The sequence below is a fragment of the Pseudomonas entomophila genome, from assembly GCF_029478665.1.
In the GTDB taxonomy this organism is placed as follows: Bacteria; Pseudomonadota; Gammaproteobacteria; order Pseudomonadales; family Pseudomonadaceae; genus Aquipseudomonas; species Aquipseudomonas entomophila_F.
In genome coordinates this window covers 1-57,671 of sequence record NZ_JARPQB010000024.1, presented here as the reverse complement: position 1 = coordinate 57,671, position 57,671 = coordinate 1, and the positions used below count along the sequence as shown (strand labels likewise).

Sequence of the window (57,671 nt, the reverse complement as noted above, 5' to 3'; positions counted from 1 at the left end):
CTCGCGGCCAGTCGCCAGCTACGCCATGCGCTGCATGAAGGCCGGCGCTGCGGGTTACGTCTCGAAGGCCGAGGATCTCAACGAGCTGGTCAAGGCTATCCGCGCCATCATGTCCGGCTATACGTTCTTCCCCAACCTGGCCGCGAACTCGGTGCGACGCAGCGACATGGAAGCCTCGGAACAGGATTTGATCAGACGCCTCTCCGATCGGGAACTGAGCATCCTGCAGAAGTTGGCGACCGGTTTCAGCAACAATGAAATCGCTGAGGTGATGCACGTGAGCAACAAGACGGTCAGCACCTACAAGAAACGCATCATCGAAAAGCTCAATGTCAAGTCGCTCGTCTACTTGGCCGAGTTCGCCAAGCGCAATGATCTGGTGTGAACACCTTGCCCATGCGCTATCTCACGATTGCTTTGCTGTGCCTGTTCAACCTGTTTCATATCAGTGCCGTGGCCTCCGACGCCAGGCCCATGAAACTGTATGGCCGCTCGACCATCGACAATTATCAAGTGCAACTCGATGAGCAGGATCGACAATGGTTGGCCGGCCACGGCAGCTTACGCCTAGGGGTTTCGGGGCCCGACAACGAACCGTTCGAGGTGACGGCCAACGCTCAGGGGTTCGAGGGCATCACTGCCGACTACGCCGCATTGCTCGGGCAGTTGCTCGGAGTGCCAATCGCTGTGCAGCGTTACGAGTCGCGTGATGCGCTGGTCCATGCGCTGAAAAGTGGCGCCGTCGACTTGATGGGCACGGCCAACCGTTACGATGCGACCATTCCCGGCCTGCTGCTGACAAGCGCCTATGCCGAGGACGAGCCGGTGCTGGTGACCCGGCGCCAGGATGGCGAGGGCAAGGGCGGGCCGGGCAGGAAGCTGGCGATGTTCTACCACTACCTGCCCAAGGCGGAAGTGGCCCAGGGTTACCCTGATGCCGACGTGCAACTCTATCCTTCTTCGTTGAATGCATTGAGCGCAGTGGCGTTCGGCCAGGCAGACAGTTACCTGGGCAATGCCATCAGTGCCAACCATCTCATCAACAAGAACTACCTCAACAACCTCGAACTGAATACCTCGCCCTTCGAGCCTGGGGGGATTGCCTTTGCCGTCGAAGCGCACAATACCCGGCTGCTGGATATTGTCGATCAGGCCCTGGCGGTCATCCCCAATGCCGAACGCAACAATATCCTGCGCCGCTGGAATGCCGTCCGGGTCGATGTCCCGGGGCTGAACCGCCTGCACTTCAGTGCCAGCGAGCAACAATGGTTGGATAGCCATCCCCGGGTGAAAGTGGCCATCAACGGTGTATACCTGCCGCTGACCTACTTTGACGAAAAGGGCCGATTGTATGGCTATACGGCCGATGTGCTGGCGCAGGTGACCTTGCGCACGGGCTTGAAGTTCGATGTTTCGCCGGGGGGCAGTACTGAATCGCTGATGGCCTCGTTGAGCCGCGGCGACCTGGACATGGTCGCCACCGACTCGCCTGGCAGCTTGCCCGGCCAGGCGTTCGTCTTCAGCCAGCCGTACCTGAGCATGCCCTATGTGCTGGTGCGTTCCGAGTCGAACCTGGCGCTGAACTCGCTCGACGACATGAACGGCAAGATGCTCGCGTTGCCGCAGGGCAGCGCGCTGCTCGCATACGTCAGTGGCAATTACCCGTTGATACGGATCACCACCGTCGCCGACCCCAAGGAGGCCCTGGAGCTGGTCAGCCAGGGCAAGGTTGACGCTGCCTCGGTTTCGTTGTTCAGCGCACGCTATCTCATCACCCACAAACAGAACGACAAACTGTGCATCACCGGAACCGTGGGCACGGTGCCGGCGCAGCGCGCGTTCGCGGTGGCAAGGTCGGCGCCGGAGCTGGTGTCGATCCTCAACAAGGCGTTGCTGAGCATCACCCCGGAAGAAACCGCCGAGCTGACCAGTCGTTGGCGCAGCGCGGTGGTGCTCGACGATAGCTACTGGTCGCGGCATCGTGTGGTGCTTATCCAGGCCATGGTCGCTGCGGCATTGCTGCTGGCGTTCGCGCTGGGCTGGAACGCCTACCTGCGCCGCTTGATCAGCACGCGGAAAAAAGCCGAGGTCGCGTTGTTCGACCAGGTGGAGTTCATGCGCACGCTCATCGATGGTACGCCGCACCCCATTTACGTACGCGATTACAACGGCTGCATGGTGCTGTGCAATGCCGCTTACCTCGAGGTGTTCGGCGTGCGTCGCGAGCAGGTCATCGGCAAGACCGTGGTGGAGGGCAAGTTCTTCAACCCCGAGGACGCACGCTTTTATCACGACAGCTATATCGACGTCATGCGCAACGGCCAGCCACGGATTCAGGATGGCAGCCTGCGCCTGGCCAGTGGCGAGCAGCTGACGATCTATCACTGGACCCTGCCGTACCGTGGCAGCGAGGGCGAAGTCACCGGCATGATCGGTGGCTGGATCGATGTCAGCGAGCGTCACCACCTGCTGGAAAGCCTGCAGGAGGCCCGGGAATGCGCCGAGAACGCCAACCGCGCCAAGACCACGTTCCTCGCTACCATGAGCCATGAGATCCGCACCCCCATCAATGCCATCCTGGGCATGCTCGAGCTGGCCATGAAAAATGCCAACCAGGGCAGGATTGATCGCCTTGGCCTGGAAGTAGCCTCCGGCGCGGCGCAGGACCTGCTGGAGTTGATCGGCGATATCCTCGATATCGCCCGGATCGAGTCTGGCCACTTGAGCCTTTCGCCGGTACGCGCGAACCTGATCGAGCAGATCAACTCGGTGGCCAGGATCATGGATGGCATGGCCCGGCAGAAGCGTCTGTCGCTGGAGCTCGAACTGGACGAGGCGGCCGATTGCGATGTGCTGATCGACCCGTTGCGCTTCAAGCAGATCTTCACCAACTTGCTGAGCAACGCCATCAAGTTCACCACTTACGGTGAAGTAAAGGTGATCCTGCACGTGTCCCCCTGTGCCGAAGGGGAAGCGCTGGAGATCTGCCTGCGCGTCGAGGACACCGGCGCCGGTATCAGTGTCGAGGATCAGCAGCGTCTGTTCACACCGTTCACCCAGGCCAGCAACAACAGCCATTCGGCGCGCACCGGCACAGGCCTTGGCCTGAGCATCTGCCGGACCCTTGCCGAGATGATGCATGGCCAGCTCTACCTCTCCAGCGAACTGGGCCGGGGCACTCAGGTGCAGGTGGTGTTGCGTGTGCCGCTGCTTGACGCCAGTGGCAGGTCATCGACCCCGGAGCCGGAGCTGGTGCCCCATGGGCATGTCCTCAATGTGCTGGTGGTCGATGACTACTCCGCCAACCGACTGCTGCTTTCCCAGCAGTTGTCGTACCTGGGGCACCGGGTACGCGACGCCGTGGACGGCGCTCAAGGGCTGCGCGATTGGTACAACGACACCTATGACGTGGTGATCACCGATTGCAACATGCCTTCCGTCAGTGGCTATGAACTGGCCCGTGCCATACGTGCCCATGAAGCCGCGAGCGGGCGTAGCCCTTGCCTGATCATCGGTTGCACGGCGAATGCGCAGCCGGAGGTGAAAGTGCTGTGCCGTGAAGCCGGGATGGATGATTGCCTGTTCAAGCCTGTGGCATTGGGGGACTTGAGTGCCTGCCTGGCCGGTGTCGCGCCTGAATTGGTGGGCAATGAACCCGACGCAGCCTTATCGAACGGTGGCGAGATCGACTTTCGCAACTTGCTTAAATTGACGCTTGGTCAGCCTCAGGCAGCCATTCGGTTGCTTGACGACCTCGAGGAAAACACCTGCGCCGACATGAAGCTGCTGCTCAAGCAGCTGCTCGAACGTGACGCCGAGGCACTGTCGCAGCTGGCACACAAGGTCAAGGGCAGCGCAAGGATCATTGGGGCCAAGGGACTGACCGCCGCGTGTGAGGGCCTTGAAGAGGCTTGCTCTACAGTGAACGACGATGACCGCTTGCTGGCAGCAGGGGATGCATTGCAGCAGGCCATGGAGCGTGTCCTGGAAGACATGGACGGTGCTCGCGGGCATCTTGCCTCTCAGGCGTCGAGTTGACCGGCTCCCTGGCTGCGGTCGCTCAGGTCAATGGTGCGCGGCACGAGCCAGCACATCCTGCAACGTGCTACAGGCGCTGAAGAACAAAGGCGCCTGGGCGCGAAAACGCTCCGGGTAGGTATCGGCCCGGGGCAGGGCACTGACCAGAATCGGTGTTCCACGATCGGCGTCATAATACAACCAGCTGGCGGAAGGATCACGCCAGGCGCAGTTGACCCGTAGCAGCGTTTCGGCGACAGGGACGCCCACCGGACAGGCCAGCTTGCACCAGAGGGTGATCAGTTGGTGATCAGCTTCGATATGGATTTCCAGTTCTGGGCCGCTGGCCTCGCGATAATGCAGCACGGCTGGCAAGCTCGGGGTGGTGAGCCCGGTGATTTCGGCGAGGCAGTGGATGATTTCGTTGTCGAGCATGTTCGAGCCTTTGGGGTTATCCGCGCAGCACGCGCCGGTTTTGCGGGTGAATGGTTCGCAGTTCGGGCGATGAGTGGTGGTCCGACTGCCCGAGCAAGAAGGCACGGGCAGCTTGTACGGCGGCACAAAGCCTTTCGAGGTTTTGCACAATGACCTGATGGCAGTCCTGCGCGGTCAGGCGCGTCAGGCTGGAAAGCAAGAGCGAGCCGCTTGGCGAAAGGCAAAAGAACATCTGTGCGCGCAGTAACGCCCTTGTGCCATTGAGCTTCGCAGCCCGCTCGAGGATCGCGGCCTCATCTGCGGGCGAGACGGCAGGAAGAAGGGGAATGTCGAGCCTGAGCGTCCCGCTGCGACATAACGTGATGATCGGCGCCTGTCCGCCAGCCATGACCACGGTGGGGGTATCTGCTTCGAACAATGTGCCAAACGTTTCTGTGCAGTGACCTAGCAGCGATTGGAGATCCAGGCTGTCGTGCATGTGCGGCGTGCTCTTCATTAGCTAAGGTCCATCCTTTTCAAGGTCTTTGGGTGCCGGGGAGCATGAACGCATCAGGGTTTGTACGAAAAGTAGCCGAGCGGCGATCAGGCAAGGCGAAAACAGGCGAGGAACGGTCGGAGTCGCGCTCGACTTTACGGGTTGTAAATGAGCATTCCGACCGGGCTGGCGCACCAGCCTGTTTTCAACTCAGCATGGTCGTCGCGCAGGCACTTTTCGTACAAAGCCTAGGGCCACCAGATGCCCGCCGCGACCCTTGTGGCGCCGATGAGGCCAGGCGCCGCCTGTGCGGCGCGTCGCGGATGAATCCGCTCCTACATTCGTTGCAACGTGGGCAATGCTAACGTTGAACACCCTGAAAGGCCTGAGTTTAAGGGCGGAATGTTCATGTATCGCTAGCGACATGTTCAACCACAGCTTGGGGCAATCGGGAAGGACGCCCTAGAAGGTAATTGGTTTGTTCAAGTAGGGTCTCGGGAGGGGGGTGGTTGAACGGTCCGTAGGTATCGAGGTGGTAGAGAAGGGGTTGTACAACCTTATCACGTGCTTCTTTGGTTAATGCAGGGCCTTGCGGCTTGTCCAGCAGGTTATTCAATGTACTGTAAGCCTTCCTGAGGTCGCCGAATTTGGGATGTGCGGTTTCGGTGTCGCTCAGGATATTCAAATGGGTTTTGATGTGGGTTTTTATGTCGAGCTTATGGGTTGACATATAATCCGTCCCTTGCTGTAGCAGGTACTGAATCAAATGGCTCAAGGCATTGGTTGCCAAGGTGAGCAGCCTGATTTCGATACCTGTGGTAGCCGCTTTCAATGCGTCGCCAGTACATTGCTTCGTATCTAGGCAGGCGTCATTTATCTCCTTGGTGGTGGAGCCGCCGCTGAAGAGCCTGCTATCTTTCAGTTGTTCCAGAGATTGGGGTGTGGTTATTGGTGTGTTGAAGAGTCTTTCGCAATGTTTGATTGTGAGTTTTAGTGCGGCCGCTCGCCATGCGTTTATTTTATTGATCTGGTTTACTTCTCTGGCATTGTCTGCGACGGGACTGTCCGTGCAAGACGTTGCTCCGTCGCTGCTGATATTTATAAAATCACCATCATCATCGGCGCTCAGTCTTTCGTTTCTTTTTATCTCTTGGTTTGAAAGCTTGTCAGCCCACATGTTGCGATCGCCGCTGGCGATGGCGTTAATGGCTTCGTTAATGTCATCCCAGAACGCCTTGTGTGTATTATGTTGTGCGTAAATTTCTCTCAAGCTGAGAGTCGCTGTATTTTGCGGGCCCAACTCGCCGTCGAGGTAGGGTGAAGGAGATTCAGGCGTACGTGCGTTTTGCGGCACCTCCTCTTGGAAAATCCCTTGAACCGTTGCCTTCATCTCCAGGAAGGCACGCTCCCATTCCGTGGTCGCAATGTTCAGCGCAATCTCAGTCTGCGCCCGGTTCAGCTGCCTCACGGTGGATTTTAGTGCATGGTTAATCTGGCCTGCGGGGGTATTGCCGTCCAGTGGCGCTGGCTTTGCATCCGGTGATGGCTGCTGCTGGATGCGCTCAGGGTGCTCCTGATATTCCTTCCATTCTTTGGCGTATAGGTTGCCAAGCCCGATCCATGAGAGTTCGGTCGAATGGAGCACCGAGTCGATGTAATTGCTGAGGGCGGAGGCGGAGCGCATGATCTCGGTATCGTTCTTTAAATTATAGATATGCTCAAGTTCACGCGTAATGATGTCGACGATGTAAAGCGATCGCTTGGGAATTTCGTTCGTCAACGCATGGCCTTCGAAGTTTTCCAGGCATTGTTTCAACGGCGCAAACGCGGGTTTGAGCACCTTCTCAGCAATGGGCTGCGAGCTGGTGCCAGACATGGCGGTATCCGCTGTGGCGGTGCGAGGTAGCAAGCGTTGATGGATGTTTTGAAGGAGTTCCGCTCGTGTCGTACCGACACGGTAGTGCACCCAAGGGGTCGGCCTAAACCGGTTCTTCCATGTGTAATTGGTTGCTCTGTCCACGGCCAGTAGTTCGAACATGTCGGACTCGGCGGCAATCGCCTGGTGGTCGCGGCTCTCCTTCGATACCATCAGCTTGCTAAAGTTCTCATTGTCGAGTGTGAGTGCGCGCAGCGCATGCAAGTTGGAATTTGTTATATGGCTTTTGCCACCGCCGTAGCTAACGGGATTGGTCACGATGCTATATTCCTGTGTCGCTAAGTTGTGTTGTGGTTTGGTGGGTCTTGAGCCTCTCTAAGGCTGCGATCGCATCGCGAAAACGCTGCCGGACATCAACCATCGCCGTCTCCCACAAGGGATTTGGGAGACATGGTAGGTAGGGCCCGTGAGCGTCTGGGCTACATCGACCCGCTCTCGGGTATTCGCAATGAGTACCCATTCATCAAATATTGCCTTGGCTGGGGTCTTCATTGGCGTAGTACAAACGCGGGTCATATGATTCGTGCTGTAAGAGGACTGGAACGTCGCGGCAGTTGCTGAGCCGCGGATGAAAAATGCAATGACTGACGTTCGGGTTGGGCAGTCTGTCTTCCGAGCCGAGGTTGTTACCTTCATCTCGTCTCCCTATGGCTCTGAGCGGCATCGGTAATGCCTGGAGTCTTCGCGTTTGCTCGAGTGAGCGCTGTTGATTGATGACGTGATTTTTTATGTCTTGCGAAGTCGTCTGTGTTTCTTGGGCATTGTCGGATTGTGAATGACCTTGTGTTTAGGTTGGTCTCTTGTCGTATTTTCCTACACCAATTAGAGATTTATGCATCGCGAAACAAGGATTTTTCGGTCGTTAGATTCCGATAGGTCGTAATAATCTGCTCGCCATAGGAGGGTTGCGAGCCAGTCGTTTTCCCTCGATATAGCCCACGTAAATCACGGTATGGACGCATGCAGCGTATGTGATGAGCGCGCATGGAAGTGCTTAGCATTGAGGACCAGTCATGAAGTGGTTGAACGCTACTACGCGAGAGAACGAATCCCTGGAGGTGCATCAAATTATGGTGCGTGGCTCGGGCTTCATGACTGGTGGCGAAGAGCGCATCTATGTCGTGGTGGAGGGTGATTTGCTGGTGCGCGAGTCGGGCGTCGAGCAGCGCCTCGAGCCCGGTGAATTGCTGTTCATTCGTCGTGGCACGTATGTCAATAGCCTCAGTGCCGGCGCCAACCTGTTATGGGTGCCATTGACGCCGCGTTTTCTCCAGCACTTCACCCTTCGCTACGGGGCATTGCTCAGCGAAATCGAACGCTTCACCGGTGTCACGGGGGAGGTCATGGTCTTTCCTGGCAACAGCCTGACTGCCGATTGCGTGCGTGGCCTGAAATGGCTGATGGAGTTCGAGCATCCGCCCACGCTGGCGCTGTTGCGGGTCGAGGAATTGGTGATGGTGCTGCTGTCGAGTGCGCAGGGGCCGCAGTTGATGGCGATGCTGCGCCAGCAGGCCAACGATCAAGTGCTGCGGCTGCAGGCGTTCATGGAGGCGCACTTTCTCGAGGAGTGGCGGCTGGAGGAGCTGGTCCGGGTTTTCGGCATGAGCCTGACCGCCTTCAAGGACCTGTTCCACAGCGTCTATGGCGCTTCACCACGGGCCTGGATCAGCGAGCGGCGCCTCATGCACGCCCATCAGTTGTTGCTCAACAGTGAGCGCAGCATCGTCGATATCGCCATCGACAGCGGGTTCTCCAGCCAATCCTATTTCAGCCAGTCCTATCGACGTCATTTTGGCTGCACCCCCAGTCATGCCAGGTCGGCCATCGAAGGCTGACCACGCAACGCTGATCGCAAAACGGTCCTTTAGCGCCGTGCAATCGGCCGGCCAGAACATAGGTGTTAAAAACATATGAAGCAGTTACTTCTCCGCCTGGCTCAGCGTCTGGCGATCGAGCCACCGTCTGCCGACAGTCATGGTTGTTATCACATCTTCCTCGAGGGCCATGACCTGGTCCTCGAGCCGACAGGCACGCAGTTTACCGTGCGCAGCGTCCTGCCTTGTGCTCTCGACCTTCAGGGGCAGGAGGGCCTGGCAGCCGCACAACGCGCGCTGGAAATGGTGACCGGCTGGGCGCGTCGTGTGCCCCAGGCGGTGGTGGTCGACCCGCAAGGGCAGTGGGTCGTCGAGGCGCGGGTCGAGCTGGCGGGGCTGCAATACCCACGGTTCGAGCGGCTGCTATATGCGCAGGTAGAGGCTCTCGAGGCGTTGCGGCCGTTGTTCGATATGAGCCCGCGCAGACGTCATGGGGGGGCAATGGTATGTCGGCCATGAAGTTCGCCAGCGTGGCGCTGGCCGCGTGGTGGATGGGGTGTGGCGCGGTGCAGGCGCGTCCACTGGATTGGCCCGAGGAGCCCTATAGCTATGTGGCCCATGGCGAAAGCCTGCGCGATGTGCTGATCAATTTCGCGGCCAACTACCACAGCTCGGTGGTGGTCAGCGACAAGGTCGACGACCAGGTCAATTCGTCGTTCGACCTGCAAGACCCACAAGCGTTCCTGAAACTGGTCGGCGCGCTGTACAACCTGGTCTGGTACTACGACGGCGCTGTGCTGTACGTGTTCAAATCCACCGAGATGCAGACGCGCCTCGTGCAGTTGGGCCAGGTCAAGGAGGCACAGTTGCGCCAGGCCCTGCAAGCCGGCGACAACTGGGAGCCGAGTTTCCCCTGGCGCCCAGGCCCAGGCGGCCAGTTGGTGTACGTTTCGGCGCCGCCACGTTACCTGGACATGGTCAGCCAGACCCTGCAGGCGTTGCAGCAGCAGAACACCTTGCAGGTCGAGGGGGCGACGGACCTGAATGTCGAGATCTTCCCGCTCAAGTACGCCGTCGCCGAGGACCGGCAGATCCGCTACCGCGACGACACGATCCAGGCGCCGGGGGTGGCGACCATCCTGTCCCGGGTGTTGAGCGACGCCAATGTGGTCGCGGTGAACGGGCAGCAGGCGGCAGCCAGCGGCGTGGCCGCGCCCCGCTCTGCCGTGGTCCAGGCCGACCCGTCGATGAACGCGATCATCGTGCGTGACAGCCCCGGGCGCATGCCGATGTATCGCCGGCTGATCGCCGCGCTCGACCGGCCATCCGCGCGTATCGAGGTGGGCCTGTCGATTGTCGACATCAATGCGGAGAACCTCTCCGAACTGGGAGTGGACTGGCAGGTGGGCATCGGGCTTGGCAAGAACCGCCTGATGCAGATCACCACCACCGGCGGTACGCCGGACAAGGGCAGCGCCGTCGGTAGCCTGGTCGATGGTCGCGGGCTCAATTTCCTGATGGCCAAGATCACCTTGTTGCAGAGCCAGGGCCTGGCGCAGATTGGCTCGCGCCCGACGCTGCTGACGCAGGAGAACACCGCGGCAGTCATCGATCACAGCGAAGAATACTACGTGAAGGTGTCCGGTGAGCGTGTGGCCGACCTGAAGAAGATCGCCTACGGCACGATGCTGAAAATGACGCCACGGGTGATCAAAGTGGGCGATCGACCTGAGATCAGCCTCAGCCTGCACATCGAGGACGGCAACCAGAAGCCCAACAGCAGCGGGCCGGACGGTATTCCGACGATCAGCCGCACAGTGATCGACACCGTGGCTCGGGTCGGCCTGGGGCAGAGTCTGCTGATCGGTGGCATCCATCGTGACGAAATGAACGAGAGCGTGCGCAAGGTGCCGTTGCTGGGCGACATCCCTTACCTGGGGGCATTGTTCCGTTTCAAGTTCAACTCTTCGCGGCGCGCGGTGCGGTTGTTCCTGATCGAGCCGCGGTTGATCGACAACAACCTGCCACAGGATGTCGCGTTGGGTGCGCAAGGCAATCTGCAGGGGCTGCTTGCCGTGGATGAACTATCGAACAAGAGCCTGTCGCTGCAGAAACTGCTCAACAGCGCTCAATGCCAGGCTTTGGCCCCCGCCCGTGAGGCGCAGCGGATGCTCGGCCTGGCAGGCAAGGACTCCACCCTGAGTGCCTGTGGCACCAGCAGCGGCGGCAGTGGCTGGCGGGTGACGGAGGGGCCTTGCGTGGAAGGCAAGGCGCAATGTGTACGTGCGGCGAAGAAGCACTGACATGGCCTGGAAAATTCGCTTTTGCAATGGTTTGAACCAAGGCGTGGAGGTGACCCTGGCACCAGGGCGGCTGGTGATCGGTTGCGATCCGGCCGTGGCCGATCTGGTGCTGGTGGACCTCGGAATCGTCGGCGAACACGTGGTGCTGGAGGTCAGCGAGGAGCAAGTCCGGTTGCTGGAGTGGGCGCAGGACCAACCGCCCACCCAGGACGGCGAAGCCGTGGCGGCAGGGGAACCCTTGCGTGCGTTTGCGCAGCAGGCCTGTGGCGCCTTGCGCTGGATGTTCTGTGCGCAATCCGAGCAGTTCGATCCAGGCTTGCAGACCCAGGTCGCCGTGGTCTCGCTGGCGGCCAAGACAGACCGGCCTGGTTGGGTGCGGTGGGCTGTGGGGCTCGGTTGTGTCGGCCTGTTTACGCTAGCGATGCTGCTGGCGCCGTGGCTCAACGTGTCGCCGGCGGTGCAGCTACCCGAGCCTGTCCAAGGCATACGCGACTATCTGCAGCAGCAAGGTCTGGTGAATGTGGCGCTGGCCAAGTCCCAGCCCGGGGGGGAGGTGGTGCTGACCGGCTACCTGCCGACGACCCGCCAGCTTTCCGAGTTGCAACAGTTTCTGGAGGGCGGCGGTGTGCCGTTTCGCCTGGACGTGCGTGCTCAGGAGGATATTCGCCGGGACGTCGACTCGATTCTGCCAAGGCTCGGCTACAAAGGCGTGAGTGTCGACACCGACCGGGTGGGGTGGGTGCGGCTGTCGGGTGCCGACATCGCTGACCCTGCCCGCTGGCAACAGATCGTGCAGACGCTTAAGAGCGATGTGCAGGGGTTGCAGGGGGTCGAAGACCCGCCCACGCCGGAGGCTGATCCTTTGAGGCGACTGCAACAGTTGCTGGGTGACGCCGGCCTGGCCGACCAGCTGAACGCTGTACGCAAGGGCGATCGGTTCGAGCTCGACGGGGCCTTGGGTGAGCGTGAGCAGGATGTGTTCAAGCAGGTTGCCGTGCAATTCGCGGCGGAGTTTCCCGCGCTGCCCGCCCTGCAGTTGAAGAGCACGTCGGCGGCCAGGAAAAAACCGACCGTGCAATTTCCCATCAGGGCGGTCTCGATTGGTCGGGTGCCGTACGTGATCCTCACCGACAACCGGCGCTACCCCATCGAAGGCGTTACCCCGACGGGCGTGCGGGTAGTCGATATCCAGAACGACCGGGTCGTGGTGAGCAAGCAAGGGCAGCAATTCATTATCAACCTCAAAGGTGACGCAGGCAGTGATCAATGAACTCCAGGAGCAATGGGCCAATGGCTGCGACCAGCAGGCCTTGGCCAAACAGGTGGAGCAACTCGAGCGCGAGTGTCAGTTGCGCCTGCGCCGGCAGGCAACGCCGCTGCAGTACCGCAACCTGACGTTGCGCGCACAGGCCCTGAATGCGGCCATCACGATTCTTGAAACGATTAAGGTGAAATGACATGGCAGGCGATATCAACTTCTTCGACGGCAACGCCAAGACGCTGGACGACGTAGCCAAACAGCTGGTCGACCAGGCGAAAAAAGCTAACGACGACGTGCAGAAGGCCATCGAGAACCTCAAGGGGGGCGCCGACGACCCTGCGTTGCTGGCCGACATGCAGCACAAGATCAACAAATGGTCGGTGATCTACAGCATCAACTCGACGGTCACCCGTTCGATGAAAGACATCATGCAAAGCATTCTGCAGAAGATCTGACATGGACATTTCGCTGAACAATCAACTGGCGCAACTGGCCCTGATCGGCATCGAGCACCATCACCATGCCGAGGCACGAGCGATCGCCGACTGGCTCGACTGCGAGGGGCAGGGCGAAGCGGCCAGCCTGATTCACCTGTGCAGCCTCATGGGCAGCGGCAAGTGCGACGAGGCCTTGGCATTGGGAAGCGCGGCCGGCTGGCCGTCGCTTTCACCCTGGCTGGCGTTGTGCGAGCTGCGCCTGGGGCTGGGCGCGGCCTTGGAGAGGCGCTTGCTGGCAATGTCGCGCGGCACCGATCCGGCCATGCAACGTTTCGCCGAAGGTATTCGGCAGGCGGTGTACGCGTGAGCCGCGTGGGGGCCGTGTCGGGGCTGTCGTCATCCCCGGGTTTGAGCCATGTGGCAGGTGTGGATAACGCCGATCGACAACGCTTCGAGCAGGCCTTGCGTATCGAGCCGGCAAAGTCGGGCGGCGACGACTCGGCCGCAAGCGTTGCGCACTTGCTGCTGGAGCGCTTCGGTACGCCGCGCAACGGACTGGAGCAGGATCGCCAGTCCATGCAGGACTACCTACGGCAACTCATCCCGTTGAGCAAGCGTCGGGAAGCTGTGTTGTACGACGTGCTGGGCGCGCTCGGCAAAACAGGGAGCAGGGGTTACCTGAACGACCTGATCGGTGCCGAACTGAAGCATCTGGTTCCTCGCAACGCGCTAATGATCGACATCAAAACGAGTTCCCCCACTCTGGATTTGGAGCAATGACCATGAACATCGACGCGATTGAGAAAGCCGCCAGCAAGACGCTCGACGCTGCCGAGCCCAAGGCGCCGGACCAGCAATTGGTTGGTCAGTTCGAGCAGGCCCTGGCCGGCAACGGCGCGGGCGGACCCGTGGACGTGCTGCATTCGGTCAGCGCGGTGGCTTCGCGGATTTCCGAGTCCAAGCAGCAACTGCTGGCGAAGCTGTCGGGGCCGGACGAGGCCAGCCCCGCCGAACTGATGCAACTGCAGTACTCGCTGACGCAGATTAACTTGCAGCAGGAGCTGATTGCCAAGACGGTTGGGCGTTTGACCCAGAACGTCGAAACACTGATGAAAACCCAGTGAGGTCGACCGTGAGAAAAACGCGTTGGTGTGCACTGTTGCTGCTCACGGCAGTGCTGTGCGGTTGCAAGGTGGAGTTGTACCAGGGGCTCAGCGAGCAGGAGGCCAACGAGATGCTGGCGTTGCTGAGCGCGGAAGGCATTTCGACGGCCAAGGCCGCCGACAAGGATGGCAAGGTCAAGATCCTGGTGGAAGAGCAGGCCATCGGCCAGGCGATCGATGCCCTGAAGCGCAAGGGTTATCCGCGCGAGCGGTTCTCGACGTTACAGGACATCTTCCCCAAGGACAGTCTGATCTCCTCGCCACTGGAGGAGCGGGCGCGCTTGACTTACGCCAAGGCGCAGGAACTGTCGCAGACTTTGTCGAAAATTGACGGGGTGCTGGTCGCGCGCGTCCATGTGGTGCTGCCGCAGGAGCGCGACAACTTAAACGGCAAGGTCACGCCAGCCTCGGCGGCGGTGTTCATCAAACACGCGGCGGACGCGCACCTGGAGCGTTATGTGCCGCAGATGAAGCAATTGGTGAGCAATGGCATCGAAGGCTTGGACTACGACCGCATCAGTGTGGCGTTGGTGCCTGCCGCGGAGCTGCGGCAAGCAGGGACGCCAACCCGTTATGAATCGCTGCTGTCCATCAAGGTCGCGCCTGATTCGTACCTGCGGCTGCTGGCCATGTTCGGCGCGTTGCTGGTGCTGTTGGCGGCGAGCAATCTCGGACAGTTCTGGTACCACCGACGGGGGCGCTGATGGAGGAGCCATTGACCGCCTACCAGCTACGTTACTGCCCGGCCCGTTACATTTATCCGGGGTGGATGCCGAGCCCTTTGCAGGTCTTGGCGCATGCATTGCCGGACTGGCGGTGCGAAGGCAGGGTCAATGCCTGGTTGCTGAGTGAAATGGGACTGCCCTTGGACTACACAATGCCGCAAAGGCTAGGGGGGGTGGCCTTGTTTCCGGCGCAGCAACTGCGGAGCACACTCGGCATGCTAGGCGCCATGTTGCATGCCCGGGCCATTCGTCAATTGGTCGACGTAGGTTCGTTACGGCGCGTGCATGCAGCCATCGGTGCGCAGGGGCACCGCTATTGCCTGGAGCATCACGCGTTGCTCATCGGAACCTGGCCGGAAGATTGGCAGTGCGCGCTGCCTGCCGGCGACCTTGATGAGTATTTGCCTGCCTGTGGCCTGGACTTCTGGTTGCAGGCGATTGGCGAAGTAGACCAGGGCTTTGCCAGGCGTTTGCAGTTACGCCACGCGCAAGTGCCTGTGGCGGCCCCCTTCGAGGTGGCTGCCGAGCAACGTCCACTGGCACAGATCCTGTGCCTCAAGATCGCCAGACACACGAGTCCGACATGTTTGCATTTACTCGATTGATTCCTGGGCAGATCAACCTCCAGCCCGGCCAGGTGCTGCTGCGCAGCCAGGACTACCAGCAGCGAATTGCTGTCGACGAGCTGCTGGTGCAGGCTCAAGAGCAAACGCAAGCACTCGCTATCGAGGCACGCGAGGCTTACGAGCAACAATCGCGGCTGGGATGGCAGGTCGGTATGGAAGAGGCCAGCGCGGAGCGGGCCGAACTGATTCACCAGACCTTGTTGCAATGCCAATCGTTCTGCCGGCAGTTCGAAGAGCGCGTGGCGCAGGTGGTGTTGCAGTCTGTGCGCAAGCTGATCGCCGACTACCCGATGGGCGAAAGAATCGCCAAGGCGACACAGGATGGCCTTGCCTTGCTGGGGGAAGGCGCCAGGGTGGCCTTGCATGTCCATCCTCAAGAGGTGGCCGCCGTGCGTGATGGCCTGGAGCGGCTGGAGGGCGGCACGGGCCACATCGATGTGGTGGCCAACCCACTGGCCCAGCTTGGTGACTGTGTGCTTGAAAGCGAAATCGGTAGCGTCGATGTCAGCATCGAAACACAGCTAAAGGCGTTGCAAGCCGCGCTCACGAAAGAGGTGTGTAGCACTAGTGTCCTGTCTCGGAAATAAGCTGTTCACTTTTGGTGGGGTCTTGGGTGCCCGGCCGGCGTTGGCGCTCCCCATAGCCCTGCTATGACTCGTCGCGGCGCCTTGGCCGAACACCCAGGCTACTCGCCAAAAGAGAACGTATTTCCCAGGACGCTAGCTGTAAACAACATGACTATCCGTAGGACCTGTATGAAATGTGTCTGCGCGAAGACCTGACAAGGTGAAAGAGGGGGGGCGGAGTGTGCTGGATTACAAGAGCGTTTCGAGCCTCGTTTCAACGCAATAGGGGCGCGTGCAGACGCAGTTCATGCAGCCCCTAAAAAAACGCGTCTGTCATCGATAGATTGTCACTGTGCGTCGCAGTTAAATGAAATGTGTGTGCCAGGGTGATGCAGATGGAAGAACAACACGCCGATACGCTCGTTGTGCTGGCCGAAGCTCGGCAGGCTGTTGAGGAAAACGATTACAAGCATCAACTCCTCCAGGAGTTGCTGGGGCAGTTCAGGCAGGCTACGGCGCCTGATGCTCCACTGTGCGTGGTCGATGCGATGGCATCGCCCCTGGCCAGCGCGCGAGCGTTGATGGCGGAGCGCAGGCCCGCTGGTTTGTCAGGTCAACACGCTGGCGAAAGTATTCACCAGCGTCGCCCTCTGCGGGTGCGTGGGCTGGTCATTTGAAAGCGATCGGTTTCAGGAGGTGGGAATGAGGAGAATATTGGCCATTACCGCTTTTGCGGTCATGCAAGGTTGTTGTGTCATGAACGCCGAGTCTGCGCCGGAGTCACCGGTGGTGGATGCGTACACGGCAGCCAGGTTGAATGGGATATTCAACCGTTCACGGGCCGTTCGGGCGACGGGTGAACCGGTGGTTTCAGCGGGTGTCGTGTCTGCCGCTCTGCTCGGCACTTCCTACCAGGCAGGCACGCTGGTCGGTTCGGCGACCACCCCGGAACAGTTGGTGGTAGACCTGCGTGCTCTGGATTGTTTCACTTCTCTCGACAATGTGGAGGCCCTGCGCCGGGCTGACAATTATCCCGATTATGTGCGGGAACTGGTGAAGACCCGCTATGACGAAGGCAAGGTCGATTTCGCGCATCGGCATCACTTCTTCAGCGATTGGGCGCACGGGCAGGCGGCGCGCACGCGCGATGTTACCCAAGAGATGGGCACTGTTACGCGGCTTTCGGTCAAGCAGCTCAATGCCAAGGCAGACGGGACATTGTTCATTCAAGGACTGCCCACGGTAAGCCGGGCGATTAGTTATCTTCCTGGCACTGCGATCACGCAGGAAACATTGAGTCGTCTGCAAGAGGGCGATTACATCGGCGTGTATACAGCGTTGCCCGGCCTGGATGTCTCGCATGTCGGGGTGTTTCTGCGCACGGCGCAGGGGCCTGTATTTCGGAATGCGTCCTCGCGTCACGGCAACATGAAAGTGGTGGACTACCCCTTCAATGAATTTTTACAACAGGTGCCCGGCATCGTGGTACTGCGGCCGATCTGAAGTGTTATGAGATGGCCAGATTTCGCGGGCGGCGCTCGACCTCATGGGCGCTGCAACGCTAACGTCGAATAACCCATCTCCGCTTTATCGAATTTGCCGCGCTTGGTTGGGGTGCCGCTTTTGGAGCTTGGTTGATCCCGCCTGGGTTCTGGCTGAGGCTTGACTTCTAGGGAGCACCAAGGGAGATAAGGTTAGTTTAGCGTCGTATCTTTTACATTTTGGCCGCGCGGCAGGGCTTAAATACGGCTGGAGCAGCATTACGGGGGAAATGATAATTATCCAGAAGTTAGTGAAACTTCTGGCTCGCGCTCGAGCGACCTAAAAAATGTGCCCCCTGATGATGGTGCCAGACCGCGCGGCACGCTTGAATAACGTGTGCTCCGCCAGACGAGGCTCATTCAGTCAAAAACACGCTTTGTTTGCGCCACAGGTTATGCGATGTTGACACGTTAGGGACGCGGTAGCTGAGCGCAGGTGCAAGTGGGTACTGTGATTATGTGAGGTATGTGCATGAAGTCCGTATTTTATTCCGAGGTGTTGCGGCTGCACGAGCATGTCGGCTTGAGCTATGAGGGGAGTGCCCGCGACCTGGACTTCGCTATCAGTGTGGATGGAAAGTTCAGTGTCAGGCTGACAGAGTGCCCCACGGATTATCTGGTGATGAGTTCGGTGTTGAGTGAAGTGCGGGCAGACTTGGCGTTGAGTTTGATGAGGCTCAATCTTGTCGATGAGGTGGCCAGCCAGTACGTGTTCGCTGTCACCTCGGCGGGCGAGAGATTAGTGATCTGGAGAAGAATGAGCGAAGAGGACTTGAAACATCATTCGTTGCGGGATGTTTTCGATGAATTTGCCGACAAGTGTGATGCCGTGCTGGTTGGGTTGAATGCGCCTTGTTGTTAATTACTCGGGGTAGAGAACTCTGTGAACAGGTAAGAAAGCGATCGAGGTAACGGTCGATCGGTGCTGCACAATTGCGCTTAGATGCGGATGATTATTCGGAGGTTGCACAATGCTCGATAAAATTCACAGTGAAGTTATCGCTTCGCTTTTCTACAATGTTGGCGACCCTAAACCGGCTACAGGCGTTCGTGAGTACCTGGCTGAAGAAACAAGATGGGGGCGTCAACCTTTTACGAATGCGGTCCATTGGGTCAATAATAATTTGGCCAGCTGGGGCAAGGAAGGGCTGTCTGACAAGAAGGCGCGCGACTACACCAATGATGCCAGGCTGGTTGAACTAGGGGAACTTTCTAATACCTCTGCTTTTCTACGCTCGTCAGTGGGCTGGGTTAGAGAAGGCAATATTTTTGCCGCTGCCATGAATGCGACTGGGGCGCTCGCGGCTGGCGCGGTGGACCATCAGAGATATTTATTTGAACATGCCCGGCGATGACCGTCCCAAGTCGCCGATTTCAGTGCGCTAAAGACGTTTAATGCAGCTCCAGCGGCTGAAGTGTCTCGAAACGAAGCGTCGGTATAGCGCGAAAGCCTGTTGAACAGTCGGATCATCCACTGTGATGAAACCCGTGTGCAGTTGTTGAAAGAGCCTGGTCGTGAGCCCAGCAGCCAATCCTGGATGTGGGTACAAACCGGCGGCCCACCTGATCGCCCGGTGATCCTTTTCGACTACGCCACCAGCCGGGCGCAGAAGGCGCCGACGCATCTGCTGGAGGGCTATCGCGGTTATGTCATGATCGACGACTACGCCGGTTACAACGCACTGGCCGCACAGAACGGCGTGGAGCGGTTGGGCTGCTGGGCGCATGCGCGGCGCAAGTTCGTCGAAGCGCAGAAAGTACAGCCCAAGGGCAAAACAGGACGCGCTGACATCGCGTTGAACCTGATCAATAAGCTCTATGGCGTCGAGCGCGACTTGAAGGACTGACGACGAAGATCGTAAGGCTGCCCGCATGGAGCGCAGCCTGCCATTGCTGACTCAGCTGAAAAACTGGGTAGAGAAAGCGCAACCTCAGGTCACGACGCAGAATGCCTTGGGCAAGGCCATCGGCTACTTGGCCAGCAACTGGAGCAAATTGGAACGCTACGTCGAGCACGGCTGCTTGCCGATCAACAACAACGCCGCCAAGCGTGCGATCCGCCCGTTTGTCATCGGGAGAAAGAACTGGTTGTTCAGTGACATGCCCAAAGGTGACTGCCGGCGCACAACTTTACAGTTTGGTAGAAACGGTCAAAGCCAACGGCCAAGAACCCTATGCGTGGCTGCACCACGCACTGGAACGCCTGCCGTGTACGAAGCGCTACTGCCGTGGAATAATTGCACACCTCAAATACACAGCTAAGTGCGCTGCCCATCGTTGGTTAGGTGGGGTTTATGGAGCGCTTACGATCAGTTGCGCGAAAAGCGCCCCAGGATCGCAACGCTCATGGATGCCTGCGTGGATGAAGTGCCGGGCAAGCTCAGCCCTTCCAAAATGCATCCCCCGCATGAGGCGTAAAGGATGCACCATGTATCTCTGGGGCTGAACACCAAGCCAAAATCATGACAGACTGAAAATGGCCAGGGTTGCTGAATTAAATTTTTATACTGTTTGGGGGGATGGCGTCGCTAGGCAGAACGGTACCATGGTAAAGGTCGGAAACGACACCAACTTCGCCGGAGTTACTTAGGGATACGGTGAATGAGAAGTACGCTAAAGCCTCGTTGTGATTTTTGGCAGACTCGTGCAGGCCAGATTGATTTTCATGACCTAGGCAGATGTCGAATCTGATTTCATTGCCATTGGCGGTGGTATCTAGTTTTGTTTTGATTTCTTGGAGGTTGAGTGATTGCGTGCTGATGCCTGGGTTGTGTTTATAAAAAATGCTGGCAAGCATGTCTTTGGTTAAATCAAGTTTTCGCTGCAGGCTATCTGTGCTGATGGCATTATTTTTTGCGGCCGCATCTGATTTGTAAGTTTCTAGTTCCGTCAGATGGTAAGCGGCGTCTCTTTGGGTGGTCGTGAGGTTTTTGCTAAGAGTAGCTTCGGTGTTTCTGGCTGATTCGTAGCGTTTATCACATGTTTCTTTGTTTTCGGTAGCGAGAGTTAAATGAGCGATTTTGTCGCTGTGTTTTTTGTCGATCAAGGATTTGACGTATGTTTTGTCCAGACCTGACGAAGAAATGGTTAGTTTTGCTTTTGCCAGATTGTTTTCGATATCACTGATTTCTGTCTGGATTTCGGTGTTTTTTGTCTTCATGCTTTCAAGGTTTGCAGCTTCCTTGTGTGACTCTTCATTTGCGGCAGTTAGTGCCTTGTCATAGTCTTCAAGGAGTTGGGTAAGCACTTCATTTTTTGTGCTGGCAAGTGCGGAAATGAATTGCTTGTTGGATGCGTTCGCGTCGACTCCGTAGAGTGAGGATAAAAACTTCCCGTTAGGCGTTGCGGTGAGAAGATAGTCAAAGTTAGATGGGTCGGCGCAATTGCTTTTCTCTAGATTGGTATATTTTATTTTGGCTAAAAGATCATCTCTGGCCCTGTTTTTTTCTTGTATGGATTGTTCGAGATTAAGAATTGCATGTTGAATTGAAGATGATTCTTTCTGCAGGGTGGATAGTGAACCCTGGTAGTTGCTTTCGTCGAGGATGGCTTGTGCCAGCCGACACTCGGTGTTAGCGCTATTTTTGGCGAAATAGGCTTCCAGGGTTTCGGTTTGGGCGCTGATGAAAGCGTTTGCGGCAGAGAGCTCCTCTTTCGTAAATTGTTGCTTGGAATCATTGAAGCTGGTGAGGGCTTTGTTTGCTTCATGGGCAATGGTGAGATTTTCGCATATACATTTAAGCTCCTCTTTCAGGCGGGGGCTTTCAATGGCTTGCGCTAATGGTTTTCCGATGTCCGGTGAGAGAGGTTCTTTTTGGTTGCCAAGTGTGCTGTATGTTGCCGGGGTGGTAAAAGCATCTGTGTCAGAAATTCTGATTGTGATAGTCCTTGAGCTTGGATTGTGAATGACTTTAAAAACACTCGGATCGCTGGATAGGGATTGCAGTTTGTTATTTGCATTCAGTGCACTTGAATGATCTGTCGCGTGAGTGATCTGGTAGAGTAGGCGATAGGCTTTTTCTGTGTCGGTCCCGCAAAACAAATCAGCGATTTTTCGCCAGATGCTAATGTGCGCCGCTTCTTTTTCGCTTGTGCATTCTTTAATTCTGTCAAATGCGGTTTCGCTGATGTTGTGGTTTATATGAAACCCGCCTGTGGCCTGTAGAGTCATTACGTTAGACATGTCGATTTCCTGTTGTCGGTGGGGTATTGTTAGCTTTTGAAAGATAGATAAAAGTTTCTATTGTTGTGCTTGAGTGGCTACATTTTTCAGAATAGGCTGGAGGGAAGGGTCCCTCGGGGAAGTAGCAGATGCCTCGGTATGTTTGCGATAGGTCCATGCCGGCTTCATCATTGCTGCGAAACACAGGTCAGCGCCTTATTGTGTCGCAACGTGCGTGGTCCGGAGGGTCAGATCGTAGCCAGCCTTTCGATCACATCGGTAAATCAGTCTGCAGCATCTTCGCCAATAGAGTGGGCTCAGGTTTGTCGGTGTTAACTATCAGGCGATGAGTGATACGAATCTATAATTGGCCGTTGTTTTTTTTTAGATCGCGGGCAAGTAGCTCGCACTGAACCCTGCCATGCTCGCTTTTATCAACGTCTTGAGCAAAAAAACCAGCTTCTTCTCAGCCGGCCCATCTCCTGTATCTGCGCCACCACGCTTCCTGTTTCCCAGGGTTTGCGCGCCGGGATCAGATCGCTGTTGGGCTGATCGGTCTTCCCAAGCAGTCTCCACCCCGCCGACGACTTCCTTATCTGGCCAGGTCGCATCCGAGCCCAGCCTCCACACGACGCCATCAAGTCATCTCAGCAAAATTTCGCCAAACGTGAGCCATGGCATTCGAGCCTGTCAGCAGCCCAGCCCGCGACAAGTTGTCTGCTTGACTTAAGCAGATGTAACAAGCCGTGTATCTTGACTTAAAGGTCAGATTTTGTGAAATTGCGCGCCCTCCGTGTCTCACAGCACCAGAACAAAGCATGGGCGGCGCCCGACCGCCCAGAGGATCAACCATGTCCAACCGTGATATTTCCCGGCGCTCGTTCCTGCAAGGCGGGCTGATCGCCGGTGTCGGCGTGACCCTGGCCCCGCTGGGCAGCCAGGCCTTCGCCGCCCTGATGGAAAACAAGGTCACCACCTCGCCGCAAAAGTGGATGAACCACGACGGCAAGGCACGCTTCCGTAACGACGCGCTGTCCAAGGTCTGCGGCAACAAAGTCTTCGCCCGCGACATCCGCGCCAAGGACATGCCCGGCTGGCCACAGCAGCAAGGCCACGCCCTGCTGCTCAAGGCCACCAAGGCCGACCGCATCTACGCAGGCCATGACCTGTCGCTGCTCGGCGCCGACCTGCAGCCCGACCGCATCGTCACCGCCGACGACCTGAAGAAAGACGGCATCGCCTGGCCCGAAGCCCATTCGCCAGACCCGCTGCTGCCGCCCGGCCAGGTGCCGATGTTCATCGGCCACCCGGTGGCGATCCTGATCTGGAACGACTTCGAACGCTTCCGCAAGGCCAAGCTCAAGCTGCAGTTCAACGACAAGGCGATCCGCTACGGCGCACAAGCGCCGCTGTACCAGCGCGACCCCTACGGCAGCTTCCGTTTCGTGCGCGTGGGCGGCAAGACGCCGTTCGACGAGGACGAATACTCGAGCCTGAAGAACACCATGCTGTTCCCCACCATCCTCGCCCGCAAACCGGTATGGACCGCCGAACCCAAGCAGCACGGCACCCTCACCGAGCAGGGCATGTTCTACGCCCAGCGCATCGACGAGCAGCTCAAGCAGCCGCCCGAAGACTGGCTGCTGTTCGACGAACGCTACAAAACCCCGTCGATCGAGCCTGCGGCGCTTGAGCCGGACAACGGCAACGGCTGGTACGACCCGGCCACCGGTACCCTGCATTTCGTCGTGGCCACCCAGTGCCCGTTCGAAGTGGCGCAGGAATGCGTGCACATGATCAAGCCGTCGCGCTTCGCCCTGAAGCACCTGAACATGCACCCGGGCTACACCGTCGGCTACGGCTCCAAGGACAACAACATCTTCGTGTTCTACGCCGCCGTCGCCGCCCTATACGGCGCGGGCGTGCCGATCCGCCTGGCCAACGACCGCTACGAGCAGTTCCAGAGCGGCATCAAGCGCCACCCGTTCGACATCCGCTACCAGCTGGCCGTCGACAAGCGCGACATGAGCTTCAAGATCTTCCGCGCCGACATGACCGTCGACGGCGGCGGGCGCATCAACTACAGCCCGTCGGTGGCCGCCGTGGGCGCCACCGCGGCGCAGTCGATCTACTACATGCCGCAGAATGACCTGTCGGTGACCGCCTTCCATTCCCGCGGCGTCGAGGCCGGCTCCATGCGCGGCTACGGCACCCTGCAGAGCATGGCCGCCACCGAGATGATGGTCGACGAGATCGCCGACCGCCTGGGCGTGGACGCCATCGAGCTGCGGCGCAAGAACGCGCTCAAGTCGGGCATGAAGAACACCCAGGGCGCGGTGCCTGCCGGTGCCCTGCGCTTGCACGAAATCCTCGACAAGGCCGCCGAGCATGAGTGGTGGAAGAACCGCCAGGCGCGCAAGCAGGCCGAGGACGCCAAGGACCACGACAACTGGTACGGCGTAGGCTTCGCCATTACCCAGAAAGACTTCGGCACCGGCTCCGAGGCGCCAATGGCAGCCGTCGAGTTCACTGCTGACGGTCGTATCACCCTGCGCCATATCGGCACCGAACTGGGCACCGGCATGTCGACGTCCCAGGCCCTGGTGGTCAGCGACTTCCTGGGTTGTGTCGCCGACGAAGTGAAGACCGCCCAGACCGAGTGGCCCGAGCTGCAACTGAGCACCAGCGGCAACCCGTACCTGATCAGCCAGGCCGAGCAGGACGCCGCGCTGCGCAACCCGCGCTGGGTCGGCAAGCTGGCCTCGCCGTCGTCGGCGACCAACTCGGCGTTCTACTTCAGCCACGCCACCCGCGAAGCGGCCCGCGTGCTGTTCAACCACGGCCTGTGGCCGGCGGCCATGGCGCTGTGGAGCCAAGGCCCATATGGCGGCCAGGCCAACCCGCTGGTGGTGCGCCGCGAGAACGCGGTGTGGGTCAACGGCGCGCTGACTGGCAACGGACTGGCGCCGATTCCGTTCGCGGAGCTTGCGAAAAAGGCCCACGAGATGGGCCTGGTCACCGGTGTCAGCGTGCACGGCTTCAACCGCTGGAGCTGGGCCGAGGCCGACTTCGTCATCGATGGCGTGCGCGAGCGCCTGCCGCTCGACGCCCTGGCGGTGAAGTACGGCGACGGCGCGGTGAACGCCAAGAAGGCGCAGATGAACAGCAACGGCTTCCACCTGCTGGACCGGCAGAACGCCGAGTACCCGGCCACCCAGCTGAACAACGCCATGGTCACCTACTACAGCCCGGTGGCGACCCTCGTCGAGGTCAAGGTGAACAAGGGCAGCGGCGAAGTGACGGTGCTCAACCACCACAGCTGGGTCGAGTGCGGCCGGGTGCTGGTGCCGGAACTGGTCAAGGGCCAGCTCGAAGGCGGTATCGCCATGGGCATCGGCCACGCGCTGCTGGAAGAAATGCCGCTGTACGAGGGCGGCCCGGGCGAGGGCGACTGGAACTTCAACCGCTACCGCCTGCCGATGGCCCGGCATGTGGCGGTGTGGAAACAGACCTCGGAGATCCTGCCGCCGCTGTCGCCCACCGACCCGTCCAAAGGCATCGCCGAAGTGGTGATGATCCCGGTGGTCGGCGCCATCGGCAACGCCGTGGCCCACGCCATCGGCAAGCGCGTGCGCGACCTGCCCATCACCCCCGCCCGAGTCAAGGAGGCCCTCAATGGCTGACCGCAAGCTGCAACTGACCCTCAACGGTCAACCTGTCGTCACCGAAGTGGTCCCCGATGACCTGGCGATGATCGACTACCTGCACGAATACCAGAACCTCACCGGCTCGCGCCTGGGCTGCGGCCAGGGCATCTGCCACGCCTGCGTGGTGATCGTCGACAACCCCGACGGCACCAGCGAGGAAGTGCGCACCTGCATCACCGGCGCGCATTACTTCGAGGGCAAGAAGGTCCGCACCATCGAAGGCCACGCCAAGCTCGACGAAGCCGGCAATCCCGGCGAGCTGAACCCGATCCAGCAGAAGTTCGTCGACCGTTTCGCCTTCCAGTGCAGCTACTGCGCGCCGGGCTTCGTCAACGCCGCCACGGTGCTGGTGGAAAAGGCCCAGCGCAAGCCGCTGAAGAAGAGCGAGCTGGAGGACGCCATCGAGGCCAGCCTCGGCCACCACGTGTGCCGTTGCACCGGCTACGTGCGTTACTACGAGGCCACCCGCGAAGTGCTGGGCGACCTCGGCCTGGTCAAGGAGGGTTGAGCATGAAGCAAGTTCTGAGTGGCCTGGCGATGGCCATCGGCGCGGTATTGACCTTCAGCGCCCACGCCGATGACCCGGCACAGGTGAAGCGCGGCGAATACCTCGCCCGCGCCGCCGACTGCATGGCCTGCCACACCGCCGAAGGCGGCGCGCCCTATGCCGGCGGCCTGCCGATCCATTCGCCGTTCGGCACCATCTACGGCACCAACATCACCCCGGACAAGCAGTACGGCATCGGCAACTACAGCGACGACGAGTTCTTCGCCGCGCTCACCGCAGGCAAGCGCAAGGACGGCGCCAACCTGTACCCGGCCATGCCCTACACCTCGTACCACCTGATCCCCCGCGAGGACGCCGACGCCATCCACGCCTACCTGAAGACCGTGGCGCCGATCAACCGCCCGGCACCGGAAACCAGCCTGAGCTTCCCGTTCAACGTGCGCCTGGGGCTGATGGGCTGGAACATGCTGTACGGCAAGAGCGTGCAGCTGGAGGAGGGCAAGGGCAACAGCGAGGCGTGGCAGCGCGGCCAGTACATGGTCGAGGTGCTCGGCCACTGCGGCGAGTGCCACACCCCGCGCAACCCCATCGGTGCGCTGCAGCAGGACAAGCGCCTGACCGGCGGCCTGCTGCAGGGTTACCTGGCCCCGAGCCTGCTGGCCCAGGACCTGGCTGATCGCGGCTGGAACCACGCCGACCTGGCCACCTTCCTCAAGCACGGCATGAGTGCCCAGGGCAGCATGTTCAACGAGATGTACCCGGTGGTGCACCACAGCACCCAGCATCTGGAGGACAGCGACCTGTCGGCCATGGCCACCTACCTGCTGGGCGACCAGCCGCCGGCGGCCAAGGTGGTGCAGGCCGTCGCCCACGAAACCCTGGGTGAGAGCGCCAAGCGTGGCCGCCAGCAGTACCTCAACGTCTGCGCCGGCTGCCATGGTGGCGAAGGCGAGGGCAAGCCGCATATCGCCGTGGCCATGCAGGGCAACACCATCCTGCGCCAGGCCGACTCGCGCAACCTGGTCAAGGCGATCGTCGATGGCATCCGCGAGCAGCAGTTTACCGGCTTCGAGCGCATGCAGCCGATGCCGGGCTTCGCCGACAAGCTCGACGACCAGCAGCTGACCGACATGGTCAACTACCTGCGTGAAGCCTGGGGTGGCCTGCCGGGCGACCTGACCACTCAGCAGCTGGCCCAGCTGAAGGCGGACTGACCCGTGCAGCATCTCGACCTGCAGGTGGTGCGACAGGCGGCGCAGTGGTCGCGTGATGGCTTGCGCGTCTGGTTGTGCACGGTGCTTTGTACCTACGGCTCGGCGCCACGCGCGCCGGGCTCGCTGTTGGCGGTCAACGATCACGGGCACTGGGTCGGTTCGCTGTCCGGTGGCTGCGTCGAGGAGGACTTCCTCGAACGCGTCGCCGCTGGCGAGTTCACCGAGGCGGTGGTCGTGGTGCGCTATGGCGACGGCAGCGACAGTCGCTCGAACATCCGTCTGCCCTGCGGCGGCATCCTCGATGTGCTGGTGGAGAACCTGCCCGGCGATTGCGTCACCCAGGCCCACCTCGGCGAGCTGGAGGCCGCGCTGCTCGGGCGCCGTCGCCTGCTGCGCGAGGTCGACCTGCGCACGGGCGAGCGGCATGTCTGTGACGACCACAGCCAGGGGCCGCGAGTGGCGCTGGGCGAGGGCCATGTACGCCTGCGTGTCGGTGCCGCCCAACGGTTGCTGCTGGCGGGCTATTCCAGCGTCGCGCACTTCTGCGCCGAGTTCGGCAAGGGCCTGGGGTTCGAGGTGGTGCTGTGCGACCCGCGGGACGAGGTGATGGACAACGTGGTGCTCGACGGGATAGAAATTCGTCGGGAGCTGCCATCGGTGTTCATCGCCAACGGTGGTTGCCATCGCGACACCGCAGTGGTGGCGCTCACCCACGACCCGAAGATCGATGACCTGGCCATGCTCGAAGCCGTACAGACCGAAGCTTTCTATATAGGCGTGATGGGCTCGCGCGCGACCTCCGAGAAGCGCCGTGAACGCCTGCGCCGCATTGGTGGGCTGAACGAGGCGGAGATGGCGCGCATCCATGCACCCATCGGCCTCAACCTGGGCAGCAAGACCCCGGCCGAGATCGCCCTGGCGGTGTTGGCTGATATCCTCCGTACCCGCAGCGGCATTGCCCGCGAGGCGTTGTGAGGGTCGTCGCGCTGGTGCTGGCGGCGGGGCAGGGTTCGCGCTTTGGTGGTGACAAGCGTCGTGCGCTGCTGGCGGATGGACGTAGCTTGTTGCAGCAGAGTGTCGAACGCGCCTTGGCGGTGTTCGACGAGGTGCGTGTGGTGCTGCGTGCTGGCGAACGGGGCGAGGATCTGGGGCTGCCGACGGGCTGTCGCATCGTGGCCAGCCCCGAGGCGGGACTCGGCATGGGCCATAGCCTGGCGGCTGGCGCGGCGTCGCTCGACGATTGCGCCGCTGAAGCCGTTGCCATCGTGCTGGGCGATATGCCCTGGATTCAGGCGCAGACCTTCCGCCGCCTGATCGAGGCGGCCAGCCCAACGGCCATGGTGGTGCCGCGTCATCAGGGGCAGAACGGGCACCCAGTGCTGTTCGGGCGCACCTACTGGTCTGAGCTGGCCCAGTTGGCTGGTGATCAGGGCGCGCGTTCGGTGCTGCAACGGCATCGGCAGCAATTGCGGGTGGTCGAGGTGGACGACGCTGGGGTATTGCGTGACGTCGATACGCCTGCTGCGCTCGGCTAGACTGCTCTGGGCTAACTGCACGGGCTTCTGTAGGAGCGGCTTCAGCCGCGATGCAGGCGACGCGATGCCTGGCACCCGCTTCGCGGGTGATCGCGGCTGAAGCCGCTCCTACAGGGATTGCGCGAACCGCCATTGAGGGAAAACCCTCATTGCCGCTTATCCGGTGGCCTCCTAGCATGGATTAGGTCAACCACCAGGCACAGGAGCACAACCATGGCCAACGCCAACGACGACAAACGCCCCACCCCCGACCCGGCCGAGGACAATGCCTTCTTCCCCTCGCCGTATTCCCTCAGCCAGTTCACCTCCAGCAAGTCCGACCTTAGCGGTGCCGACTATCCCGATGCTTACAAAGGCGGCCGCTGGAAAATCCTGCTGATCGGCGCCGACGAGCGCTACCTGCTCACCGACAACGGCACGCTGTTCTCCACCGGCAACCACCCGGTGGAAACCCTGCTGCCCATGTACCACCTGGACAAGGCCGGCTTCACCTTCGACGTAGCGACCCTGTCGGGCAACCCGGTCAAGTTCGAGTACTGGGCCATGCCCGGCGAGGACACCGAGGTGCTGGGCCTGTTCGACCGCTACCGCAAGGCGTTCAAGCAGCCGCGCAAGCTGGCGGATGTGCTTGCAAGCGCCCTGGGTCAGGGCTCCGATTACCTGGGGGTGTTCATCCCCGGTGGCCATGGCGCCCTGATCGGCCTGCCGGACAGCGAGGAGGTCGGGCAGGTGCTGCAATGGGCGGCGGACAACGACAAGTTCGTCATCACCCTGTGCCATGGCCCGGCAGCGCTGCTGGCCGGCGGCAGGCTCCATGACGGCTACCAGATCTGTGCCTTCCCCGATGAGCTGGACGCCAAGACCCCGGACATCGGCTATATGCCCGGCCACCTGACCTGGAAATTCGGCGAGCGCTTGCAGGCGCAGGGCGTCGAGATCATCAACCAGGGTATTTCCGGCGCCGTTCACCAGGACCGCAAGCTGCTCACCGGCGACAGCCCGCTGGCCGGCAACGCGTTGGGCAAGCTGGCGGCGACGGCGTTGCTCAAGGCCGTCAACGGCGGGTGAGCGGCATGCCTTTCGACAAGGTGGTGCAGGCGGTACAGCAAATCGAACAGGCCACCACCCTGGCGGTCATCCAGTCGGCCGTGCGCGGCGTCGCACGGCCGCTGGGTTACGACCGCTTCGTGTTGTTCAGCGCAAGTGCCGCGCGGGACGAGGTGGTCGAGCGTATCCACTGGGTGGAGGGCGACTGGTTCGGCGACGGGCAACGGGTCGATGCGCAGACCTACGTGCGTCACTGTCCAGTGACGCGGCACCTGTTGGCTGCGCGTGCGCCATTCTTCTGGAGCAAGCGCGAAGGCGAGGAGGGCGAGCGCTACCGCGTGGTACGCACACCAACAGGGCCGGGGATCCATGGCCTGCAGGTGCCGGTGTTCGGCCCGGCGGGCCTGGAAGGGGCCATGAGCCTCGGTGGCCTGCGTATCGACGCCTCACTGGCTGCGCGGTTGTGCCTGACGCTGCTGGCCAACGCGGCGTTCCGCAATGCCCGGCGCCTGCTGGAGGCACCGGTCGGCCAGGAAGATGGCAGGTTGACCGAGCGCGAGCGACAGGTACTGGCCTGGACCGCCGCGGGCCAACGCCAGGCCGATATCGCCGCGACGCTGGGATTGTCGGTGCGCACCGTCGAGAACCACCTGCGTGCTGCCCGACGCCGGCTGGGGGTGGCTACCACCGCCCAGGCGATCAGGATCGCCCTGGGCAGCGGTGTGCTGGGCTGAACGCTTCAGCCCTGGTGGGCCACGTTCAGCACCACCTTGCCGATATGCCGGCCAGACTCCATCAGCGCATGGGCCTGGCGCGCGGCGGCCAGCGGGAAGGTCGCATGGATCAGCGGCTTCACCGCGCCACTGTGCACATGGGGCCATGCCCTGGCTTGAAGGTCGATGAGGATTGCCGCCTTGTCATCGATACTGCGCGCACGCAGGGTCGAGCCGATATGGGTCAGGCGCTTGACCAGCAGGGGGAACAGGTCGACCTCGGTGGCCGGGCCCTTGACCACGCCGATCTGCACGATGCGCCCGTCCATGGCCGCCGCCTTGAAGTTCCGGGCGACGTAGTCGCCGGCGATGATGTCGACGATCACATCCACGCCTTGGCCGTCGGTATGCCGCATCACCTGCTCGACAAAGTCTTCGCGGGTGTAGTCGATGGCCACGTCGGCGCCCAGTTCGAGGCTTGCGGCCTGCTGCGCGGCATCTTTGACCGTGGTGAAGATCCTTGAAGCGCCGAAGGCCTTGGCCAACTGCGTGGCGGTGGTGCCGATGCCCGAGGCGCCACCGTGGATCAGCACCGCTTCACCGGCCTTGAAGCCTCCGCGCTGGAACAGGTTGACCCAGACGGTCATGAAGGTTTCCGGCAGGGCCGCGCCCTCGACCATGGTGAGGTTGGCCGGCAGCGGCGCGGTGGTGCGCTCGTCGGTCACCGCGTACTCTGCGTAGCCGCCGCCCGGCACGAGGGCGATGACCGCGTCACCGATGACAAAGCGACTGACCTGTTCACCAATGGCAACGACCCTGCCGGCGATCTCCAGGCCTGGAATATCCGAGGCGCCGGGCGGTGGCGCGTACAAGCCCTTGCGTTGCAGCAGGTCCGGGCCGTTGACACCGGCGGCGTGGACCTGGACCAGCACTTCCCGTGGGCCGGGGCGTGGTGTTTGGCGGGTGGTTGGTTGCAGGACCTCAGGGCCACCGGGCTGGGTGATGTCGATGGCGGTCATGCGGGATGGGATGATGTGACTCATGGGAACCTCTGTCATGCTGAACAAGGGCCTGGGTGGCCCCGCTGGATGACAGGGTAGGGAACAACCACGAGGCGGTCGCGCGGCGATTTTGCGGCGCCGCGCTGCGAAATTTCTTCAGGCAGCCTACAGGGGTCACGCCGGCCTCAAGATCAACACGCACTTGTAGGAGCCGGCTTTGCCCGCGAATACAATTGTGGGTTCACCGACGTATTCGCGGGTAAACCCGCGCCCACAGACAGGAATGAATCATTTGAACTGGGACGACGCCCGCATGCTCCTGGCCCTGAGCCGCGAACAGACCCTGCGCCGCGCCGCACGGGTGCTGCGGGTCGACCAGGCCACCGTCGGCCGGCGGGTGGCGGCACTGGAGGCGGACCTGGGTTCGACCCTGTTCCTGCGCACCCCGGCCGGCTACCAGCTGACCGCCATCGGCGAAGTGGCGGTGGAAATGGCCCTGAAAATGGAACAGGCCGCCCTCGAGCTGACCCGGCGCATCGGCGGCGCCGACAACGAGCTGGCCGGCGAAGTGCGCATCGCCACCACCGATTCGCTGGCCCAGGACTTCGTCATTCCCGCCCTGGCCCAGTTGCACCGCGAACATCCCGACATCCGCGTGGTGCTCAGCGGCAACTCGCAGATCGTCAACCTGTCCCAGCGCGAGACCGACATCGCCATCCGCAACCTGCGCCCGGACAATCCCGACCTGATCCTGCGCAAGCTCGCGAACTGGACGATGGGGCTGTTCGCCTCGGCGGACTATGTGCAGCGCCGGGGCGTGCCGGCCGTCGGCAGTTTCGCGGGCCATGAACTGGTGGTGTATGAGCCGTACTGGCGCGACCAGGCCCGGCCCACCCTGGTGGACGTACCCATCGGCGAGGGCAGGGTGGTACTGGCGGCCAATGCCAGCCTCATGCTGCGTCGGGCGATCGGCCAGGGCCTGGGTATCGGTGAAATCCCCGTGGAGCTTGGCCTGCGTGACGGCCTGCAGCGGATCTGGCCAGACCTCACACGGGCAAAACCCTATGAAGTGTGGATGGTGACCCACCAAGACCTGCGCCACACCGCCCGGGTGCGCGTGGTGATCGACCATCTGGTCCAAACGTTCGCCGCATATACCTGATCTTGCCCGGCGAAAACCCCACGATTGGATCCGTTGCGCCGCGTGAAAACCCCGTGCGTTTCGCCAAAGCTTGAGTACAATCATCGGCTTTTTCAGGGCCGTTCCCCAGCCCGCTCGTGGATGTGCAAATGCTGATCGGTAGCTACTCCTCCTCGCTGGTGTTGATCTCGCTGTGCGTGGCCATTCTCGCCTCCTACACGGCCCTGGACCTCACCGGGCGCATCGCCACGGCCAAGGGGCGGGCGGTGCACCTGTGGATGCTGGGCGGCGCCTTCGCCATGGGCATCGGCATCTGGTCGATGCACTTCATCGGCATGCTGGCGTTCAGCCTGCCGATCAACCTGGGCTACGACACCACGCTGACGGCGCTGTCGCTGCTGATCGCGGTGGCGTCCTCGGGCTTCGCCCTGTGGCTGGTGAGCCAGCCGAAGCTACCCTGGCAGCAACTGGGCTTTGGCGCGCTGATCATGGGCAGCGGCATCGCCTGCATGCACTACACCGGCATGGCGGCGCTGCGCATGCAACCGGGCATCGATTACGACCCGACACTGTTCGGCGCCTCGCTGGCCATCGCGGTAGGCGCTTCGGCGGCAGCCTTGTGGATCGCCTTCCGCCTGCGCCAGCACACGCCCTACGTGCGCCAGTTCCGCGGGTTGGCGGCGGTGGTGATGGGCATCGCCATCGTCGGCATGCACTACACCGGCATGGCCGCGGCGAACTTCCCCACGGGCAGCTACTGTGGCGCGCTGGTCGACGGCCTGGCCGGCGATGGCCTGGACTACCTGGTGCTGATCACCACCCTGGCGGTGCTGGCGGTGGCGCTGCTGACCTCGGTGCTCGATGCCCGCCTGGAAGCGCGCACGGCGGAACTGGCGCGCTCGCTGACCCTGGCCAACCAGGAGCTTACCCAGCTGGCCCTGCACGACACCTTGACCGGCCTGCCCAACCGCACCCTGCTGGCCGACCGCATCGACCAGGCCATCGGCCGGGTGGCGGAGCAGGGCGGCTGCTTCGCCCTGATGTTCATCGACCTGGACGGCTTCAAGCCGGTCAACGACGCCTTCGGCCACCATGTCGGCGACCTGCTGCTCAAGGCGGTGGCGGCGCGCCTGCGCGGGCACCTGCACAGCCAGGACACCCTGGCGCGGATCGGCGGCGACGAGTTCGTGCTGCTGGTGGAACTGGGCGAGCCGGACGACGCCATGGGCGTGGCGGTCAAGCAGGTCAACCTGGTGTCGCGGCCATTCCGCGTGGCCGAGCACGACCTGCAACTGACGGCCAGCGTCGGCATCGTGCTGTACCCGGGCAACGGCGCCGACCAGCACGAACTGCTGCGCAACGCCGACGCCGCCATGTACCACGCCAAGAGCGCCGGCAAGAACGGCTACAGCTTCTTCGACGTCTCGATGAACACCAATGCGCGCCAGCAGCTGCAACTGCTGCAGGACCTGCGCACGGCACTGGAGCAGGGCCAGTTCCGCCTGCACTACCAGCCCAAGTTCGATGCCGCCGCGCGCCAGCCCATCGGCGCCGAGGCGCTGCTGCGCTGGGAGCACCCGCAGCACGGTCTGATGCTGCCGGACCGCTTCATCGGCCTGGCCGAGAAAACCGGGCTGATCATCCCCATCGGCGAATGGGTGCTGGGCGAAGCCTGCCGGCAGATGCGCCAGTGGATGGGCCAGGGCCGCGACGACTGGCGCATTGCGGTCAACCTGTCGGCGATCCAGTTCTGCCACGCCGGGCTGGTGGACAGCGTGGCGCGGGCATTGAACGACAATGGCCTGCCGGCCAACCGCCTGACCCTGGAGATCACCGAAACCACCGCCATGCGCGACGCCGACGCCAGCCTGACGGTGCTGCAGCGCCTGTCCGACATGGGCGTCGACCTGTCCATCGACGACTTCGGCACCGGCTATTCCAGCCTGATGTACCTCAAGCGCCTGCCGGCCAACGAGCTGAAGATCGACCGTGGTTTCGTCCGCGACCTGGAGCAGGACAGCGACGACGCGGCGATCGTCTCGGCCATCGTCGCCCTGGGCCAGGCGCTGGGCTTGCGCATCGTCGCCGAAGGCGTGGAGACCGACCGCCAGCAGGACTTCCTCACCCGCCTGGGGTGCGATTCGTTGCAGGGGTACCTGCTGGGGCAACCGGTGCCGCCCGAGCAGTTCATGCAACGCCTGGAGCAAGCCGGCAAGAAAGCCGGGCACAGCGTTGGCTGAGCTTCACCCGATTCAGGGGGCAGCGACTGGGGAATAGGCCCCAGTGCGCTGCCTTTGTCGTTTCAGGCCATTGAAAATAAACGTCTATTTTCGTGGCATAAGACTTGCTCCCCACCCCTCCAGAGTCCCCGTGTCCTCCGGAGGTGCCCCATGTCGACCCCGCGCAAAGGCCCTGTTTTGTCCACCTTGTTGTTGGCCTTGCTGGGCTGGCAGGCCAGCGGCGAGGCCGCCGTGCAGTGCCAGCGCACGCTGACGGCCAACGTGGTGGCCCTGGACCAGCCATTGATGTTCAACCGCCTTGGCGCGCAGAACGCCAACGGCATGATGTTCGCCCTGCGCCAGGACGTGGTGGACGAGCACCAGGTGCCCTTGAACAAGGGCGGCGCGGCGGTGCCGGGCAAAGTCACCCTGCGCCCGGACAAGCGCCCGCGGCCGATCGTGTTGCGGGTGGCCGCCGGCGACTGCCTGACGGTCAACCTGAGCAACCTGCTGGCCTACCAGGCCAACCCCAACAAGCACGGCATCCACCCCGAGGAACCCGAAGGTGAAGAGGGGGAGGAGACCGAGGTGCCGGAGGTCGAGGATGACGAAAACTTCGTCGCCGACCAGCAGGTGACCGATCGCCACACCGGCTTCCAGGTCAACGGCATGCAGGCGGTCAACAGCATCGCCGACATCGCCGCCAACACCGGGCGCAACGGCAACTTCCTGGTCGCCCCGGGCAGCACCCGCAGCTACACGCTGTACGCCGAGCGCGAAGGCGCCTTCGCCGTGTCCAGCCGTGGCGCGCCGTTCGGCGGCGAGGGCAACGCCGGCAACGTCGCCAATGGCCTGTTCGGGCAGGTGGTGGTGGTACCGAAAGGCGGGCGCACCTACCGCAACACCCTGACCGAAGAGGAAATGCGCCTGGCCACCACTGGGCGCACGGCCACCGGCCAGCCGGTGATCGACTACGAGGCGCGCTACCCGCAGGCCGAGCCGTGGATCGCCGAAGGCAAGGCCGGCAAACCGATCATCGCCATGATCGATGGCAACGAAATCCTCAACAGCGAAACCGACGCCATCGTCATGGGGCCCAACCCGGACGGTAGCTTCCCGAAAAACACCTATCCGCTGGAGAGCGTGGGCAAGCGCAACCCGGCGCTGCCCAACCGGCTGGAGGCATTCCGTGATTTCGCCGCGCAGTTCGCCGACGAAGTGGCCGGCACCCAGGCCTTCCCAGGCTATTGGGCAGACCCGGTAATGGGCCATGTGCTGGAGCCGGCCCGCGACTCGTTCATGATCAACTACGCCGCCGGCGGCATGGGCGCCGAAGTGGTGGCCAACCGGCTGGGCGTGGGGCCGATGCACGACTGCCTGTCGTGCGCCTATGAAGAGTTCTTCTTGAGTGCCCACACCGTCGGCGACATCGGCACGCTGGTGGACATCCCGGCCAACGTCGGGCTCGAGCACATTCGCCCGGGCGAGGTGCCGCCGGCCAGCGCGACGGGGGTGAAGGCGACCATGGCGCTGTACCCGGCCGAACCGGCCAACGTGCACCACAGCTATATCGGCGACTTCACCAAGTTCCGCAACACCCACAACGGCCACGAACAGCACATCTTCCACCTGCATGGCCACCAGTGGCTGTTCAACCCTAACGACGACAACTCCGACTATATCGATGCCCAGGGCATCGGGCCGGGCGTGGGCTACACCTACGAAATCGCCAACGGCGGCTCGGGCAACCGCAACCGCGTGGCGGGCGACGCTATCTATCACTGCCACTTCTACCCGCACTTCGCCCAGGGCATGTGGGCCATGTGGCGGGTGCACGATGTGTTCGAACCCGGTACTCGCCTGGCGGTGAGCGGCGAGGGCGCCAATGGTTACCACAGCACGCCGTTCGCCCTGCGCAATGGCAAGCCTGCCGCAGGCGCCCGGGCACTGCCGGACGGCGAGATCATCGCCGGCACGCCGATCCCGGCCATCGTGCCGCTGCCTGGCAAGGCCATGGCGCCGATGCCCGGCAAAGTGACCGTGGTGCCGAAGTTGTCGGAAACCCTGGTGGCCGAGCATGACGATGACGAGGAGGGTGATGACCATCCCAGCGAGCCTGCCACGCCACGCGCCGTTGGCTCCCTGGCCCTGGTCGACCGCAGCGAGACCAACCGCAACGCCGACGGCTCGCTGAAGAACCCCGGCTACCCGTTCTGGATCGGCGGCATGGAAAGCAGCGTCGGCCAGCGCCCGCCGACCCCGCCGCTGGACATGCTCGACCCGGCCCTGGCGCGCCAGCTCAAGGACAGCGGCAAGGCGCTGTGGGCCAACCTCGACCCCAACCAGGTCGATGGCTGGGACGGCGGCCTCGGTCGCCACGCGCTGGATGGCGTATCGGCCGGTGGCGAGGCGGTGACCACCACCACCAAACTCGACTTCTCCAAGGTGGTGCACAAGGCCAAGCCGATCTACCTGCCCGAGGAAGGCACCGAGGTCGAGCAGGCGGCCATGCAGTTCCACGCCAAGGCCGAGCACCCGAGCTTCGCCCTGATCCCCGGCAGCGCGCCGGTGGCCAAGGCGTTCCGCACCAACGGCGCCTTGCCCACGGCGGGCGCGCCGTACTACGAGCCGTGCATGGATGACCGTGGCAAGCGCCTGACCCAGTCCTCGGGCGTGGGCGAGTTCTTCAGCGGCGAGAACCTCACCGGCATGAGCTTCCGTGGCTCGTCCACCTTCACCGCCGACCGGCCGCGCATCTACAAGGCCGCCAACATCCAGTTCGACGCGGTATACAACAAGGTCGGCTACCACTTTCCGCAGGCGCGCATCCTCGCGCTGTGGGAGGACGCCTGGCCGGTGATCACCAAGCAGCGCCCACCAGAGCCGATGGTGCTGCGCATGAACACCTTCGACTGCACCCAATACGTGCATACCAACCTGATCCCGTCGTTCTACGAGATGGACGACTACCAGGTGCGCACGCCCACCGACGTGATCGGCCAGCATATCCACCTGCCCAAGTGGGACCTGACCGCCGCCGACGGCTCGGCCAATGGCTGGAACTACGAGGACGGGATCCTCTCGCCCGGTAGCGTGGTGGAGCGGGTGCATGCCATCCGTGCCTTCAACAACTGCACAGAAGGCGATGCCCGGGACGGCACCGCCGCCTGCCCGAAAGCCAAGCAGCACCCGTACTTCGGGCGCTTCGGCCGGGCCGACTGGCTCGGCGCACGCACGGCCATGCAGCGCTGGTTCGCCGACCCGTTGGTGAACGTGCATAACGTCGACCGTGGCCTGGGCACCATCTTCACCCACGACCACCTTGGCCCATCGACCCACCAGCAACTTGGGCTGTATGCCACCGTGCTGGCCGAGCCGGCCGGTTCCACCTGGTTCCACGCCGAGACGGGCGAGCAACTGTACAATCCGGCCACGCGCCAGGACGGCGGCCCGACCTCGTGGCAGGCGGTGATCCAGACCGGCGACCACGACGGCGATGGCAAGAACGACAGCTACCGCGAGTTCTTCCTCGAGTACAGCGACTTCCAGCACGCCTATGAAGCCGGCGTTTACGTGGGCGCCGGCCCCAACGGCATCCCCGACGGGCAGAGCTACCCGGCCACCGCCGACAGCTTCCGCTACGCCATCAACCCGCCGGTGCGCGGCAAGGCCTCGAACTTGCTGGAGGCCATCGTCGAGACCCGTGGCGGCCTCAACCCCGGCTGCCCGAGCCGGCCGTGCCCGCAGGCGATCTCGGTGGACGACCCGGGCATGTTTGTCGTCAACTACCGCAACGAGCCCCTGGCCCTGCGCGTGTTCGACCCGAACAAGGTCGGCCCCGACGGCAAGCGCGGCATGCAGGCCGACGGCCTGGGCGGCGACCTGGCCTACGCCCTGCAGACCCGCACCGACCGCGCCATCCCTGCGATGAACCTGGCACCGTCGGCGATCACCCAGGCGGTCGGGCCCACCGGTGGCACCACACTGTTCCCGCCGCACATCAACAAGGCCGGCAGCGAGCCGGGCGATCCGTTCACGCCGATGCTGCGCACTTACTCCGGCGACAACGTGCGCCTGCGCATGCACGCCGGTGGCCATGAAGAGGAGCACAACGTCACCCTGCACGGCGTGAAGTGGCTGCAGAACGGCTCGGGCTTCGGCAACAGCTCCAACTCGGGGTGGAAGTCGTCGCAGATGATCGGTATCTCCGAGCAGTTGGGCTTCATGGCGCCGGTGTCGATGATCTCCAGCTCCGCCGCCACCAACGGCGACTACCTGTACTCGCTGGACGCGGCCCTGGAGGGCTACTGGAACGGCATCTGGGGCATCATGCGCAACTACACCGCCCAGCGCGCCGACCTGTTCGCGCTGCCCAACAACCCGCAGCCGGTGGCCATGCGCAACACCGTGAACTTCGACGGCATCTGCCCGAAAACCACGGCCAACCCCACCGGCGTGGGCACCCGGCCGACGGTCAAGCGCAGCTATGAAGTGGTGGCGGCGCTGGCCAACGACATCCTCGAGAACCGCCAGGGGGTGAGCATCGGCGACCCGGCCGGGATCGGCCAGCATGTCGGTGGCCCGCTCAAGGCCAATGGCGGCACCCTGGTATTCAACAGCCGGCGCACCAGCATCCCGCTGGTCAGCGGGGTCGACCCGGAGGATGGCGAGACCTTCACCATCGGCGGCCACAGCGCGCCGCTGCACGACCCGACCGCCATCCTGTACGTGCGCAAGGCCGACCTCGACGCCAGCACCGGCAAGCTCAAGACCGGGGTGCCGGTGGAGCCGCTGATCCTGCGCGCCAACGCCGGCGACTGCATCAGCATCACCCTGGAGAACCGCCTGCCGCTGGTGATGCCGGACCTGCCCAGCACCGCGGTGATGCACAACGTGGTCAAGCGCAACCGTTTCGACAGCGAAGGCGCGACCGCCTTCGCCAACAACCTGATGCGCCCGTCCAGCCACGTCGGGCTGCACGCCCAGCTGCTGGCCTACGACATCACCAAGTCGGACGGCGTCAACGTCGGCCTCAACCCGGTGCAGACCGTGCCACCGCGCAGTGGCGGCAGCGGTGCCTGGCCGACCAAGGTGTACCAGTATTACGCCGGGCACCTGGAGCGTGAGGGCAAGCCGACCCTGCAACTGGGGCGCACGGTGGACAACATCAACACCACCGCCATCGAGTTCGGCGGCCTCAACCTTACCCCGGCGGATGTCATCAAGCAGCCGCAGAAGGGCCTGGTGGGTGGCATGAGCATCCTGCCGCAGACCGCCACCTGGACCGAGGACACGGCCAGCCGCGCCCAGGCCACGGTGAAGGTCAGCGGCCAGCCGGACTACCGCGACTTCGTCACGGTCTGGCAGCGGGCGTTGAACATGCGCTGGGCCGATGGTCGCCCGGTGGCGGGTATCAATACCGAGGGCAATGGCGCGGCGGGCGACCCGCAGGACAACGGCAACATGGCGGTGAACTACAAGACCGAGCCGCTGTGGCTGCGCTTCGGCGTGGCGCCGGACGCGCCGTTCGGCCGGGCCGACGGGCTTGGGTTCGCCGACATCCCCAATGTGCACATGGCCTACAGCAACGCCCTGGTCGGCGCTGATCCGCAGACCCCGGTGCTGTATGCCAAGCCGGGGCAGCCGGTGCGCAACCATATCGTGATGCCCAGTGGCGGAAGCCGTGGCATGACCTACCAGCTCGATGGGCATGTTTGGCCGTTGCACAACTACCAGGCCGAGAAGAGCGATGTGGATGGCTACCCCATGGGGTTGCCGGGCATTGGCTCGGTGCGCTTCGGCTACAACCCGATGGCGATGTATATAGGTGCCCAGGAGAGCGTGCTGCCGGCGGCGCACTTCAGCTTCATGCTGCCGAGTGCGGGCGGGGCCAATGCGGTGCCGGGGGATTACCTGTTCCGCGACTATGCGGCGTATGGGAATACCTCGGGGTTGTGGGGGATCCTGCGGGTGACCAACGAGGCGCCGCCGGCGGTGGCGCCGGCGCAGTGAATGAAGCCAACAGATATTAGTCGAAAGAGATGCAGCGCCCATGAGATCGAGCGCCGCCCGCGCGGCGCATCGCGGATGAATCCGCTCCTACAGTTGTTGCAACGTGCCGCACCTTGAAACCGCGCCGTACAAACAAGGCGGACCGGGTGTTCTTTCAGACATAACTGGCCCGAAACAAACGTAGGAGCGGATTCATCCGCGATGCGCCGCGCGGGCGGCGCTCGATCTCGAGAGCGCAACAAGGCTAACGCCAAGCACCTGTCCGCCCCAACGCGGTCTTTCCCGCCCCGAACCCTACATCGATTGCAACGTGCCGCACCTGCAAGGCCATGGTTGCCAGCCTTGGTGCATGACACGAGCCGGGCGGGGCGTCGGTAGCGCCAGCCGAAAAACCGCGCCGTACAAACAAGGCGGACCGGGTGTTCTTTCAGGCATAACCGGCCCGAAACAAACGTAGGAGCGGATTCATCCGCGATGCGCCGCGCGGGCGGCGCTCGATCTCAAGAACGCAACAAGGCTAACGCCAAGCACCTGTCCGCCCCAACGCGGTCTTTCCCACCCCGAACCATCAGATTTAACCGCTTTCTTGTAGTCCCTTTCCCAAAGATAATCCGCAAGCCGTTTTTCCGTTGCGGTGGCAATCAGTGCCCTCTAGTCTCGCCGGGTCGCTGCAATCAGCGACGCGACTTTGACAGGTCGCGATGAACTGTATGCGTACGGTCTGCCCTCAACGGTGGCTGTGCGTAGGGCACGTTCGCGTGCGCCGGTCTTCTCAGTTCCTCCGGTCTGTCAACCTACGCACAGCTGCCACCCACCTGTCTGACAGCAGGCGGATGGTCGCTCGACTGAGGAACTGAGAATGCTGAAGATAGTCCCCGATCCCCCCACCATCCTTGAAGACACCCTCGTCCAAACCGCCGAGCACGTCCACTGCGCCCTGGCCGTCGCCCAGCAGTCCATCCAGCTCATTTCCCGTTCTCCCGGCTCGATGCTCGTGCTGGCTGCTTTGCACGAGATGGAAACGGTGAAGGCCTTGCTGGATTCGGCACTGGCCCAAGTGCAGATGCCCCTGTCGCCACCCACCCTGCACTGATGGCTGAACTACCCACTTCAAGGAGATCCCCATGACGCCAGAAGACCCCAACACCACCGTCGGCCAGACCCGCTTCTACCAGGGTGAAAACAACACCCAACCGCTGTTCTGCATCGAGCCCGGCATCCCATGCCGGCACGCCCGCGAACAATCCTCCGAACTGATGGACTGCGTGCGCCACCTGACCCTGGTCGGGGTGATGGAGAACGACCAACGCATGGTCTGGGCGGCCCACTACCTGAGTGCCTTGGCCAAGGCGCTGATGGATGATGCCGAGCTGGGCATGGCGCATTGAGCATTGGGGCTGCTTTGCAGCCCATCGCGGGTGAACCCGCTCCTACAGGGTTTGCGGCTATCACAGATCCTGTAGGAGCGGGTTTACCCGCGATGGGCCGCGCAGCGGCCCCAGCTGCCCACCCCCGCCTTCGGGGAATCCCCTTGGGGATTGCTCCCCAACTTTCTCGCATTGCTTCTCCAACCCACTGATCTAAAAGCACTTCATCAGTGGCACAGCGCTTGCTACTCCCTCCACAGAACCCTAGCCCCCCGTGGAGGTGCAGCATGGTCATCCCGCTCGAAGGTGCCGCTCCGTGCGCGCCGCATCCAACCCGATACCACCGAGGCGCGCCAACATGAGCGGCAAGGTGCGCCCGGCTTACCTGGGGCTGCTGATCGGCCTGGCGTTGATCGGCCTGGGCGTGGCCTACGAAAAACTCTGGTGCGACCCCCGCGAACTGCTGCAGGAAACCGCTGATCCCCAGGCCGAACACCGCCTCAGCCGCGACGGCGTGACCGTGGAGTTCGAGGCCAGCCCCCTGGCCGGCAGTGAACTGCGCGAGGGCGACTTCGCCAATATCCGCTTCAAGGTCAGCGACCAGAGCAGCGGCCAGCCGCTGTCGGGCATGGCCCCCGGTGCCTGGCTGGACCCCGCCCAGTCGGCACCACCCGGCGATCGCGACAGCAGTTGCAAGGCGCGGGTAGCGCTGTTCCTCAAAAGCAGCATCGGCGCGCGGCCACTGCTGGACCTGAACAGCTACTTCCTGTTGGTGCTGAACAAGGACGCCAGCCTGACCGTGATCGACCCGACTGTCTCGGTGGGCGGCGTCACCAGCACCCTGGCGCGCATCGACCTGCCGGGCCGGCCCATGGACTGGGTGGCCACCGGCGACGACAAGCAGGTGTTCGTGTCGATGCCCGAACGCGGCCAGGTGGCGCTGATCGACACCGAGACCTTCCGCCGCGTGGCCCTCCTCGAAGCCGGCGCGCAGCCGTTGCGAGTGGCGCTGCAGCCCGACCAGCGCCTGCTGTGGGTGGGCAACAACAGCGACGACCCGGCCAAAGGCGGGGTGACAGTGATCGACGTGCCCAGCCGCACCACGCTGAAGTCGTTCAGCACCGGCTCCGGGCACCACGAGATCGCCTTCAGCGCCGACTCGCGCTATGCCTTCGTCAGCAACCGCGACGCCGGCACCCTGAGCGTGATCGACATCACTGAGATGCGCCTGGCCAAGACCCTGGAAGTGGGCCCGCAGCCCTTGTCAGTGACCTACTCGCCACTGTCCCAGGCGGTGTATGTGGTCGATGGCCAGGAAGGCACGGTGCGGGTGATCGATGCCCGCAGCCACCAGCCACGGCACACGGTCAAAGCCGAGCAGGGCCTGGGGCCGATGCGCTTCAGCGGCGACGGGCGCTTTGGCGTGGTGCTCAACACCCTGGAAAACCAGGCGCTGGTGATCGACGCCAGTACCGACCAGTTGATCCACCGCATCCCCGTGGCGGCCGAGCCGTACCAGCTGACCTTCACCAAGGCCTACGCCTATGTGCGCGGCCTGGCCTCGCCCAAGGTGAGCATGATCAACCTGGCCAGCCTCGGCCAGGGCCGCACGCCGATCGTCCAGGGCTTCGAGGCCGGCCGCGCCGCGCCGCGCCAGGCCGGCGACCTGCCGCTGGCCCAGGGGTTGAGCGTGTCCCGCGACGACAACGCGGTGTTCGTGGTCAACCCGGTGGACAACACCACCTACTTCTACGCAGAAGGCATGAACGCGCCGATGTCCGGCTACAACAACCGTGGCCACCAGGCCCGCGCGGCGATCGTCATCGACCGCAGCCTGCGCGAGGTGGCGCCCGGGGTGTATGGCTCGACGGTGAGGCTGCCGGCGGCTGGCACCTTCGACGTGGCGTTCTTGCTCAACCAGCCGCAGATCATCCATTGCTTCAGCACGGTGGTGGCGGCGCTGCCCCAGGCCAGCGGCCACAAGGCCGTGCGCGCCGAGTTCCTCGGTATCGACCGGCCACTGCTGCAGCACAGCCCGTTCATGGCACGGGTGCGCATCCTGGGTGAGGACGGCAAGCCGCGCACGGGCCTGGGCGACCTGAGCCTGCGCTACTTCCTGGCGCCGTCGTCGCTGCCGCGCAACCTGCCGCTCGACGAAGTGGGCGAGGGCGAGTACCAGGCCGCGTTGACACTGCCCGAAGCCGGCGCCTGGTACCTGCATGTGCAGTCGCCGAGCCTGGGGCGCAAGTTCGCCGAAGAAAACTACACCAGCCTGCGGGTCCTGCCGGCCGCCGCGGCGCCTACCGCTTCCCAAGGGGAACCCAGGAGTGTGCGATGAACGCCAACCATCCTCGCCAACTGATCGCCCTGAGTCTGCTGCTGGCCAGCCAGCTGACCCTGGCCCATGGCGGGCACGACCATGGTGGGCCGCCCGCGCCACCGTCGGCGGCCCACCAGGAGAAGGCCAGCCTGCGCTTCGCCGACGTGCCGCTGCTCGACCAGGACGGCATGCCGGTGCGCCTGGAGCAGGACCTGGTGGGTGACCGCCTGGTGGTCATGGGCTTCATCTACACCAGCTGCACCACGGTGTGCCCGGTGGTGTCGTCGATCATGGGCAAGGTCCAGCAGCAACTGGGCGGGCGTGTCGGGGAGGAAATCCGCCTGGTGTCGATCAGCGTCGACCCGCAGCGTGACGATGCCAAGCGCCTGGCCAGCTATGCCAGGGCCTTCCAGCACGGGCCGGGCTGGAGCTGGCTGACCGGTTCGCCCTACGCGATCAGCGAGACGCTCAAGGGGTTGGGCAGCTTCAGCGCCAACCTCAGCGAGCACCCGCCGCTGATCCTGGTGGGCGACGGCCGCACCGGGCACTGGACGCGCTATTACGGCTTTACCGACCCCAATGTGCTGATCACCGAGATCAACCGCCTCAGTGCGCGACGGGTGCACGCCAAGACCACGGCCATCGCCGGCCAGGAGGTGCAGCCATGAGCAGCCTGAGCCCACGCCCTGCGGGCATGCGCAGTTTCGACTGGGTGGTGCTGGTGGCCTGTTTGTGGATCCTCGCCTCGGTGGCCTATGCCCACGAAGGCCACGCTCCGCCGCCGCAGCCCGCGCCCCAGACCATGGTCAGCGGCGGCGGTACGCGTGATGCGCGGACCTGGTTCACCGACACCGTGCTCAAGGACCAGAACGGCCGCGAACTGCGCTTCTACAGCGACGTACTCAAGGACAAGGTGGTGATGCTCAATGTCATGTTCACCCACTGCAACGATGCCTGCCCGCTGATCACCCGCAAGCTGCGCGAAGTGCGCGAGGCCATGGGCGCGGAGCTGGCGGCGCAGGTGACCTTCGTCTCGGTGAGCAGCGACCCGCTCAACGACACCCCCGAGGCGCTCAAGGCCTTTGCCGTGAAGCAGGGCGTGGACGGGCCCAACTGGGTGTTCCTGACCGGCGACAAGGCCAGCGTCGACCTGGTGCTGGGGCGCCTCGGGCAGTTCCTGCCCAGCCCCGAGCAGCACTCGACGCAACTGATCGCCGGGGATGTGGCGGGCAAGCGCTGGAGCAAGATCCGCCCCGACGCGCCGCCTGCGGCGATTGCCCAGCGCATGCAACTTCTGACGCAGCCATTGGCAGGGCGGTGATTATCATGAGCTGCAGGGCCAGTGGGCGACACGGCGGTTGTGGGCGCGAAGGTCTTGTATTGGCTGCGCTGGCCCATTCGCCGGCAAGGCCGGCTCCTACAGGCATCAGGGCGTTGTGCTGTTACTGGGCCCTGTGCCTGATGTTGTGCAACACGGCTCAAGCTCTCGACCTGACGGCCCAGGAGCTGGCGGGTAAACGTCTGTACCGCGAAGGGCTCTCCAGCAGCGACGCCCAATTGCTGGCCCGGGTCGGCGCCAGCGACATGACGGTACCCGCCAGCGTGTTGCCTTGCGCCAGTTGCCACGGCAACGACGGGCGTGGCCGTAGCGAAGGTGGGGTGCGACCACCAAGCCTTGACTGGCAGCGCCTGGCCCTCGGACCTGGAGTGCGCGAAACCAACAGCCGACGCTACCCGGCTTACACAGAGAAAAGCCTCGTGCGTGTCATCCAAAGTGGTATCGACCCTGCCGGCAACCGCCTGAACCCGGCCATGCCGCGCTTCGAGCTGAGCCTGGCTGACCAGCGCAATCTCACTGCCTATCTCAAGCGCCTGGACGAGGAACGCGACCCTGGGGTGGAGGAGGGTGTCTTGCGCTTGGGCACGCTGCTGCCGGAAAGCGGCCCCCTGGCCGAGGCCGGGCGTGTGGTGCGGGCGGTGCTGGAGGATGGCGTCGCCCAGATCAACCAGCAGGGCGGCGTGCATGGGCGGCGCTTGCAGCTAGTTGCGCTGGACCCCGGGTACGAGCCGGCCAGCACCGGGCAAGCCTTGGACACGCTGTTGCGCCAGGAGCAGGTGTTCGCCTTGATCGCGCCATTGGCACCTCAGCTCGACAGCGCCACGCTGGCTCGGGAAGGCGTGCCCCTGGTGGGCAGTACGCCGCGTGACGGCGGTGGTGCGCAGGTGTTCGACCCGCTGCCTTCGCTGCCCGAGCAGTTGCTCAGCCTGGCGCTGCATGCCCGTGATGGGCTCGGCATGCCCACCGATGCCTTGCAGGTGGTCTATGCCGGTGAGGACCAGGCGGCCGCTGCCACTGCGTTGCTGATCCGCTTGCGCAGCCTGGGTGTTGCCTTGCCTGAGGCGCAGGCATTCAACGGTCAGGCACCGAGCGGTGAGGGCATTCTTTTTCTCGGTCGCGCGCCGGCTTTTGCCGAACTGGCCGCGACGTTACAGGCGCAGGGGCGAACACCTTACTTGTTCGCCGCGTCCAGCCAGGTGGCCAGCGTTGTGCCGACGCTTTCGGCGCAATGGTCGCAGCGTCTGTTGCTGGCGTACCCGTTTGTCCCAGGTGATTGGACCGACACTGGCCGGGCGACGCTGGCCGGGGTTCGGCAACGCCAGGGGCTGGATGCCAGGCAGGCATCGCTGCAGGTCGGCACCCTGTGTGCGTGGAAGTTGCTTACCGACGCGTTGAAAAAGATTGGGCGGGATGCCAGCCGTGAGCAGTTGATCGCAACCTTGGAGCAACTGCACGCGGTCGACACCGGCCTCACCCCACCTCTGGGGTTTGGTCCGGGACGACGCCAGGGCATGGCCGGCGCCCATGTGGTCGCGGTGAGCCTGCCGGGGCCCGGCTTCACCGAGGTTGCGCCCTATCGTCCTGCGCCGCAGGCGCCATGAATGGGGCCTGTAGGAGCGGCTTCAGCCGCGATGAATGCAACACGGTGCAGGGCACCCGCTGCGCGGGTGATCGCGGCTGAAGCCGCTCCTACAAGGGGCGCACCAGATCAATGAGGAGGTTGCCATGCGTATTCTGCTGCTGTGCCTGCTGCTGGGCGTCACCCCGGCAATCTTTGCCGACGCCCCTGTGGCCCGGGTGAATGGCGTGGAGATCGGCGCGCTGCGCCTGGAGCGCTACTTCACCGAATATCTCCAGGCCCAGGGGCGGGCGGTGGCGAGCATCCGCAACCCCAACCTGTACCAGCGCCTGCGCGAGCAGGCCCTGGACGAGTTGATCGACAAGGAGCTGCTGTGGCAGGAGGCGCGCCGGCAAGGCATCGTCATCGACGATGAGCAGGTGAGGGCGCGGCTCGCCGAAGTCGAGGCTGCTTTCGGCAGCCCGGCCGTGTTCGCCCGCCGCCTGGAAGCCGCAGGCTTCGATCGCGACAGCTTCGCTGACTACACTCGTCATGAGATGGCCGCCCAGGAAGCGTTCGCGCGGCTGACCGTGGTCGACGAGCCCAGCGCCGCCGAAATCGCGGCCTTCCAACACGCCAATCGGCACAGACTGCAAGGGACGCAGAACCAAAGTGATAATGCTTTTGTCTTACCGGAACAGGGCCAGCGCCAGGCCAGGGACGCACTCGTCGCGCAGTTGCAGGCCCAGGCCCGCCAGGCCACGCGCCAACGTTTGCGCGAATCCGCTACAGTGGAGCGCGCTGACTGAGCGGCCCGCCAAGGCGTTTCCCCAACTGTGGGGAAAGCGGGTTTGGCCAAATGCCATCACTTCCCCGGTTATGGGGGAGTGCGCGCCCGCAAGCCCTTGTCGATACAAAAATATCCATAAGAAACAGTTAGTTGAACGTGGTGCGCAATGACCCTTCATGCCTGGCACGAAGCCTGCTCAAGCCTCTACAAGGCCGCACTTCGCAGACCGGGAGACCGGGCAGTTCATGGGAGTGGACCTTGGTGAACAGAGTATTGGTAGTCGACGACGAACAGACCCTTGCGCAGAACCTGCAGGCGTATCTGCAGGCGCAAGGCCTGGAAGTCCATGTCGCCCACGACGGCGCCAGCGGCATCAGCGAGGCTGAAACCCTGGCACCGGATGTGATCGTGCTGGACTATCGCTTGCCCGACATGGAGGGGTTTCAGGTCCTGGAGACCGTGCGCAGGAACAGGCAGTGCCATTTCGTGCTGATCACCGCCCACCCGACCGTCGAGGTGCGTGAGCGGGCCGCCGAACTGGGAGTGAGCCATGTCCTGTTCAAGCCGTTCCCGCTGATGGAACTGGCCCGCGCGATCTTCGACCTGATGGGCATCGAGCGCCAGCGCAGGGCCACGGACCGCCCGGCCGAGGGTTTCGTCGAACGCCGCCAGAACCGGAACGAGACGTTCCCCCTGCAGTTGTACGATGGCAGCTGGGTCCTGGCCGACCGCCGACGCAACGGTGGCCAGCCCCCCGAACCTGACGACCAACTGCTCACCGGGGAATAGCGGCGCCCGCGGCCACTTCCCCAGCCTGCGACGCGCCCCTGAGCGGAGTCGCAGGCCATGTCCCAGGCATTCGATACAGACGCACAGCAAGCGCAGGGCTACTCCCGCGATCTCCTGAGCCAGGCCCGCGCCCAGGCGGGTGAAGACCGCCTGCTGACCCACCTCGAACGCCTCGCTAACGACCCGCCCGCCACCTTCACCCAACGCCTGGCCGCCACCCTGCATTACCCGGTGCTCGATACCCAGGCCTTGTTCGCCAGCAAGCCGGCCTTCGATCAGGTCAACCTGGCCCAGTGCCTGAAACACGAATGCGCGCTGGTCGAACACCAAGGGCAACTGGTCGGTGTGTTCGCCGACCCCTTCGACAGTGCCCGGCTGGCCTGGGTCGACGACTGCCTGCAGGGCGCGCCGCTGTACCTGACCCACGCCGCCGACCTGGCGGCGTTCCTGGCGCGTCACGAGGAGAGCTTCCATGCCGTCGATACCCTCGACAGCAACGCTGAGGCCGGCACTGACACCGACCCGCTGCAACGCCTGTCGCTGACCAGCATCAGCGAAGACCAGAGCCAGGTGGTCAAGCTGGTCAACGCCACCCTCTACGACGCCCTCAAGCAGCACGCCAGCGATATCCACCTGGGCATGACCGGCCAGGGCCTGACCATCAAGTACCGCATCGACGGCGTGCTCAACGGCGCCGGCAAGGCCAGCGGCAGCGCCTTCGCCGAGCAGGTGATCTCGCGGATCAAGGTGATGGCCGAGCTGGACATCGGCGAGAAACGCATCCCCCAGGACGGCCGCTTCAAGGTGGCCATCGGCGAGCGCCAGATCGACTTTCGCGTGTCGATCATGCCGAGCATCTTCGGCGAGGACGCGGTGCTGCGGGTGCTCGACAAGCAGGACCTGTCGGACAAGGTCAGCGGCGTGCAGCTGCAGGCCCTGGGCTTCGAGGAACACACCCTGCGCGCCCTGCGCCGGCTGGCCAGCGAGCCCTACGGCATGATCCTGGTCACCGGCCCCACCGGCAGCGGCAAGACCACCACGCTGTACGCCATGCTCAGCGAGATCAACCACGGCGTCGACAAGATCATCACCATCGAGGACCCGGTCGAGTACCAGCTGCCCGGGGTGTTGCAGATCCCGGTCAACGAGAAGAAGGGCCTGACCTTCGCCCGCGGCCTGCGCTCGATCCTGCGCCACGACCCGGACAAGATCCTGGTCGGCGAGATCCGCGACCCGGACACCGCGCAGATCGCCGTGCAGTCGGCGCTTACCGGGCACCTGGTGTTCACCACCATCCATGCCAACAACGTGTTCGACGTGATCGGCCGTTTCAGCCAGATGCAGGTCGACCCCTACAGCTTCGTCTCGGCGCTCAACGCCGTGCTGGCCCAGCGCCTGGTGCGCCTGGCCTGCCCGCACTGCGCGGTGGCCTGCGTGCCGGACGACGAGCTGCTCGCGGCCTCGGGGCTGAGCCGTGACGCAGTGGAAGGCTGGCGGTTCATGCGCGCCCAGGGCTGCGGCCAGTGCCGCGGCAGCGGCTATCGCGGGCGCAGCGCCATCGCCGAACTGCTGCACCTGGACGACGACCTGCGGCAGCTGATCGTCGAGCGCCGGCCCCTGGCGCAGATCCGTCAACTGGCCTGCCAGCGCGGCCTTCGCCTGCTGCGGGCCTCGGCCCTGGACCTGGTCCGTGCGGGCCGCACCACACTTGAGGAGATCAACCGTGTCACATTCATTGCCTGATCACTATTGCGCCATGCTCGGCGCCGAGGGTGTCGGCCTGGGCGGCTGGCACGGTCGTCATCATCACTGGCTGGGCAGTCGGCCGTTCGACTGCCAGGCCGCGCAACCGGCCTGGGGCGCGGCACTTGCCGCTCTCGATGAGCTGCTCGCCGCGCACCCGGTGAAGGGTGGGCAGTTGCGGGTGTTGCTGTCGGCACGCTTCAGCCGCTTCTGCCTGGTGCCCTGGAGCGCTGCCATCGCCACGCCGCGCGAGCTGGACACCTATGCCCGGGCCTGTTTCGAGCACCTTTACGGGCAGCCACTGGATGACTGGCGCATCGTGCTGTCGCCGGAGCCTGCCGGTGCCGCACGGATCGCCACGGCACTGCCTGAGGCGCTGCTGCAGGGCTTGCGCGAACTGGGCCGGGAGCGCCGCTTGAGCCTGCGTTCGGTACAGCCTTACCTGATGGCCGCCTACAACCGCTGCGCGGCGCAGATGGCGCAGGGGGATTTCCTCTTCGTGCTCGCCGAGCCACGCCGCAGCGTGCTGCTGCTGGCCGCTGACGGCGCCTGGCAACAGGTGCTGGCCCAGGGCTGCGCCGACACCGACCAGGCCCTGCAGGCGTTGATCGCGCGCACCTGCGAGTTGTATGGCGGGCAGCCGCCACGGGTCTACCTGCATGCGCCCGGGCGGCAGGCGGTCGCGGATATCGGTGCGGTGCAGTTGTGCCCGCCGGCCGTCGAGGCCGATCCGCTGTGCGCCATGTGGCGGGCGGTGGCCTGACATGCGCCGCCTCGACCTGGAATTCCAACCCCGGCGCAACGGCTCGCTGGCCTGGGCACTGCTGGCCCTGGGGGGCGCCGCGCTGGCGGTACTGGTGCTGGCCCAGCAACAGCTGGTGAATGAGCAGACGGGCCTGGAAGCCCGTGTGCACCAGCTCGAACTGCAACTTGGCCGCCGCCCGGCCAGCGCCGCTGCGCAAAGCAGCGCGGTGGTCCGCGAGCAGGCCGAGCGCCTGGCGCAGATGCGCAGCGTGTCGCAGCAACTGCAACGGCCCTGGCAACAGCTGTTCGCCATGCTCGAGGCCATGCCCCAGGAGGATGTGGCGCTGCTCAGCCTCACGCCCGATGCGCGTAAAGGGCAGGTGCGCATCACCGCCGAGGCCCGCGACCTGGAGGCCATGTTGCAGTACCACCAGCGCCTGGAACGCAGCGAAGCGCTGTCGGACGTGTCGCTGCTCAACCACGAGATCGTCGCCGGGCAGGCCGAGCATCCGGTGCGTTTCAACCTCACCTCCACCTGGGAGACCGGCCATGCGCGTCCCTAGCCTGATCCTGCATGAGGCCGTCCAGCGCCTGGGGCGCGTGGGGTTGGCCGCGATCCTGATGGCCCTGATGGTCGTGGCGGTGGCCCTGGCCGGGGTGCTGCCGCTGTGGCAGCAGGTGCGCGAGCTGCGCGCCAGCGAGGCGGACGCCAGTGTCCAGGTACAGCGCCTGGCGCGTGGCGAGCTGAAGGTCCAGGTGCAGCCTGAGCAACAGGCGCTGGACGATCTGCGCCAGCAACTGCCCGGCCAGCCCCAGGCCAGCGAGCTGATCGAACGCCTGTACCGGCTGGCCGAGGCCGAGCGCATCAGCCTGGCGCGTGGTGAATACGCGTTGGGCGTCGATCCCAAGACCCAGCTGGCGCGTTACCAGATCGTCCTGCCAGTGCGCGGCAGCTACCCGCAGATCCGCGGGTTTCTCAAGGCGCTGCTGGGCCAGTTGCCGACCCTGGTGCTGGAGGATCTGGAGCTGCAACGCAAGCGGATCGGCGAGCGTGAGCTTACCGGGCGGGTACGCATGACCCTTTACCTGTCGAGGTCGTGATGAACATTCAGCGCGTGGTGTTGTGGGGTGGGTTTCTTGGCTTGAGCGCGGCGTTGGCTTGGGCGCCGGGGCATTGGTTCGGCGAGGAAGACGAGTTGGCTCCAATCGCGGCTGAAGCCGCTCCTACAGGGGCGGCGATGGTCACCGAATATGTAGGAGCGGCTTCAGCCGCGAAAGGGCCGGCACAGGCTTCCAGGGACCTGTTCCCGGCCCAGCAATGGACCCCACCGCCAACCCTGGCCACCGTCACCGAACAACCCGTGGTCACCGCCCCCGTAGTGGCCACACCCACGGCGCCGGCGCTGCCGTTCCAGTTCGTCGGCCGCCTGGGCGACCGCGACGACCTGCAGGTGTTCCTGCAGAACGGCGAGAAGCTCTACGTCGTGCGCCAGGGCGACGTGATCGAAGACACCTACCGCCTCGACCGGGTCTCGGCCAGCGAGCTGAACCTGGTCTACCTGCCACTGCACCAGCCACAGACCCTGTCTGTAGGGAGCGCACCATGAAGCCTTCGAAGTCGTGCAAGCCTGCGCCGTTCCTGCTGCTGGCCCTGTGCGTGGCCATCGCCGGATGCGGCTCCAGCGCGGTACGCAAGGACAGCGCGGAACTGATGAAGGAGGGCCAGTACGAGGCCGGCATCGCCCGGCTGGAAGAAGCCTTGCGCGATGACCCGCGCGACACCGAACTGAACATTGCCCTGGCCCATGGCCGTCAGGCGGCGGTCGAGGCGCTGCTGGGCCAGGCCGACAGCGACCGTATCCGCCACGACTTCGCCGGTGCGCGCATGGGCTATGGCCGGGTGCTGACCCTCGAACCGAACAACCGCCGTGCGCAAGAGGGCATCCGCCAGCTGGAACTGATCCGCACCCTCGACGAGCGGGTCGCCCTGGGCCAGGCGGCGCTGCGCCAGGGCGACCTGTTCGGTGCCGAGCGCTATATGCGCGAGGTGCTGCGCCTGGACCCGCAGAACCAGAAGGGGATCATGCTGCGCAGCGACATCGAGAACGTCCAGGCGCGCACCGCCCAGCCGTTCCCGCAGTTGCGCAGCAAGCTGGAGCGCCCGGTCACCCTGGAGTTTCGCGACGCCAACCTGAAGACCATCTTCGAGGTGCTGGCCCAGGTCGCCGGGATCAACTTCATCTTCGACCGTGACCTGCGCCCGGACATGAAGGCCACCATCTTCGTGCGCGAGGTGCGCATCGAGGACGCCGTGGCGCTGTTGCTGGAGCAGAACCAGCTGCGCCAGAAGATCGTCAACGACAACACCCTGCTGGTCTACCCGGACTCGCCGCAGAAGACCAAGGACTACCAGGAACTGGTCATGCGTACCTTCTACCTGACCAGCATCGACGCCAACACCGCGATGAACATGCTCAAGACCATGCTCAAGACCCGTGACGTGTTCGTCGACGAGCGCCTCAACACCCTGACCATGCGCGACACCCCCGACGCGGTGCGCATGGCCGAGAAGCTGCTGCAGTCCCAGGACCAGTCCAACCCCGAGGTGGTGCTGGAGGTGGAGGTGATGGAAGTGGCCACCTCGCGCATCCTTGACCTGGGCCTGCAATGGCCCAACACCTTCGGCGTGCTGACCAGCGACGGCAAGTCGGTCAGTGTGCTCGACCAGTTGCGCGGCATCGACTCCAGCCGCATCAGCATCTCGCCGGCGCCGCAAGCCAAGATCAACGCCCAGGACAAGGACATCAACACCCTGGCCAGCCCGGTGATCCGGGTCAGCAACCGTGAGCAGGCACGCATCCACATCGGCCAGCGCGTGCCGATCATCAGCGCCACTTCCGTCCCGTCCACCCAAGGGCCGGTGATCACCGAAAGCGTCACCTACCTCGACGTCGGCCTGAAGCTCGAGGTGCAGCCCACCGTGCACCTGAACAACGAGGTGGCGATCAAGGTGGCGCTGGAGGTGAGCAATGCCACGCCGCTGGAGGCGACCCGCCAGGGCACCATCCCGGTCCAGGTCGATACCCGCAATGCCCAGACCAGCCTGCGCCTGCACGACGGCGAGACCCAGGTGCTGGCCGGGCTGGTGCGCAACGACCACAACGCCAGTGGCAACAAGATCCCGGGGCTGGGGGACATTCCCGGCCTGGGCCGGTTGTTCGGCAGCAACAAGGATGACATGAGCAAGTCCGAGCTGGTGCTGGCGATCACCCCGCGCATCGTGCGCAACCTGCCGTACCAGAGCCCCTCGGACATGGAGTTCGGCACCGGCACCGAGTCGAGCATGCAGGTGCGGCAGATGGCCCGGCCATTGCCCGCGAGCGATGGCGACGCACAACCGGGTAGCGTGCCCATGGTCGAAGGCCAGATGGCCGTGGTGCCGCGGCCATGAACCGCCAGCAGGGTTTCAGCCTGATCGAGGTGGTGCTCACCCTGGCATTGCTGGGCCTGCTTGCCAGCATGGCCGCGCCGCTGACCGAGACCGTGGTGCGCCGTGGCAAGGAACAACAGCTGCGCGAAGCCCTGTACCAGATCCGCGACGCCATCGACGCCTACAAGCGCGCCTTCGACGCCGGCTATATCGAGAAGCGCCTGAACGCCAGCGGTTACCCGCCAAGCCTGCAGGTGCTGGTCGAGGGCGTGCGTGACGTGCGCAGCGCCAAGGGCGCGCGGTTCTACTTCCTGCGGCGCATCCCCCATGACCCGCTGCGCCCGGCCAAGGCCGACGACCAGGGCGGCTGGGGGCTGCGCGCCTACGACAGCAGCGCCGACAACCCGCGCGAAGGCGAGGACGTGTTCGACGTGTATTCCACCGCCACGGGCAAAGGCCTGAACGGCATCCCCTACGGGCAATGGTGACCGTGATGAAACACAACCAAGGTTTCACCCTGATCGAGCTGCTGGTGGTGATGGCGATCATCGCGACCCTGATGACCATCGCCTTGCCGCGCTACTTCAACAGCCTGGAGGCATCCCGCGAGGCGACCCTGCGCCAGAGCCTGGCGGTGCTGCGCGAGGCCCTGGACCACTACTACGGCGACACCGGGCACTACCCCGATTCCCTCGAGCAACTGGTGGAGCAGCGCTACCTGCGCAACACCCCGGTCGACCCGATCAGCGAACGCCGCGATGGCTGGCAACTGCTGCCGCCGCCCGAAGGCGTGGCGGGCGGCGTGGCCGATATCAAGAGCGGAGCCAGCGGGAGGGCGCGCGATGGCAGCCTCTATGCCGAATGGTGAAGCCGGCTTCACCTACCTGGGCGTGCTGCTGCTGATTGCGCTCAGCAGCGTGGCCCTGGCCGCCACCGGCACGCTGTGGGCCACCCGTGCCCAGCGCGAGCACGAGCGCCAGCTGCTGTGGGTGGGCGGCCAGTACGCCCAGGCCCTGCGCAGCTACTACCGCGCCTCGCCGGGGCTGGCCCAGTACCCGCAGGACCTGGGCGAGTTGGTCGAGGATAACCGCTTCCCCACCCCGCGCCGGCATATCCGCAGGCTGTACCCCGACCCGCTGACCGGCAGCGATGACTGGGGCCTGCTGCGCGCGGTCGATGGCCGCATCACCGGTGTGCACAGCCGTTCCGCTGCGCTGCCACTCAAACGCAGCGGCTTCGATGCCCAGTGGAGCGGTTTCGAGGGGCTGGAGCACTACAGCGACTGGCAGTTCGTGGCCGAGCAGGCCTTCGCCGAAGGCGCCGGTGGCGCGCGCCGGCACAACGGCCCGGGAGACGCGCCATGAACCGCCTGGTCATCGCCCTGTGGCTGTGCCTGGTGTTGCCGGGCCAGGCAAGTGCCGGCGACGAGGACGAGATGATGGGCTTCATCGTCGACAACACCATCTCGCACATCGGCCACGACTTCTATTACGCCTTCAGCGACCGGCTGCGCGCCACCAGCCGGCTGGATTTCAACCTGGTGGTGCGCGAGCGCCCGGATGCCCGCTGGGGCAGCCTGGTGACGGTGGAGTACGACCGCGAGGTGGTGTACCGGCGCTTCCTGCCGCCCAACACCACGCAACTGAACGACGAGGCCATCGAGGCCGCGGACCTGGTCCGCCAGCAGATCGTCCAGCGCAAGCTGCAACGGCTGCTGCAGGACACAACCGACCTGGAGAGGGACGAGCTATGAGCACCCATACCCCCCTGCGTATCGCCGCCTGCCTGCTGGCTGCCAGCCTCGCCGGCCAGGCCCTGGCCACGGAGCTGGTGTACACGCCGGTGAACCCGGCGTTCGGCGGCAACCCGCTGAACGGCACCTGGCTGCTCAACAACGCCCAGGCGCAGAACGACCACGACGACCCCGATCTCAAGGACCGTGCCTCGGCATTCGCCGGCACCAGCGCCTTGGAGCGCTTCAGCAACCAACTGGAGTCGCGGTTGCTGGGGCAGTTGCTGGACAACATCGGCAATGGCAAGGGCGGCAGCATGGCCACCGACGCCTTCCTCATCGATGTGCTCGACGACTCGGGGGCCCTGAGCATCCGGGTCACCGACCGCGCCACGGGGGAAGTCTCGATCATCGACGTGAGCGGCCTGAACCCCTGAGAGGGACAGGGCCATGACTGGGGAGAGAACACCATGAAACGCCTGCTGAGCACGTTGCTGATCCTCGCCGCCCTGCAAGGCTGCGGCCTGCGCGAGCCGATGCCCGCCGAACAGGATGCCGAGACCCCGACCCTGACGCCACGGGCCTCGACCTACTACGACCTGATCAACATGCCTCGCCCGCGCGGGCGGCTGATGGCGGTGGTGTACGGTTTCCGCGACCAGACCGGGCAGTACAAGCCGACCCCGGCCAGCTCGTTCTCCACCAGCGTCACCCAGGGCGCGGCGAGCATGTTGATGGACGCGCTCAATGCCAGCGGCTGGTTCGTGGTGCTCGAACGCGAGGGCCTGCAGAACCTGCTGACCGAGCGCAAGATCATCCGCGCCTCGCAGAAGAAGCCCGATGTCGCCGAGAACATCCAGGGCGAACTGCCGCCGCTGCAGGCCGCCAACCTGATGCTCGAAGGCGGCATCATCGCCTACGACACCAACGTGCGCAGCGGCGGCGAGGGTGATCGCCTACGACACCAACGTGCGCAGCGGCGGCGAGGGTGCGCGCTACCTGGGCATCGACATCTCCCGCGAGTACCGGGTCGACCAGGTGACCGTGAACCTGCGCGCGGTGGACGTGCGCACCGGGCAGGTACTGGCCAACGTGATGACCAGCAAGACCATCTATTCGGTCGGGCGCAGCGCCGGGGTGTTCAAGTTCATCGAGTTCAAGAAGCTGCTGGAAGCCGAAGTGGGCTACACCACCAACGAGCCGGCGCAGCTGTGTGTGTTGTCGGCAATCGAGGCCGCGGTGGGGCACTTGCTGGCCCAGGGCATCGAGCGGCGGTTGTGGCAGGTGGCGGGGGATGGGGC

At 63.6% G+C, this 57,671-nt stretch carries 52 protein-coding genes and 2 pseudogenes (1 of these 54 running past the window's edge); 49 read left to right on the top strand and 5 right to left on the bottom strand.

Translation table 11 applies throughout. The features are described 5' to 3' along the window. Positions 1-385, top strand: partial view of a response regulator transcription factor gene (locus P5705_RS14125; protein WP_277461437.1) — the 3' portion only. 242 nt of this gene lie to the left of the window's left edge; 385 of the gene's 627 nt are visible here — the last part of the coding sequence; its start codon lies off the left edge, out of view; its stop codon occupies positions 383-385. Next, positions 382-4,038, top strand: a complete 3,657-nt coding sequence (locus P5705_RS14120) for an ATP-binding protein (protein WP_277461436.1) — start codon at positions 382-384, stop codon at positions 4,036-4,038. Before P5705_RS14125 ends, P5705_RS14120 begins: the two co-directional genes overlap by 4 nt. A gap of 27 nt (positions 4,039-4,065) precedes the next feature. Here P5705_RS14120 and P5705_RS14115 read toward each other — a convergent pair whose 3' ends face one another. The 3 genes from P5705_RS14115 to P5705_RS14105 form a co-directional block, all read right to left on the bottom strand. After that, a complete protein-coding gene (locus tag P5705_RS14115) occupies positions 4,066-4,452 on the bottom strand; it encodes a hypothetical protein (protein ID WP_277461435.1) in 387 nt (128 codons plus the stop codon). 16 nt (positions 4,453-4,468) lie between these two features. Continuing rightward, positions 4,469-4,930: a hypothetical protein gene (locus P5705_RS14110; RefSeq protein ID WP_277461434.1), complete on the bottom strand. Its 462-nt coding sequence runs from the start codon at positions 4,928-4,930 to the stop codon at positions 4,469-4,471. Between the two features lie 403 nt (positions 4,931-5,333). After that, a complete protein-coding gene (locus P5705_RS14105; protein WP_277461433.1) occupies positions 5,334-7,121 on the bottom strand; it encodes a hypothetical protein in 1,788 nt (595 codons plus the stop codon). A 755-nt stretch (positions 7,122-7,876) separates the two neighbouring features. On the opposite strand from P5705_RS14105, the gene P5705_RS14100 reads away from it, so the two are divergent. The 17 genes and pseudogenes from P5705_RS14100 to tnpC all read left to right on the top strand — a co-directional run. Next, the gene (locus P5705_RS14100) at positions 7,877-8,698 is read left to right on the top strand and encodes a helix-turn-helix domain-containing protein (protein ID WP_277461432.1); all 822 of its coding nucleotides are present in this window, start codon (positions 7,877-7,879) and stop codon (positions 8,696-8,698) included. Positions 8,699-8,773: 75 nt separating this feature from the next. After that, positions 8,774-9,196 carry a CesT family type III secretion system chaperone gene (locus P5705_RS14095; RefSeq protein WP_277461431.1) on the top strand — a complete coding sequence of 141 codons (423 nt, stop codon included), beginning with the start codon at positions 8,774-8,776 and terminating at the stop codon, positions 9,194-9,196. Next, positions 9,193-10,980: a type III secretion system outer membrane ring subunit SctC gene (gene sctC, locus P5705_RS14090; protein WP_277461430.1), complete on the top strand. Its 1,788-nt coding sequence runs from the start codon at positions 9,193-9,195 to the stop codon at positions 10,978-10,980. The genes P5705_RS14095 and sctC overlap by 4 nt, the downstream gene beginning before the upstream one ends. 1 nt (position 10,981) lies before the next feature. Next, positions 10,982-12,250, top strand: a complete 1,269-nt coding sequence (sctD, locus tag P5705_RS14085; RefSeq protein WP_277461429.1) for a type III secretion system inner membrane ring subunit SctD — start codon at positions 10,982-10,984, stop codon at positions 12,248-12,250. Next, on the top strand, positions 12,240-12,437 hold the full coding sequence (locus P5705_RS14080) for an EscE/YscE/SsaE family type III secretion system needle protein co-chaperone (RefSeq protein ID WP_277461428.1): 198 nt from the start codon (positions 12,240-12,242) through the stop codon (positions 12,435-12,437). The genes sctD and P5705_RS14080 overlap by 11 nt, the downstream gene beginning before the upstream one ends. A gap of 1 nt (position 12,438) precedes the next feature. Continuing rightward, positions 12,439-12,696 (top strand): type III secretion system needle filament subunit SctF, encoded by a 258-nt coding sequence (gene sctF / locus P5705_RS14075; RefSeq protein WP_277461427.1) that lies wholly within the window; start codon positions 12,439-12,441, stop codon positions 12,694-12,696. 1 nt (position 12,697) lies between these two features. Next, complete coding sequence (locus P5705_RS14070) at positions 12,698-13,045, top strand: YscG family type III secretion system chaperone (protein ID WP_277461426.1); 348 nt, start codon at positions 12,698-12,700, stop codon at positions 13,043-13,045. 59 nt (positions 13,046-13,104) lie between these two features. Then, positions 13,105-13,458, top strand: a complete 354-nt coding sequence (locus tag P5705_RS14065) for a YopR/YscH family type III secretion effector (RefSeq protein ID WP_277461425.1) — start codon at positions 13,105-13,107, stop codon at positions 13,456-13,458. Between the two features lie 2 nt (positions 13,459-13,460). Then, entirely contained in the window at positions 13,461-13,802 is a 342-nt protein-coding gene (sctI, locus tag P5705_RS14060; RefSeq protein ID WP_277461424.1) for a type III secretion system inner rod subunit SctI, read from the top strand. Then, a complete protein-coding gene (gene sctJ / locus P5705_RS14055; protein WP_431196946.1) occupies positions 13,799-14,545 on the top strand; it encodes a type III secretion system inner membrane ring lipoprotein SctJ in 747 nt (248 codons plus the stop codon). Before sctI ends, sctJ begins: the two co-directional genes overlap by 4 nt. Positions 14,546-14,556: 11 nt before the next feature. Then, positions 14,557-15,171 (top strand): SctK family type III secretion system sorting platform protein, encoded by a 615-nt coding sequence (locus P5705_RS14050; RefSeq protein WP_277461422.1) that lies wholly within the window; start codon positions 14,557-14,559, stop codon positions 15,169-15,171. Next, the gene (locus tag P5705_RS14045) at positions 15,117-15,779 is read left to right on the top strand and encodes an HrpE/YscL family type III secretion apparatus protein (protein WP_277461421.1); all 663 of its coding nucleotides are present in this window, start codon (positions 15,117-15,119) and stop codon (positions 15,777-15,779) included. Before P5705_RS14050 ends, P5705_RS14045 begins: the two co-directional genes overlap by 55 nt. A gap of 374 nt (positions 15,780-16,153) precedes the next feature. Then, positions 16,154-16,435 carry a hypothetical protein gene (locus tag P5705_RS14040; protein WP_277461420.1) on the top strand — a complete coding sequence of 94 codons (282 nt, stop codon included), beginning with the start codon at positions 16,154-16,156 and terminating at the stop codon, positions 16,433-16,435. A 79-nt stretch (positions 16,436-16,514) separates the two neighbouring features. Further along, positions 16,515-17,261: a DUF1460 domain-containing protein gene (locus P5705_RS14035; protein ID WP_277461419.1), complete on the top strand. Its 747-nt coding sequence runs from the start codon at positions 16,515-16,517 to the stop codon at positions 17,259-17,261. A 510-nt stretch (positions 17,262-17,771) separates the two neighbouring features. Further along, complete coding sequence (locus P5705_RS14030; RefSeq protein ID WP_277461418.1) at positions 17,772-18,161, top strand: CesT family type III secretion system chaperone; 390 nt, start codon at positions 17,772-17,774, stop codon at positions 18,159-18,161. Between the two features lie 109 nt (positions 18,162-18,270). Beyond that, complete coding sequence (locus P5705_RS14025) at positions 18,271-18,654, top strand: hypothetical protein (protein ID WP_277461417.1); 384 nt, start codon at positions 18,271-18,273, stop codon at positions 18,652-18,654. Between the two features lie 87 nt (positions 18,655-18,741). Beyond that, a pseudogene (gene tnpC / locus P5705_RS26405) lies at positions 18,742-19,561 on the top strand (IS66 family transposase); the annotation flags it as partial. 232 nt (positions 19,562-19,793) lie between these two features. Here tnpC and P5705_RS14015 read toward each other — a convergent pair. After that, complete coding sequence (locus tag P5705_RS14015) at positions 19,794-21,482, bottom strand: hypothetical protein (protein WP_277461416.1); 1,689 nt, start codon at positions 21,480-21,482, stop codon at positions 19,794-19,796. Between the two features lie 830 nt (positions 21,483-22,312). Between P5705_RS14015 and P5705_RS14010 the strand changes: the two genes are divergently transcribed. The 7 genes from P5705_RS14010 to P5705_RS13980 all read left to right on the top strand — a co-directional run bounded on the left by P5705_RS14010 (position 22,313) and on the right by P5705_RS13980 (position 30,206). After that, positions 22,313-25,144 (top strand): xanthine dehydrogenase family protein molybdopterin-binding subunit, encoded by a 2,832-nt coding sequence (locus P5705_RS14010; protein ID WP_277461415.1) that lies wholly within the window; start codon positions 22,313-22,315, stop codon positions 25,142-25,144. Further along, positions 25,137-25,676, top strand: a complete 540-nt coding sequence (locus tag P5705_RS14005) for a (2Fe-2S)-binding protein (protein WP_240062945.1) — start codon at positions 25,137-25,139, stop codon at positions 25,674-25,676. The genes P5705_RS14010 and P5705_RS14005 overlap by 8 nt, the downstream gene beginning before the upstream one ends. A gap of 2 nt (positions 25,677-25,678) precedes the next feature. Continuing rightward, entirely contained in the window at positions 25,679-26,890 is a 1,212-nt protein-coding gene (locus P5705_RS14000; protein WP_277461414.1) for a c-type cytochrome, read from the top strand. 3 nt (positions 26,891-26,893) lie between these two features. Beyond that, positions 26,894-27,865: an XdhC family protein gene (locus P5705_RS13995; protein ID WP_277461413.1), complete on the top strand. Its 972-nt coding sequence runs from the start codon at positions 26,894-26,896 to the stop codon at positions 27,863-27,865. Further along, positions 27,862-28,425, top strand: a complete 564-nt coding sequence (locus P5705_RS13990) for a nucleotidyltransferase family protein (protein WP_277461412.1) — start codon at positions 27,862-27,864, stop codon at positions 28,423-28,425. The genes P5705_RS13995 and P5705_RS13990 overlap by 4 nt, the downstream gene beginning before the upstream one ends. 213 nt (positions 28,426-28,638) lie before the next feature. Next, positions 28,639-29,493 carry a glyoxalase III HchA gene (gene hchA / locus P5705_RS13985; RefSeq protein ID WP_277461411.1) on the top strand — a complete coding sequence of 285 codons (855 nt, stop codon included), beginning with the start codon at positions 28,639-28,641 and terminating at the stop codon, positions 29,491-29,493. Between the two features lie 5 nt (positions 29,494-29,498). Beyond that, a complete protein-coding gene (locus P5705_RS13980) occupies positions 29,499-30,206 on the top strand; it encodes a PA1136 family autoinducer-binding transcriptional regulator (RefSeq protein ID WP_277461410.1) in 708 nt (235 codons plus the stop codon). A 5-nt stretch (positions 30,207-30,211) separates the two neighbouring features. On the opposite strand, the gene P5705_RS13975 is transcribed toward P5705_RS13980, so the two are convergent. Beyond that, positions 30,212-31,204 carry an NAD(P)H-quinone oxidoreductase gene (locus tag P5705_RS13975; RefSeq protein WP_277461458.1) on the bottom strand — a complete coding sequence of 331 codons (993 nt, stop codon included), beginning with the start codon at positions 31,202-31,204 and terminating at the stop codon, positions 30,212-30,214. Between the two features lie 274 nt (positions 31,205-31,478). On the opposite strand from P5705_RS13975, the gene P5705_RS13970 reads away from it, so the two are divergent. The 23 genes and pseudogenes from P5705_RS13970 to P5705_RS13860 all read left to right on the top strand — a co-directional run. Further along, a complete protein-coding gene (locus tag P5705_RS13970) occupies positions 31,479-32,348 on the top strand; it encodes a LysR family transcriptional regulator (protein ID WP_277461409.1) in 870 nt (289 codons plus the stop codon). A gap of 128 nt (positions 32,349-32,476) precedes the next feature. Continuing rightward, on the top strand, positions 32,477-34,567 hold the full coding sequence (locus P5705_RS13965; protein ID WP_277461408.1) for a putative bifunctional diguanylate cyclase/phosphodiesterase: 2,091 nt from the start codon (positions 32,477-32,479) through the stop codon (positions 34,565-34,567). Positions 34,568-34,717: 150 nt separating this feature from the next. Continuing rightward, positions 34,718-40,558, top strand: coding sequence for a manganese-oxidizing multicopper oxidase MnxG (gene mnxG / locus P5705_RS13960; RefSeq protein WP_277461407.1), 5,841 nt, complete (start codon positions 34,718-34,720; stop codon positions 40,556-40,558). 859 nt (positions 40,559-41,417) lie between these two features. Continuing rightward, positions 41,418-41,651, top strand: coding sequence for a hypothetical protein (locus P5705_RS13955; protein ID WP_277461406.1), 234 nt, complete (start codon positions 41,418-41,420; stop codon positions 41,649-41,651). Between the two features lie 31 nt (positions 41,652-41,682). Beyond that, positions 41,683-41,946: a DUF3077 domain-containing protein gene (locus tag P5705_RS13950; RefSeq protein ID WP_011534025.1), complete on the top strand. Its 264-nt coding sequence runs from the start codon at positions 41,683-41,685 to the stop codon at positions 41,944-41,946. A gap of 337 nt (positions 41,947-42,283) precedes the next feature. Next, the gene (locus P5705_RS13945) at positions 42,284-44,263 is read left to right on the top strand and encodes a cytochrome D1 domain-containing protein (RefSeq protein WP_277461405.1); all 1,980 of its coding nucleotides are present in this window, start codon (positions 42,284-42,286) and stop codon (positions 44,261-44,263) included. Beyond that, the gene (locus P5705_RS13940; RefSeq protein ID WP_277461404.1) at positions 44,260-44,913 is read left to right on the top strand and encodes an SCO family protein; all 654 of its coding nucleotides are present in this window, start codon (positions 44,260-44,262) and stop codon (positions 44,911-44,913) included. Before P5705_RS13945 ends, P5705_RS13940 begins: the two co-directional genes overlap by 4 nt. Continuing rightward, positions 44,910-45,566: an SCO family protein gene (locus P5705_RS13935; RefSeq protein ID WP_277461403.1), complete on the top strand. Its 657-nt coding sequence runs from the start codon at positions 44,910-44,912 to the stop codon at positions 45,564-45,566. Before P5705_RS13940 ends, P5705_RS13935 begins: the two co-directional genes overlap by 4 nt. 140 nt (positions 45,567-45,706) lie before the next feature. Further along, on the top strand, positions 45,707-47,185 hold the full coding sequence (locus P5705_RS13930) for a cytochrome c/ABC transporter substrate-binding protein (protein ID WP_277461402.1): 1,479 nt from the start codon (positions 45,707-45,709) through the stop codon (positions 47,183-47,185). Positions 47,186-47,309: 124 nt separating this feature from the next. Continuing rightward, positions 47,310-47,951, top strand: a complete 642-nt coding sequence (locus tag P5705_RS13925) for a SurA N-terminal domain-containing protein (protein WP_277461401.1) — start codon at positions 47,310-47,312, stop codon at positions 47,949-47,951. Between the two features lie 239 nt (positions 47,952-48,190). Further along, positions 48,191-48,721, top strand: coding sequence for a response regulator (locus P5705_RS13920; RefSeq protein ID WP_277461400.1), 531 nt, complete (start codon positions 48,191-48,193; stop codon positions 48,719-48,721). A gap of 57 nt (positions 48,722-48,778) precedes the next feature. Next, entirely contained in the window at positions 48,779-50,464 is a 1,686-nt protein-coding gene (locus tag P5705_RS13915) for a GspE/PulE family protein (protein WP_277461399.1), read from the top strand. Further along, complete coding sequence (locus P5705_RS13910) at positions 50,445-51,227, top strand: hypothetical protein (protein WP_277461398.1); 783 nt, start codon at positions 50,445-50,447, stop codon at positions 51,225-51,227. Before P5705_RS13915 ends, P5705_RS13910 begins: the two co-directional genes overlap by 20 nt. A gap of 1 nt (position 51,228) precedes the next feature. Then, complete coding sequence (locus tag P5705_RS13905; protein WP_277461397.1) at positions 51,229-51,771, top strand: PilN domain-containing protein; 543 nt, start codon at positions 51,229-51,231, stop codon at positions 51,769-51,771. Beyond that, positions 51,758-52,309 (top strand): type 4a pilus biogenesis protein PilO, encoded by a 552-nt coding sequence (pilO, locus tag P5705_RS13900; protein WP_277461396.1) that lies wholly within the window; start codon positions 51,758-51,760, stop codon positions 52,307-52,309. The genes P5705_RS13905 and pilO overlap by 14 nt, the downstream gene beginning before the upstream one ends. Next, entirely contained in the window at positions 52,309-52,815 is a 507-nt protein-coding gene (locus P5705_RS13895; RefSeq protein ID WP_277461395.1) for a hypothetical protein, read from the top strand. The genes pilO and P5705_RS13895 overlap by 1 nt, the downstream gene beginning before the upstream one ends. Beyond that, the gene (locus P5705_RS13890) at positions 52,812-54,659 is read left to right on the top strand and encodes a secretin N-terminal domain-containing protein (RefSeq protein ID WP_277461394.1); all 1,848 of its coding nucleotides are present in this window, start codon (positions 52,812-52,814) and stop codon (positions 54,657-54,659) included. Before P5705_RS13895 ends, P5705_RS13890 begins: the two co-directional genes overlap by 4 nt. Then, complete coding sequence (locus P5705_RS13885) at positions 54,656-55,126, top strand: type II secretion system protein (RefSeq protein ID WP_277461393.1); 471 nt, start codon at positions 54,656-54,658, stop codon at positions 55,124-55,126. Before P5705_RS13890 ends, P5705_RS13885 begins: the two co-directional genes overlap by 4 nt. Positions 55,127-55,131: 5 nt before the next feature. Then, positions 55,132-55,506 carry a type II secretion system protein gene (locus P5705_RS13880; RefSeq protein WP_277461392.1) on the top strand — a complete coding sequence of 125 codons (375 nt, stop codon included), beginning with the start codon at positions 55,132-55,134 and terminating at the stop codon, positions 55,504-55,506. Then, entirely contained in the window at positions 55,481-56,002 is a 522-nt protein-coding gene (locus P5705_RS13875) for a type II secretion system protein (protein WP_277461391.1), read from the top strand. Before P5705_RS13880 ends, P5705_RS13875 begins: the two co-directional genes overlap by 26 nt. After that, a complete protein-coding gene (gene csgE / locus P5705_RS13870; RefSeq protein WP_277461390.1) occupies positions 55,999-56,391 on the top strand; it encodes a curli production assembly/transport protein CsgE in 393 nt (130 codons plus the stop codon). The genes P5705_RS13875 and csgE overlap by 4 nt, the downstream gene beginning before the upstream one ends. Beyond that, on the top strand, positions 56,388-56,807 hold the full coding sequence (locus P5705_RS13865) for a curli assembly protein CsgF (protein ID WP_277461389.1): 420 nt from the start codon (positions 56,388-56,390) through the stop codon (positions 56,805-56,807). The genes csgE and P5705_RS13865 overlap by 4 nt, the downstream gene beginning before the upstream one ends. 33 nt (positions 56,808-56,840) lie before the next feature. Further along, a pseudogene (locus P5705_RS13860) lies at positions 56,841-57,671 on the top strand (CsgG/HfaB family protein); the annotation flags it as partial.

What these genes read in the sequence shown, in the direction of transcription:
- csgE (WP_277461390.1), top strand. Translation starts at nt 55,999, where the DNA reads ATGAACCGCCTGGTCATCGCCCTGTGGCTGTGCCTGGTGTTGCCGGGC.
- P5705_RS14100 (WP_277461432.1), top strand. Translation starts at nt 7,877, where the DNA reads ATGAAGTGGTTGAACGCTACTACGCGAGAGAACGAATCCCTGGAGGTG.
- sctD (WP_277461429.1), top strand. Translation starts at nt 10,982, where the DNA reads ATGGCCTGGAAAATTCGCTTTTGCAATGGTTTGAACCAAGGCGTGGAG.
- P5705_RS13865 (WP_277461389.1), top strand. Translation starts at nt 56,388, where the DNA reads ATGAGCACCCATACCCCCCTGCGTATCGCCGCCTGCCTGCTGGCTGCC.
- mnxG (WP_277461407.1), top strand. Translation starts at nt 34,718, where the DNA reads ATGTCGACCCCGCGCAAAGGCCCTGTTTTGTCCACCTTGTTGTTGGCC.
- P5705_RS13935 (WP_277461403.1), top strand. Translation starts at nt 44,910, where the DNA reads ATGAGCAGCCTGAGCCCACGCCCTGCGGGCATGCGCAGTTTCGACTGG.
- sctF (WP_277461427.1), top strand. Translation starts at nt 12,439, where the DNA reads ATGGCAGGCGATATCAACTTCTTCGACGGCAACGCCAAGACGCTGGAC.
- P5705_RS14040 (WP_277461420.1), top strand. Translation starts at nt 16,154, where the DNA reads ATGGAAGAACAACACGCCGATACGCTCGTTGTGCTGGCCGAAGCTCGG.
- P5705_RS14115 (WP_277461435.1), bottom strand. Translation starts at nt 4,452, where the DNA reads ATGCTCGACAACGAAATCATCCACTGCCTCGCCGAAATCACCGGGCTC.
- P5705_RS14005 (WP_240062945.1), top strand. Translation starts at nt 25,137, where the DNA reads ATGGCTGACCGCAAGCTGCAACTGACCCTCAACGGTCAACCTGTCGTC.
- P5705_RS14025 (WP_277461417.1), top strand. Translation starts at nt 18,271, where the DNA reads ATGCTCGATAAAATTCACAGTGAAGTTATCGCTTCGCTTTTCTACAAT.
- P5705_RS14015 (WP_277461416.1), bottom strand. Translation starts at nt 21,482, where the DNA reads ATGTCTAACGTAATGACTCTACAGGCCACAGGCGGGTTTCATATAAAC.
- P5705_RS13930 (WP_277461402.1), top strand. Translation starts at nt 45,707, where the DNA reads ATGTTGTGCAACACGGCTCAAGCTCTCGACCTGACGGCCCAGGAGCTG.
- P5705_RS14035 (WP_277461419.1), top strand. Translation starts at nt 16,515, where the DNA reads ATGAACGCCGAGTCTGCGCCGGAGTCACCGGTGGTGGATGCGTACACG.
- P5705_RS13895 (WP_277461395.1), top strand. Translation starts at nt 52,309, where the DNA reads ATGAACATTCAGCGCGTGGTGTTGTGGGGTGGGTTTCTTGGCTTGAGC.
- P5705_RS14030 (WP_277461418.1), top strand. Translation starts at nt 17,772, where the DNA reads ATGAAGTCCGTATTTTATTCCGAGGTGTTGCGGCTGCACGAGCATGTC.
- P5705_RS13940 (WP_277461404.1), top strand. Translation starts at nt 44,260, where the DNA reads ATGAACGCCAACCATCCTCGCCAACTGATCGCCCTGAGTCTGCTGCTG.
- sctC (WP_277461430.1), top strand. Translation starts at nt 9,193, where the DNA reads ATGAAGTTCGCCAGCGTGGCGCTGGCCGCGTGGTGGATGGGGTGTGGC.
- P5705_RS14010 (WP_277461415.1), top strand. Translation starts at nt 22,313, where the DNA reads ATGTCCAACCGTGATATTTCCCGGCGCTCGTTCCTGCAAGGCGGGCTG.
- P5705_RS13955 (WP_277461406.1), top strand. Translation starts at nt 41,418, where the DNA reads ATGCTGAAGATAGTCCCCGATCCCCCCACCATCCTTGAAGACACCCTC.
- P5705_RS14070 (WP_277461426.1), top strand. Translation starts at nt 12,698, where the DNA reads ATGGACATTTCGCTGAACAATCAACTGGCGCAACTGGCCCTGATCGGC.
- sctI (WP_277461424.1), top strand. Translation starts at nt 13,461, where the DNA reads ATGAACATCGACGCGATTGAGAAAGCCGCCAGCAAGACGCTCGACGCT.
- P5705_RS13945 (WP_277461405.1), top strand. Translation starts at nt 42,284, where the DNA reads ATGAGCGGCAAGGTGCGCCCGGCTTACCTGGGGCTGCTGATCGGCCTG.
- P5705_RS13905 (WP_277461397.1), top strand. Translation starts at nt 51,229, where the DNA reads ATGCGCCGCCTCGACCTGGAATTCCAACCCCGGCGCAACGGCTCGCTG.
- P5705_RS13890 (WP_277461394.1), top strand. Translation starts at nt 52,812, where the DNA reads ATGAAGCCTTCGAAGTCGTGCAAGCCTGCGCCGTTCCTGCTGCTGGCC.
- P5705_RS13975 (WP_277461458.1), bottom strand. Translation starts at nt 31,204, where the DNA reads ATGACCGCCATCGACATCACCCAGCCCGGTGGCCCTGAGGTCCTGCAA.
- hchA (WP_277461411.1), top strand. Translation starts at nt 28,639, where the DNA reads ATGGCCAACGCCAACGACGACAAACGCCCCACCCCCGACCCGGCCGAG.
- P5705_RS14095 (WP_277461431.1), top strand. Translation starts at nt 8,774, where the DNA reads ATGAAGCAGTTACTTCTCCGCCTGGCTCAGCGTCTGGCGATCGAGCCA.
- pilO (WP_277461396.1), top strand. Translation starts at nt 51,758, where the DNA reads ATGCGCGTCCCTAGCCTGATCCTGCATGAGGCCGTCCAGCGCCTGGGG.
- P5705_RS13875 (WP_277461391.1), top strand. Translation starts at nt 55,481, where the DNA reads ATGGCAGCCTCTATGCCGAATGGTGAAGCCGGCTTCACCTACCTGGGC.
- P5705_RS14110 (WP_277461434.1), bottom strand. Translation starts at nt 4,930, where the DNA reads ATGCACGACAGCCTGGATCTCCAATCGCTGCTAGGTCACTGCACAGAA.
- P5705_RS13925 (WP_277461401.1), top strand. Translation starts at nt 47,310, where the DNA reads ATGCGTATTCTGCTGCTGTGCCTGCTGCTGGGCGTCACCCCGGCAATC.
- P5705_RS13880 (WP_277461392.1), top strand. Translation starts at nt 55,132, where the DNA reads ATGAAACACAACCAAGGTTTCACCCTGATCGAGCTGCTGGTGGTGATG.
- P5705_RS13965 (WP_277461408.1), top strand. Translation starts at nt 32,477, where the DNA reads ATGCTGATCGGTAGCTACTCCTCCTCGCTGGTGTTGATCTCGCTGTGC.
- P5705_RS14000 (WP_277461414.1), top strand. Translation starts at nt 25,679, where the DNA reads ATGAAGCAAGTTCTGAGTGGCCTGGCGATGGCCATCGGCGCGGTATTG.
- P5705_RS13950 (WP_011534025.1), top strand. Translation starts at nt 41,683, where the DNA reads ATGACGCCAGAAGACCCCAACACCACCGTCGGCCAGACCCGCTTCTAC.
- P5705_RS13980 (WP_277461410.1), top strand. Translation starts at nt 29,499, where the DNA reads ATGCCTTTCGACAAGGTGGTGCAGGCGGTACAGCAAATCGAACAGGCC.
- P5705_RS13885 (WP_277461393.1), top strand. Translation starts at nt 54,656, where the DNA reads ATGAACCGCCAGCAGGGTTTCAGCCTGATCGAGGTGGTGCTCACCCTG.
- P5705_RS13915 (WP_277461399.1), top strand. Translation starts at nt 48,779, where the DNA reads ATGTCCCAGGCATTCGATACAGACGCACAGCAAGCGCAGGGCTACTCC.